We start from the raw sequence: 55,300 nt of genomic DNA, 5'->3' as shown, positions 1-55,300 counted from the left end.
GATCGGCATGGGCCTGGGCTACATCCTGGCCGGCTCGATCGGCATGGTCGACCTCTCCGGTCTCGACGAAGCACCCTGGCTCCAGGTCGTGACGCCGCTGCACTTCGGCATGCCGACCTTCAGCCTCGCACCGGTCCTTTCCATGTGCCTGGTGGTGGTGATCATCTTCGTCGAATCCACCGGCATGTTCATCGCCCTGGGCAAGGTGACCGATCGCGAAGTCACCCCCGGCATGCTTCGTCGCGGCTTGATGTGCGACGCCGGCGCTTCCTTTGTCGCCGGTTTTTTCAACACCTTCACCCACTCCTCGTTTGCCCAGAACATCGGCCTGGTGCAAATGACCGGCGTGCGTTGCCGCTACGTGACCGTGGTGGCGGGTGGCTTGCTGATCCTGCTCAGCCTGCTGCCGAAGGCCGCGTTCCTGATCGCCTCGATTCCGCCGGCGGTACTGGGCGGTGCGTCGATCGCCATGTTCGGCATGGTCGCCGCCACCGGCATCAAGATCCTCCAGGAAGCGGACATCGCCGACCGGCGCAACCAGTTGCTGGTCGCGGTCAGCGTCGGCATGGGCCTGATTCCCGTCGTGCGTCCGGAGTTCTTCGCGCAAATGCCGCAGTGGATGGAACCGATCACCCATAGCGGTATCGCCATGGCCACGGTCAGCGCCCTGGTGCTGAACCTGCTGTTCAACATCCTCGGCGGCGCCGAGCGCGCTGCGCACAACGAAGCCTCCGCCCACCATTGAGCCTTTTGGGCGGCGCTTTCGCCGCCCCGGCAAACCCGAGCAATACGTAGGACCGTCGACCCGTGGGAGCGGGTCGGCCGGGGCGCTTCGCGCCGAAAAAACCGCAACGAACAATAACAATTAGCCGGGAATCACAACATGAAACGCATCACCACTTCCCTCCTCCTGGGCAGCAGCTTGCTGGCAACACTTCCAGCAGTAGCGGGGGATCTTCTGCTGTGGCAATCCAACAGCCTCAGCTATTTGTACGGCAAGGACTTCCAGGTCAACCCTGCGATCCAGCAGACCATTACCTTCGAACACGCCAACAAGTGGAAGTACGGCGACACCTTCCTGTTTGTCGACAAGATTTTCTACAACGGCCAGGCCGACCGCGGCAAAGGCTACCGCACCTACTACGGCGAGTTCACCGAGCGCTTCTCGTTCGGCAAGATCTTCGACACCAAGGTCGAACTCGGCCCGATCAAGGACGTGCTGCTGGCCGTGAGCTACGAGTCCGGCGAAGGCGACAACGAGGCCTACCTGATCGGCCCCGGCTTCGACCTGGCGATTCCCGGCTTCAACTACTTCACCCTGAACTTCTACAACCGTCACACCGAAGGCAGCCGTGCGGGCGACAACGTCTGGCAGATCACCCCGACCTTCTCCTACACCATTCCCGTGGGCAAGTCCGACATCCTCATCGACGGCTACATTGACTGGGTGGTGGACAACGACGAAACCAAGAAGCGCGGCACCTACCACGCCAACCTGCAGTTCAACCCGCAGGTCAAATACGACCTCGGCAAGGCCCTGAACCTCGGCGCCAAGCAGCTTTATGTCGGTTTCGAGTACAGCTACTGGAAAGACAAATACGGCATCGAGAACAGCGGTCGTCTCGATACCAACCAGAGCGTGACCAGTGCTTTGGTGAAGGTGCACTTCTAAAACCTGACCAGGTGAAAGGATTTTGTTCCACCGGCTCCAGGACGGAGCACTTGAGGGCCAGCGCGCAAGCCAGTAACCTGCGCGCCCCCTCGACCGGGGCGGAAGGATTCCGCCCCCGTTTACTGACCGCTCAGTCAATGAATACGGGCGGTTGGTAGATGTAAGCGCCAACAGTCGTAACCGCTTTGAACTGTTCAGAAAGACGTCGAGCAGGATTGCTGCACCCTTCCGGAAAGACGGGGCCAGCGCTTGCCCTTTTTTCGTGGGCGATCGCAAAAACCTGACCCGGAAGGCAACTCGATCAACCCGACGACGCCGACTCAAGAGCGTCGCTAACAGAATCAATCAAGGGAGCAACCCGATGCGCTTTACCAACAGCCTGATCCTCGCAGGTGGCCTGCTGGCCGCCAGCTCCGCCATGGCCGGCGACCTGTTGCAATGGCAGAACAACAGCCTGACCTACCTGTACGGCAAGGATTTCGCGGTCAACCCGGAAATCCAGCAGACCTTCACCTTCGAGCACGCCGATGCCTGGAAGTACGGTGACAACTTCCTGTTCATCGACAAGATCTTCTACAACGGCAAAAAAGACAGCAGCAACGGCCCGAACACCTACTACGGCGAGTTCAGCCCGCGCCTGTCGTTCGGCAAGATCTTCGGCCAGGACCTGTCGTTCGGCCCGGTCAAAGACGTGCTGCTGGCCATGACCTACGAGTTCGGCGAAGGCGACACCGAGTCCTACCTGATCGGCCCTGGTTTCGACCTGGACATCCCCGGCTTCGACTACTTCCAGTTGAACTTCTACCAGCGCAACACCGAAGGCAGCCGTGCCGGCGACAACGTCTGGCAGATCACCCCGGTGTGGGCCTACACCATCCCCGTGGGCAAGTCCGACATCCTCATCGACGGCTTCATGGACTGGGTCGTCGACAACGACGAAACCAAGAAGCGCGGCACCTACCACGCCAACCTGCACTTCAACCCGCAGATCAAGTACGACCTCGGCAAGGCGCTGGACCTGGGTGAGAAACAGCTCTACGTCGGTATCGAATACGACTACTGGAAAGACAAGTACGGCATCGAGAACAGCTCTGGCTTCGACACCAACCAGAACACCGCCAGCCTGCTGGTGAAAGTGCACTTCTAAGTCACACCATTGAAACGGCCGCGCCCCAAACCCGGTGGGTCGCGGCCGTTTTCAGTTCAGGCCTTCAGCGCCCGCCAGACCTTGCCCACCCCGCCAACCACCGCCAACACCACCGCACCGGCGACGATACCGACCACGCCGCTGAGCAGCGCCGACGTCAAACCACCGCCACGGCCTTCGCTGAAGCCCTGGATCGCGTGATGCAGAGGCTCGATGCCGTGCACCAGAATCCCGCCACCCACCAGGAACATCGCCGCCGTACCAACCACCGACAACGCCTTCATCAACCACGGCGCCGAATGCAGGATGCCGCGGCCGATTGTTTTGCCGATGCCCTTGGAGGTCTTGGTCAGCCACAGGCCCAGGTCATCGAGCTTGACGATCCCCGCCACCAGCCCGTAGACGCCCGCAGTCATCACCACGGCGATACCCGAGAGCACGATGATTTGCTGGGTCAACGGCGCGCCGGCAACCGTGCCGAGGGTAATGGCGATGATCTCCGCGGACAGGATGAAATCGGTGCGGACCGCGCCCTTGATCTTGTCCTTCTCGAAGGCCACCAGGTCCACCGCCGGATTGGCCGCGGCGTCGCTCAGGGCCGCGTGCTCGGCGTGGTTTTCGTCGGCGCCATGGAGGAACTTATGGGCGAGCTTCTCGAAGCCTTCGAAACAGAGGTAGGCGCCGCCGATCATCAGCAGCGGCGTGACCGCCCACGGAATAAATGCGCTGATCAGCAGCGCCGCCGGCACCAGGATCAGCTTGTTGAGGAAGGAGCCCTTGGCGACCGCCCACACCACCGGAATTTCCCGGTCCGCCTTTACGCCCGTGACCTGCTGGGCATTGAGCGCCAGGTCGTCGCCCAGGACACCGGCGGTTTTCTTGGCCGCCACTTTGGTCATCAAGGAAACGTCATCGAGTACTGCCGCGATATCGTCGATCAGTAGAAGAAGGCTGCTTCCTGCCATTTGCATGTATCTCGCGTAAAGAATAGTTACAGAAGGATAGCCGGTTGCCGCTTGCGATACACCTGCGAACCGCTTGGGACGCCGCCTTGAGCCCCGCGCGAGCCCGGTGCTACCATGCGCCACCGCCTGCCCGGGCCTGCCGCGGTGCGGGCCGAGACCAAGGAACAGCGCCAAACCATGAGCAGCATTCGCGAGCGCAACAAAGAACTGATCCTGCGTGCGGCCAGTGAAGAATTCGCCGACAAGGGTTTCGCCGCCACCAAGACCAGCGACATCGCGGCCAAGGCCGGCTTGCCCAAGCCCAACGTCTACTACTACTTCAAGTCCAAGGAAAACCTCTACCGCGAGGTGCTCGAGAGCATCATCGAGCCGATCATGCAGGCGTCGACCCCGTTCAACGCCGAGGGTGATCCTGATGAAGTGCTCAGTGCCTATATCCGCTCCAAAGTGCGGATCTCCCGGGATCTACCGTTTGCGTCGAAGGTATTTGCCAGCGAGATCATGCACGGCGCGCCGCACCTCAGTGCGCGGCAGGTGGAGCAGCTGAACGTCCAGGCCCGGCACAACATCGCCTGCATCCAGCGCTGGATCGACCACGGCCAGATCGCCCCGGTAGACCCGCATCACCTGATGTTCAGCATCTGGGCGGCGACCCAGACCTACGCTGATTTCGACTGGCAGATTTCGGTGGTGACCGGCAAGGCCAAGCTCGATGACAGTGACTACGAGGCCGCGGCGCAGACCATCATTCGGCTGGTGTTGAAAGGGTGTGCGCCGGACAACTGATGTCCGGTTCAAGGGCCTCATCGCCGCGGTTCGGCACCCCGACAAGCCGGCGATGAGGCAATCAACCACTACCCAGCTATCAAATCAGGCCGCAACCCCGGCATCAGCCCGCAACCCCGCCTCTTCGATCGCACTGATCGCGCACTGCTCGTCGATATCCGACGTATCGCCGCTGATCCCGATCGCCCCCAGCACCACGCCCGCTTCATTGCGAATCAGCACGCCACCCGGCGCCGGCACCACCGCGCTCTGACCCAGGCCATTGAGCGCGGCAAAGAACGCCGGGCGCTGCTGCGCGTCCAGCGCCAGCAAACGCGAGCCCTTGCCCAGGGCGATCGCGCCCCACGCCTTGCCCATCGCCACTTGCGGGCGCAACAGGCTGGCGCCGTCCTCGCGCTGCAAGGCCAGCACGTGGCCACCGGCATCCAGCACCACCACGGTCAGCGGCGCAGCGGAAATCTTGCGACCCGCAGCCAGCGCGCCATTCACCAGGCTGACAGCGACTTTCAAGCTCAATGCATTCATGAAACGGTCCTCTTTTTGTTAGAAGCCCAGGCGGGCAAGTGAAAACTGATAGAACAAATAGAACACAATGGAGAATATTTTTGTATACAATATTTTCCACGTCACGCCCCTGATCGTCGCCAAAGCCTTTTTTACGGCATTTCGACGAAAGCACAGACCGCCGATGAAAATGGATTGACCAGCACTGCGTCCCATGAATAAACTCTGGCAAAAAGCAGTTTGTATACAATTACAAAATCAATGAGGCACAAAACCATGAGCAAAATGAGAGCAATCGATGCAGCCGTTCTGGTGATGCGCCGTGAAGGTGTGGACACCGCGTTTGGCATTCCTGGTGCAGCGATCAACCCGCTGTACTCGGCGCTGAAGAAAGTCGGTGGTATCGATCACGTCCTCGCTCGCCACGTTGAAGGCGCCTCGCACATGGCCGAGGGCTACACCCGCACCAAGGCCGGCAACATCGGCGTGTGCATCGGCACCTCGGGCCCAGCCGGCACCGACATGGTCACCGGTCTGTACAGTGCCTCCGCCGACTCCATCCCGATTCTCTGCATCACTGGCCAAGCGCCGCGCGCTCGCCTGCATAAAGAAGATTTCCAGGCCGTCGACATCACCAGCATCGTCAAGCCGGTGACCAAGTGGGCGACCACCGTTCTGGAACCGGGCCAAGTGCCTTACGCCTTCCAGAAAGCCTTCTATGAAATGCGCACCGGCCGCCCAGGCCCTGTGCTGATCGACCTGCCGTTCGACGTGCAGATGGCTGAAATCGAATTCGACATCGATGCCTACGAGCCGCTGGCAATCCACAAGCCTGCCGCAACCCGCGTCCAGGCTGAGAAAGCCCTCGCTCTGCTGAATGACGCCGAGCGCCCACTGCTGGTTGCCGGTGGCGGCATCATCAACGCCGACGCCAGCGAAAAACTGGTCGAGTTCGCCGAACTGACCGGCGTCCCTGTAGTTCCGACCCTGATGGGCTGGGGCACCATCCCTGACGATCACGAACTGATGGTCGGCATGGTTGGTCTGCAAACCTCGCACCGCTACGGCAACGCCACGATGCTGAAATCCGACCTGGTGTTCGGTATCGGCAACCGCTGGGCCAACCGTCACACCGGTTCCGTGGACGTCTACACCGAAGGCCGCACCTTCATTCACGTCGACATCGAACCGACCCAGATCGGCCGCGTGTTCACCCCGGACCTGGGCATCGTTTCCGACGCCGGCGCCGCGCTGGACGTGTTCCTGGAAGTGGCCCGCGAGTGGAAAGCCGCCGGCAAGCTGAAGTGCCGCGGCGAATGGCTGAAAGACTGCCAGGCGCGCAAATCGAGCCTGCAGCGCAAGACCAACTTCGACAACGTGCCGGTCAAGCCACAGCGCGTTTACCAGGAAATGAACGAGGTGTTCGGCAAGGACACCACCTACGTCAGCACCATCGGTCTGTCGCAGATCGCCGGCGCGCAATTCCTGCACGTTTACAAGCCGCGTCACTGGATCAACTGCGGCCAGGCCGGCCCGCTGGGCTGGACCATTCCGGCTGCGCTGGGCGTGGTCAAGGCCGATCCGACCCGCAAGGTCGTGGCACTGTCCGGCGACTATGACTTCCAGTTCATGATCGAAGAACTGGCAGTGGGCGCGCAGTTCAAACTGCCATACGTCCACGTGCTGGTGAACAACGCCTACCTCGGCCTGATCCGCCAGGCGCAGCGTGGCTTCGAGATGGATTACTGTGTTCAACTGGCGTTCGAGAACATCAACTCGCCTGACCTGAACGGCTACGGCGTCGATCACGTTGCCGTGGTCGAAGGCCTGGGTTGCAAGGCCCTGCGCGTGTTCAAGCCGGAAGAAATCGCCCCTGCCCTGCTCAAGGCGCAGAAGCTGGCCGAAGAGCACCGCGTGCCGGTGGTGGTCGAGGTGATTCTCGAGCGCGTCACCAACATTTCCATGGGTACCGAAATCAACGCGGTCAACGAATTCGAAGACCTGGCACTGGTCGGCAACGACGCGCCAACCGCGATTTCGCTGCTCGACTGATCGTCCGTGGCCCCGCACCGCCAGGTGCGGGGCCCGACCTAGCAAGGAGACCACCATGCCACGCTTTGCCGCCAACCTGTCCATGCTGTTCACCGAACAGGACTTCCTGGCCCGTTTCAAGGCCGCCGCCGACGCGGGTTTCAGCGGGGTCGAATACCTCTTCCCTTACGACTACAGCTCGACCGAGATCAAGCAACTGCTCGACGCTCACGGCCTGACCCAGGTGCTGTTCAACCTGCCGGCCGGCGACTGGGCCAAGGGTGATCGCGGTATCGCCTGCGACCCGGCCCGGGTCGAGGAATTCCGCGCCGGTGTCGATCTCGCCATCGCCTACGCCAAGGTCCTGGGCAACACCCAGGTCAACGCCCTGGCCGGCATCCGCCCACAAGGCCCGGACTGCGCCACCGTACGCAAGACCTTCGTCGAAAACCTGCGCTTCGCCGCCGACAAGCTGAAGGCCGCCGGTATCAAGCTGGTCATGGAAATGATCAACACCCGCGACATCCCCGGCTTCTACCTGAACACCACCAAACAGGCCCTGGAAATCCAGGCTGAAGTGGGCAGCGACAACCTGTTCCTGCAGTACGACATCTACCACATGCAAATCATGGAAGGTGACCTGGCCCGTACCGTTGAAACCAACCTGGCCAAGATCAACCACATCCAGTTGGCCGACAACCCGGGCCGTCACGAACCGGGCACTGGCGAGATCAACTACCGCTTCCTGTTCGAGCACCTGGACCGTATCGGCTACCAGGGCTGGGTCGGCGCGGAATACAAGCCAAAGACCACCACCGAAGAAGGTCTGGGCTGGCTGAAGACGCATAACGCTATCTGAAAACGGCAATACCCCCATCACCGTAGGAGCGAGCTTGCTCGCGATGACCTCAGCCGCGCCGACACCGTCGCCGGCTTCATCGCCTTCGCGAGCACGCTCGCTCCTACGGGATGCGCGGCGCCCCCGATCAGAACTCAACAAATAAAAGAGGCAAATTCTCATGGCTAAAATCGGTTTCATCGGCACCGGCATCATGGGCCGCCCAATGGCGCAGAACCTGCAGAAAGCGGGTCACAGCCTGTTCCTGTCCACCCACCACGACGTCGCGCCAGCCGAGCTGATCGCCGCCGGTGCCGTGGTCCTGGCCAATCCGAAGGAAGTGGCCCAGGAAGCCGAATTCATCATCGTCATGGTGCCCGATACCCCACAGGTCGAAGCCGTCCTGTTCGGTGAAAACGGCGTCGCCGAAGGCGTTGGCCCGAACAAGGTGGTGATCGACATGAGCTCGATCTCGCCGACCGCCACCAAAGCCTTCGCCGAGAAGATCAAGGCCACTGGCGCTGCCTACCTCGACGCACCGGTTTCCGGCGGCGAAGTCGGTGCCAAGGCGGCGACCCTGAGCATCATGGTCGGCGGTTGCCCGAACGCCTTCGAACGCACCCTGCCGCTGTTCCAGGCCGTGGGCAAGAACATCACCCGCGTCGGTGGCAATGGTGATGGCCAGACCGCCAAGGTCGCCAACCAGATCATCGTTGCACTGAACATCCAGGCCGTTGCCGAAGCCCTGCTGTTCGCCGCCAAGAACGGCGCCGATCCAGCCAAGGTCCGCGAAGCACTGATGGGCGGCTTCGCCTCCTCGAAGATCCTCGAAGTGCACGGCGAGCGCATGATCAAGGGCACCTTCGATCCAGGCTTCCGCATCAGCCTGCACCAGAAGGACCTGAACCTGGCCCTGCAAGGCGCCAAGGAACTGAACATCAACCTGCCCAACACCTCCAACGCCCAGCAAGTGTTCAGCACCTGCGCGGCCATCGGCGGTGCCAACTGGGACCACTCGGCGCTGATCAAAGGCCTGGAACACATGGCCAACTTCTCGATCCGCGACGACAAGTAAACACGCGCTGCACGCCGCGCGGCGAAGGGTCCGCGCATCGTTCCCTTCCACCCTCGTGGCTGGCAGTTGCAACCGCGCAACACCGCCCCTGGTTCAGCCTGCACGGAGGCCGTTCCAGGGGCGTTTTCGATTTTGAAGAACAATAAGATTTGGGAGCCTGAGATGTCGGTCGATCCGCAACAATTTCTCCGCGACCTGTTCGCCACGGCCATCGATGCCGCCCATCCGCGTCAGGTCCTTGAAGCACACCTGCCCAGCGACCGCACCGGTCGCGTCATCGTCATTGGCGCCGGCAAGGCCGCCGCAGCCATGGCCGAAGTGGTCGAACGTACCTGGCAAGGCGAAGTCCGCGGCCTGGTCGTGACCCGTTATGGCCACGGCGCCAGCTGCTCGAAGATCGAAGTGGTCGAAGCCGCCCACCCGGTCCCCGACGCCGCCGGCCTCGCCGTCGCCAAGCGTGTGCTGGAAATGGTCAGTGACCTCGGCGCCGACGACCGGGTGATCTTCCTGCTGTCCGGCGGCGGTTCCGCGTTGCTCGCCCTGCCCGCCGAGGGCCTGACCCTGGCGGACAAGCAACAGATCAACAAAGCCCTGCTCAAGTCCGGCGCCACCATCGGCGAGATGAACTGCGTGCGCAAGCACCTCTCGGCGATCAAGGGCGGCCGTCTGGCCAAGGCCTGCTGGCCGGCCACCGTCTACACCTACGCGATTTCCGATGTGCCGGGCGACCTCGCCACGGTCATCGCCTCCGGCCCCACCGTGGCCGACCCGAGCACCTCGGCCGAAGCGCTGGCGATCCTCAAGCGCTACAACATCGAGGCGCCAAAAGCGGTGATCGACTGGCTGAACAACCCCGCCTCGGAAACCGTCAAGGCCGATGACCCGGCCCTGGCCCGCAGCCATTTCCAACTGATCGCCCGGCCCCAGCAGTCGCTCGAAGCCGCCGCGGTGAAAGCCCGCCAGGCCGGCTTCAGCCCGCTGATCCTCGGCGACCTGGAAGGCGAGTCGCGGGAAGTGGCCAAGGTCCACGCCGGTATCGCCCGCCAGGTGGTGCTGCACGGCCAGCCGCTGCCGGCACCCTGCGTGATCCTTTCCGGCGGTGAAACCACCGTCACCGTGCGCGGCAATGGCCGTGGCGGACGCAACGCCGAGTTCCTGCTGAGCCTCACCGAAAGCCTCAAGGGCCTGCCGGGCGTCTACGCGCTGGCCGGCGACACCGACGGCATCGACGGTTCGGAAGACAACGCCGGCGCCATCATGACCCCGGACAGCTACGCCCGCGCCCAGGCGCTGGGCCTGTCGGCCTCGGACGAACTGGACAACAACAACGGCTACGGCTACTTCGCCGCGCTCGACGGGTTGATCGTCACCGAACCGACCCGCACCAACGTCAACGATTTCCGCGCCATCCTCATCCTTGAGACCGCTCAACATGACGCCTGACAAAAAAGCCAAGATTCTCGCCACCCTCGGCCCCGCGACCCAAGGCATCGACGACATCCGCCAACTGGTCGAGGCCGGGGTCAACATCTTCCGCCTCAACTTCAGCCACGGCGAGCATGCCGACCACGCGATGCGCTACCAGTGGATCCGCGAGGTGGAAAGCCAGCTCAACTACCCGCTGGGCATCCTCATGGACCTGCAAGGTCCGAAACTGCGCGTCGGCCGTCTGGCCGAGGGCAAGGTGCAACTGCAACGCGGCCAGGCCCTGCGCCTGGACCTCGACCCGACGCCGGGTAACGGCCAGCGCGTCAACCTGCCCCACCCGGAAATCATCGCCGCGCTGGAGCCGGGCATGGACCTGCTGGTGGACGACGGTCGCCTGCGCCTGCGCGTGACCGCCAAGCACGCCGACGCCATCGACACCACCGTGCTCAACGGCGGCGAACTGTCCGACCGCAAGGGCGTCAACGTTCCGCAGGCGGTGCTGGACCTCAGCCCGCTGACCGCCAAGGACCGTCGCGACCTGACCTTCGGCCTGGAACTGGGTGTGGACTGGGTCGCACTGTCGTTCGTGCAGCGCCCTGAAGACATCATCGAAGCGCGCCAGTTGATCGGCGACCGCGCCTTCCTCATGGCCAAGATCGAGAAGCCTTCGGCCGTGACCAAACTGCGCGAGATCGCCGAACTGAGCGATGCGATCATGGTTGCCCGCGGTGACCTGGGCGTGGAAGTGCCGGCCGAAAGCGTGCCGCAGATCCAGAAGAACATCATCGCCACCTGCCGCCAGCTCGGCCGTCCGGTGGTGGTGGCAACGCAGATGCTCGAATCGATGCGCTTCTCCCCGGCGCCAACCCGCGCCGAAGTCACCGACGTCGCCAACGCCATCGGCGAAGGCGCCGATGCGGTGATGCTCTCGGCGGAAACCGCCTCCGGCGAATACCCGCTCGAAGCGGTGCAGATGATGAGCAAGATCATCCGCCAGGTGGAAGGTGGTCCGGACTACCAGACCCAGCTCGACGTTGGCCGGCCAAAGGCCGAAGCCACGGTGTCGGACGCCATAAGCTGCGCCATCCGCCGTATCAGCGGCATCCTGCCGGTGGCGGTGCTGGTGAACTACAGCGAGTCGGGCAACTCGACCCTGCGCACCTCCCGCGAGCGGCCACGGGCGCCGATCCTCAACCTGACGCCGAACCTGATTACCGCGCGGCGCCTGAGCGTGGTCTGGGGCGTGCACTCGGTGGTCAACGATCGCCTGCGCCAGGTCGACGAGGTGTGTTCCACCGCGCTGGAAATCGCCCAGGCCCAAGGCATGGCCAACCGTGGCGACACCTTGCTGATCACCGCCGGTGTGCCTTTTGGCCAGCCGGGATCGACTAACTCGCTGCGTATCGAAACCCTGCTTTGACGTCTTCGCGGGACAAGCCCGCGGCCGCCGATTCATCCGCGTGAATCTGTGGCCGCGGGCTTGCTCCGCGATCCAGAGCCCTAAAAAAGAAATACCCCTAAACCGTGGGAAAAGATTCGCCCAAAGAGGCGACCCACTTCACTCAGACCTACTGCCATGTACACCAAAAATCTAGTTAACCCCTGCCCCGACTGGGCGACCGCCTTGCTCAACGGTTTCAGTCAGGTGCTGCTGCAGCGTAATCCGCTGTGCGGCCTGTGCTGCCTGCTGGCCATACTTCTCACCGCCCCGCACCTGCTCGGCGGCGCCCTGCTGGGTGCCCTTTCCGGGTTGCTGGTGGCCCAGCGCCGCGGTTACGACCGCGCCGACCGCCAAGCCGGGCTGTACAGCTACAACGGCGTGCTGATCGGCCTGCTGTTCAGCTACCTGTTGCCGTGGTCATCGCTGCTCGCGCCGCTCATCATCGCCGCGGCCGGGCTCAGCAGCATGCTGGTGCACCAGTGGCTCAAGCGCGGTGGCTCCGTGCTGTTGCCGGCCTATACCTTGCCATTCGTGCTGATCGGCTGGGCCTTGCTGGTCATCGCCGATCCGGCGGCGGTCGCCAATGCGCCGGTCCCGGCCAACCCGCTGGATGCGTTGGCGCGGGGGCTGGGGCAGATCTTCCTGCTGGATCAGCCGTTGGCGGGCCTGCTGATTGCCCTTGGCTTGCTGCTGTCGGACCGCTACGCGGCGGCCTGGGCCTTTGTCGGCGCCGCCATTGGCGGCAGCGTCGCGCTGGTGGGCGGTGAAGCGACTGCGGCCTACATGGGCCTTTATGGCTTCAATGCAGCGCTGGCCGCCCTCGCCTTCAGCGGCACCCGCGCCCAGCCGTGGAAACCGTTGCTGGCCATCGTCCTGGCGATAGCCGTACAGCCGCTGTTCAACCTGCTGCCGATTTCGGGGCTGACCGCGCCGTTTATCGTGGCGTGCTGGATGGTGCGGCTGGGTGGGTTTCGCAAGGTGAAGACAGTAGCTTTGGGCTGAGCTTCATGGCCTCATCGTCGGCAAAGCCGAGATGAGGCCCTGAAAACTTGCACAACTCCCGGCCAGCCCCCTAGGCTTCCCGGCACCACCCGCCTGGAACACATCCCCTCATGAACACCCCTCAGAGCCTGCGCCAGCAGCTCTACGTCATCATCTTCCAAACCGACACCGTCGCCGGCCGCCGCTTCGACACCGCCCTGCTGCTGATCATCCTCGCCAGCCTGGTCATCGTGATCCTGGACAGCATCGACGAAGTTCACCAGAGCTACGCCGGGCTGCTGGCCGGGATCGAGTGGGGCTTCACCGCCGTGTTCCTGGTCGAATACCTGATGCGCCTGTACTGCTCGCCCAAGCCGCTGCGCTACGCCTTCAGTTTCTACGGGCTGGTGGACCTGCTGGCGATCGTGCCGGGGATCATCGCCCTGTATTACAGCGACGCCCAGTACCTGCTGATCATCCGGGTCATCCGCATGCTGCGGATCTTCCGCGTGCTCAAGCTCAGCCCGTACCTCAAGCAGGCCCATTACCTGCTCGACGCCCTGCGCGGCAGCAAGCAGAAGATCATCGTGTTCCTGGTCAGCGTCTCCACCCTGGTCACGGTATTCGGCACCCTGATGTACGTCGTCGAAGGTCCCGAGCACGGCTTCACCAGCATTCCCAAGGGCATCTACTGGGCCATCGTCACCCTGACCACCGTGGGTTTCGGCGATATCGTGCCGAAGACGCCGCTGGGGCAGGTCATTTCTTCGCTGGTGATGATCACCGGTTACTCGATCATCGCCGTGCCCACAGGTATCTTTACCGCCGAACTGGCCAATGCGATGCGCGGCGAGCAGTTGCGTCACGACTGCCCGGTGTGTCGCAAGAATCAGCACGAACATGGCGCGGCATTCTGCTCGCGCTGTGGCAACGCGTTGTTCAGGAAAGAGGAATAAGCAAAGCAGCTTTTAATCTTTTTGTGCCTAAGGCGCTTTGGCTATAGTCGCTGGCACAATGCCGTCAATTAACTCCAACAAGGAATGCACAGTGAAAAAACTCTTCAGTGCCTCGCTGCTGGCCGCGAGCCTGGCCGTGGGCAGCTTCGCCCAGGCCGCCCCGGCCCCACTGCTGAACGTCTCCTACGACGTGATGCGTGATTTCTACAAGGACTACAACGCCGCGTTCCAGAAGCACTGGGAAGCCGAGCACAAAGAGAAGATCACCGTGCAGATGTCCTTCGGCGGTTCGAGCAAGCAAGCGCGCTCGGTGATCGACGGCCTGCCTGCCGATGTCATCACCATGAACATGGCCACCGACATCAACGCCCTCGCCGACAACGGCCAACTGGTGCCGAACGACTGGGTCACCCGTCTGCCGAACAACAGCGCGCCGTTCACCTCGGCCACCGTGTTCATCGTCCGCAAGGGCAACCCGAAAACCCTGAAAGACTGGCCCGACCTGCTCAAGGACGGCGTCCAGGTGATCGTGCCCAACCCGAAAACCTCGGGTAACGGCCGCTACACCTACCTGTCGGCCTGGGGTTATGTGCTGAAAAACGGCGGCGACGAGAACAAGGCCAAGGACTTCGTCGGCAAGCTGTTCAAGCAGGCGCCGGTGCTGGACACCGGTGGTCGTGCCGCCACCACCACCTTCATGACCAACCAGATCGGCGACGTGCTGGTGACCTTCGAGAACGAAGCCGAGATGATCGCCCGCGAATTCGGTCGTGATCAGTTCGAAGTGATCTACCCGAGCGTCTCCGCCGAGGCCGAGCCGCCAGTGAGCGTGGTGGACAAGGTGGTCGACAAGAAAGGCAGCCGCGCAACCGCCGAGGCCTACCTGAAATACCTGTGGTCGCCGGAAGCCCAGGAAATCGCCGCCAACAACTACCTGCGCCCGCGTGACCCGGCGATCCTCGCCAAGTACACCGACCGCTTCCCGAAAGTCGACTTCCTCTCGGTCGAGAAAACCTTCGGTGACTGGCGCACCGTGCAGAAGACCCACTTCAATGACGGTGGCATCTTCGACCAGATCTATACCGGCAAGTAATCGGTAGTCAGGGGCCTGTCTTCAGGCCCCCTCCCTAATTCCTCGCAGTAATCCCCCGCCGATCATTGTCTACCCTTTCCGTCACCCCCCGGCCGAAGGAGTAGCCCGTGTTCCGATCCGTACTCATGCTGCTGTTCTGCGCCCTGCTCGGTTCCTCCGCGCTGGCCGCCGGACCGCTGTCCACCCTCACCGAAGAAAAACCCGCCGAATCCGAACCCGTGGTTCAGGGTGGGTTGCTCGGCACCCTTGCCAGTGGGCTGGACGATGTCTCCCAGGAACTGAACATCGACCACCACCTGCTCGATGCCTGGCGCCTGCGCACCGACCGGGCGGCCAAGGAGGTGGATCAACTGGTCACTCGCCATGACGCCGGCGACCTGATGGAAATGACCTGGGATTTCCTGATGCTCACCGCCACCTGGGCCGCCGTATTTGCCCTGCTCGGCTACCTCGGGCGGCTCGCCGCGCGGGCCAGCCAGGGCTCCCGACTGCTGCGCAATCGCCCCCGACCACAAAAGCTGCTGGGCTATCTGTTGCCCTACACGCTGCCCGCCATCATCAGCCTGCCCGCCGCGCTGTTCGTCGCCCGCCAGTTGGACCCCTCGGTAGGCCGCGCCCTGGGCATGAGCCTGGCCTACGCCACCAGCAGCGGTATTTTCTCGACCACCATCATCCTGTGCCTGATCACCCTCTTCGATGTCGGCCACAAACGCACGGCGGTGCGGATCATTCGCCAGGCGGCCCCACGTCCGCTGTTTCTGATCGGTTTCCTCGCCGCCTGGAGCGACGCCCTGACGAGCCCACAAATCGCCCGCCAACTGGGCGGCAACCTGACCAGCAGTATCGCCGTGGTAACGGGCCTGCTGGCTACCCTGGCCTTTGCGGTGGTGGTACTGCGCTCACGCCGCCCGGTGGCGCACCTGATCCGCAACCGCAGCCTCAAGGACCGCCTGCAACACCGCGCCGTGCAGGAAACCCTGCGGATTTTCTCGGCCATCTGGTACTTGCCGATCCTGATGATGATCATGGTCTCGGCCATCAACCTGATCGGCGCGGGCGAAGAAAGCCAGCGCGCCTTGCAGAAAGCCCTGCTGACCACCGTGCTGTTGATCGGCAGTGTGTTCCTGAGCATCACCCTGCAGCACTTCCTCAACCCGCCGCGCAACCCGGAACAACGCCTGCGGCCCTACAAGGAATTGCTCTTCAGCCTCGCCCACGCCTTGTTGCGCATCGCCATGGCGGTGATTTTCATCGAACTGCTGGGACGGATCTGGGGCTTCTCGGTGCTGGACTTCGCCCTGCGCAACAGCTTCGGCCGGGCCATCAGCGATTCGCTGAGCAGCATCGGCCTGATCCTGCTGGTGACCTGGCTGCTCTGGGTGGTGATCGACACCGCGATCCAGGAAGCGCTGAAACCTGCACCCGGCCGCCGCGCCACACGCCAGCCCAGCACCCGCACGCGGACCATCCTGCCGATGCTGCGCAACGCTATCAAAGTGGTGCTGGTGGTGATCTGCACCATCACCACCATGGCCAACCTGGGGATCAACGTCGCGCCGTTCCTCGCCGGTGCCGGGGTGGTCGGCCTGGCCATCGGTTTCGGTTCGCAGCAACTGGTGCAGGACGTGATCACCGGGCTGTTCATCCTGATCGAAGACACCATCGCCATCGGCGACTGGGTGGTGCTCGACTCGGGCCATGCCGGCACGGTGGAAAGCCTGACCATCCGCACCCTGCGCCTGCGCGACGGCAAAGGGTTCGTGCATTCGGTGCCGTTCGGCCAGATCAAGGCGGTCACCAACCAGTCACGGCAGTTCGCCTACGCGTTCTTCTCGGTGCAGTTCAGCTATGAGACGGATGTGGACACCGCACTGAAACTGATCCGCGAAGTGGGCCAGTCGATCAGCGAAGACCCGATCCTGCGGCACAGCCTGCAAGGGCCGTTGCAGGTGTTCGGGGTCGACAGCATGAACCTCAACGGCATGACCCTGACCGCGCAATTCCGCACCACCTCGGGCGGGCAGTACGCGGTGAACCGGGCGTTCAATGAGCGGCTGAAGAAATTGGTGGACCAGACGGACGATGTGAGTTTCGCCCAGTACAACCCGGTGCCGGCCAGGGTTGGGGATCCGGCTCAGTAGGTTTTTGGAAGCCTCATCGCTGCGGTTCGGCACTCCGACAAGCCAGCGATGAGGCCCCGACAGTCACCGAAAAACCAAAGCCTTCAACCCACCCGCCACATCCGCATCCGGAAACTCCGGCGGATTCTCCAACCGCTCGACAAACGTCAACTGCGGCGCCTGCTCGGCCATCCCCTGGATCAGGAACTCCGGCCCGATTGCCGGATCATTGACACACGCCAGCACCGTGCCGCCCTCGGTCAACAGCTCCGGCAGGCGCCGCAGGATCTTCGCGTAATCCTGGGTCAGGGCGAAGCTGCCTTTCTGGAAGGTCGGCGGATCAATGATGATCAGGTCGTACGGCCCGCCTTTGCGCACCTTGCCCCAGGACTTGAACAGTTCGTGGCCGAGAAAACCGACCCGCGCCAGGTCGTGACCATTGAGCCGGTGATTGTCCCGCCCCCGCGAGAGCGCCGCCCGGGACATATCCAGGTTGACCACCTGCTCGGCGCCGCCAGCGATCGCCGCCACCGAGAACCCGCAGGTGTAGGCGAACAGGTTCAGCACCCGCTTGCCCGCCGACTGCTCGCGCACCCAGCGCCGGCCGTAACGCATATCGAGGAACAGGCCGCTGTTCTGCTTCAGGCCCAGGTCCAGTTGATAACGCAGGCCGTCTTCGTCGATCACCCGGGTTTCGCAGGCTTCGCCCAACAACCACTGACCCGGGCTTTCCGGCAGGTAGCGGTGCTGGATCAGCACCGCCCCGCCCGGCCAATCCGTGCTGGCGGCAAGTGTTCGCAACAGGTTTTCCAATTCGGCCAACTGACCTTCAGGCGGCTCGCGGAACAGCGACACCAGCAGCACGCCCTGTAGCCAGTCCACGGTGATCTGCTCCAACCCCGGCCAGCAGCGCCCGCGCCCGTGGAACAGCCGCCGGGTCTCGGCCGGCGGCGGGTTCAGGGCGGTGAGCAGGTGTTGATGCAGGGTGTCGATGGCAGCGGTCATGGCGGGCAGTCGTTGAGCTAAAGCGGCGTATTCTACGCCCTCGCACCGCGCCCGCGGGTGGCGGATTTGAACCACCAGCCACGCTGCATCCCCGCGGCCGCCAGCAGGATCGCCGCCACGCCCAGCCATTGCAGCGGTTGCAGGCGATGACCGAAGGCGACCCAGTCCACCAGGATCGCGGCGATCGGGTAGATGAACGACAAGGCGCCGGTCAGCGCGGTGGGCAATTTCTGGATCGCGCCGTACAGCAACACATACATCAGGCCGGTGTGGACGATCCCCAGGGTCACCAGGCTACCCAGCTCCGCGCGCCCATCGGGCAGCCCGCCCAGGTTGGCGAACGGCGCCAGCAACAGGATGCCGGTGCTGACCTGAATCAACGCGATCAGGTGCGGCGGTGTACCGCTCAGGCGCTTGATGACCAGCGCCGCCACCGCATAAAGAAACGCCGCGCCCAGCGCCAGGGCGATGCCCAGCAGGTACTCGCCGCCGCTCTCACCCTGGCTGCCGTGGGCGCTGACGATCGCCAGCATCCCGGCAAACGACACCCCTAGCCAGAACAGCTTGGGCACGGTGATTTTCTCGCCGAGGAACACCGCCGCCAGCCCCACCAGCATGAACGGCTGCACGTTATACACCGCCGTGCCGATGGCGATGGACGCCCGCGAATAGGAGGCGAACAACAACACCCAGTTACCGACGATGGCCACCCCGCTCAGCACCGCCAGGGCGAACGTGGCGCGGGTGAGAATGCCCGGGCGCAGAAAGCCCATGGCCGCGCAGATCAGCAACAAGGTGCCGGCGCCGAACACGCAGCGCCAGAACACCACATCCAGCACCGGCTGCCCGGACACCAGCACAAACCAGCCAATGGTCCCGGAAATCAACATGGCCCCAATCATTTCCAGCGAACCGCGACGTATCGAACTGTCCATCACTCACCTCCGGGAATATGTGACAAAGTATGCCGAGGGTGCGCGAGGCCATTCCATGGGATTAATCAGGCTGAAACCGTCGACGACCTTTTTTATCAAGGTGATTTCCCGCAATCGCCTAACGAGGGAATTTTCATGACCGATGCTATCGACCAACTGCTGCTCAACGCCCTGATGGAAGATTCGCGGCGCTCGCTCAAGGCGCTGGCGAGCCTGACCGGGCTGTCCGCGCCCAGCGTCAGCGAACGCCTGCGCCGCCTGGAAGAACGCGGCGTGCTCAAGGGCTACACCGTCGAAGTCGACCCACGCAGCTTCGGCTACCAGTTGCAGGCCATCGTGCGCATTCGCCCGCTGCCGGGGCAATTGCATGAAGTGGAACGGCAGATCGTCGCCATCCCGGAGTTCACCGAATGCGACAAGGTCACCGGTGACGACTGCTTTATCGCCCGCCTGCACGTGCGCTCGATGGAGCAGCTCGACACCCTGCTGGACAAGCTCAACAGCCACGCCGAAACCAGCACAGCGATCGTCAAGAAGACCCCGGTAAAACGGCGCCTGCCGCCGATGGATTGAGGGCTCCGCGAACGGCGGCGATCAGACAAGGCCGGGCAGTTCCAGCGCGGGCGGTCCTCCGGCAAGGGCCCGCGCCAGCAGTTGTCCACTGCCGCAGGCAAGGGTGAATCCCAGGGCGCCATGGCCGAGGTTCAACCACAGATTGCGGTACGGGCTCGCCCCCAGCAGCGGCACCCCGGTCGGCGTGGCCGGGCGCATGCCGGCCCATTCCTGCCCGTGGGCGTAGTAACCGGCGTCGGGAAAACTGGCGGCGGCCTGGCGCCGCAGGCTGGCGATGCGCAGCGGGTCCGGTGTTTCATCGAAACCGACGATGTCCACCATGGCCGCCACCCGCAGTTGCTGGTCGATGCGGGCGTAGACAATCTTGCGGTCGTAGTCGGTGACACTCACCTCCGGCGCACGCGCGCCGACCGGCACGGTCAGGCTGTAGCCCTTGAGTGGATACACCGGCAATCGCAACCCCGGCAGGCCCAGTTGCGTAGCTCGATAGCCCGCGCAGAGCACCAGGTTCTCCACCGCCAGCACTTCGTCACCCAACTCCAGCGCCTGGACCACACCCTTGCTGTGACGGATCTTGCTGACGCGCTGGCCCAAGCGGAAATGGCAACGCCCCGAGGCCCGCAAGCGCGCCGCCAAGGCGAGGCAGAAGCGGTGGCAATCTCCGACTTCTTCGCTGGGCGTAAACACGCCACCCATGAACGGTACACCGGCCAAGGCCAGCTCCAGCCCCGCCAGTTCATCGGCACCGAGTGCTTGCTGGTGATCCGCATCGAGCCGCTGCCTGGCCTGGGCAAAGCTGGCGGACTCACGGAAAACCACCAGCTTGCCATTGCGCCGCCAGGCAAAACCGTCCAGGCCGTCTTCCTCGCGCCAGCGGGTCAAGGTGTCTTGACTGTGCAGCGCCAGCCGCAGCAGCCGCGCGGCGTTGACGCGGTTGACCGAGCCCCGGCACGCGGCCATGAACGCCAGCAGCCAGCGCCACTGCGCCGGGTCCATGCGCGGACGCAGGCGCAACGGCGAATCGCCGCGCAGCATCCAGCCGAGCGCGTGCCACGGCACCCCGGCATCGGCGAGTGGCGCCACATAGCGATAAGAGAGTTGCCCGCCGTTGGCGAAGCTGGCGCCGCTGGCCAGCGCTTCACCGGCCTCGATCAGCTCCACCGCGAAACCTTCGCGCACCAACGCGTAGGCCGTGGCCAGGCCGATCACACCGCCGCCGATGACTGTTACCCGACTCGTCATGCCCGCAATCCATTTGCCGAAACGGGGCTCAGAGTAAGGCGAGCAACAAGCAGGAACAAGAAAACGCAAAACCTGTAGGAGCGAGCTTGCTCGCGAATGACCGCGCTCTCACCAAAAATCTACCGCACCGCCAACCCGGAAGACTCAACCGCCTGCCCCGGACACTGCACATCCCCACCATCCAGCCCCTGCTTCACATTGCGACTGAGCATCGTCGCCTTGCCATCGCGCCAGGTCAGGGTCAGCACGTACAGCGAATCGAAGTCGCTGTTCTCCCAGTCCTCGGTAATCACCCGCTTCTCACCCAGGGCCTTGCCGGCCACGGTGTTGATCAGTTCGGGCAGGTAGCCGTGGGACCAGGCGGTGTACACCGTGGCATTGCGGTATTTGTTGCTCAGCAGTTCATTGGCGAGGGCGCCGGTGTCGTTGGCGCCGTAGTCGATGTTGACCGGCAGGCCGAGCTTGATGGCGCTGGGGCTGATGGTCATCAGCGGGCGCAGGTAACTGTAGCTGTCGTCATTGGCGCCTTCTTCCACTTCGCGGGTGGGGTTGGCGGCGAAGACGTAATCGGCCTTGCCGAATTTTTCCGGCAGCAGCGTGGCGAGGTCGAGGGCGCGATTCAGGCCCTGGCAGTTGAGTTGGCCGAGGCCTTCACCGGGCTTTTCGGCGTGACGCAGGAAGACCAGCGTCTGGGTGCCGTCCACCGGTTTGGCGAAGCTGTCGAAGGTGGTGAAACCGAGAAGGGCCGCGCCAGCGGCGAGCACGGTGCAAAACAGGACCTGGCGGCGGAAAGGAAGCGTCACGGGCAACTTCATGATGAACCCTTGGCGGAAAGAATCGAGATTGACCCGTCAGTGCTGCCCCGCGGCCGAAGCCGCGGAGCATCCCTGTCTGTCGTTCCTTCCGTGGAAACGGGCGTCCTTTGAGAGTGCAATAAGCCCGATTGGTTCTGTCCCTGGGTGCTTATCCGTAAGCAGGATTGAATGTAGGTCCTGGCTGTTACGGAATTAAGACGATGCCTCAACCGCGATAAACCATTTCGGCTTCACGCGTCCGAAATCTACCCGATGGTTGGTTTTGAGGGCTTTTTGAAGCATCTGACTTCTTCAGTCATCGCGGGTCAGCACTTCCAGCAGTTCGATCTCGAACCGCAGGTCGGAACCCGGCGGGATCGAACCCATGCTGCGTTCGCCATAACCCAGGTGCGCCGGCACGAACAGCGTGCGCTTGCCGCCGACTTTCATGCCCATCAGGCCCTGGTCCCAGCCCTTGATCACACGGCCGGTGCCGATCACGCACTGGAACGGCTTGCCGCGCTGGTGGGACGAATCGAACACGCTGCCGTCGGCCAGCGTGCCGGTGTAATGGGTGGTGATCAGGGCGCCCTTGACCACTTCCTTGCCGTCGCCCAACTGGACGTCGGTGATTTGCAGTTCGCCGCTCATAGTGACCTCGTTCAAGCGCGGTAATCGTAGCCGCAGCCTTTTCGCAGGATTGCCGCGGATTTGCAAGGAGCAAGCGGCCATTGGCTATCGGTCTGACACGGGCTAGCCTGAGTCAGACATCCACCTACAGGCGGCAGGGCACGACATGAGCAAGGAGCTATGCAAGGAGCTGGGGATCAGTGAAGACCTGTTGCTGGCGCGGGGGTTTGTCGCCTATCCCGAAGCCCGGGTGCTGGCGATTGCCGAAATCAACGCCGACGAGCGCCGTTTCGAACTGGAGCCAGACGCGGCCGCGGCCTGGAAGCGGATGAAGGCTGACGCCGCGGCCGCCGGGGTCGAGCTGTGGCTGATGTCGGCCTACCGCAGCGTCGCCTACCAGGCCAATCTCATCCGCGCCAAGCTCAAGCGCGGCCAGTCACTCGAGCAGATCCTCGCGGTCAACGCCCCGCCCGGCTACAGCGAACACCACACAGGTCGGGCGATCGACATCAATTCGCTGGACATCGACTTCGAACACAGCCGCGCCTACCAGTGGCTGACCCACCATGCGCACAGGTTCGACTTCCATTTGTCCTACCCGCGAAACAACCCGCTGGGCTATCAGTTCGAGCCGTGGCACTGGTGCTACGGCACGACCTTGCTGGCGATCAACTGAACTGCGCGATGACCTCGGCGCCGGTCATGTTGTGGGTCGGGTTGGAGAAGCAGTAGAAGGCCGGTTTTTCATCGACGTAGACCTGCAGGTCGAAGGTCCAGGCCGTGTCGCCATCGAGGACGCCGACCGGGACCGCGTCGAAGCCACCGGCCTTGAGGCGGTAGAACAGATGGGTGCCGCAGCTCGGGCAGAAACCGCGCTGGGCCCAGTCGGACGAATCGTAGACCGCGGGTTGGGCGCCGCTGAATTGCAGGGGCTGCGTGCTGTGCGCCACCAGCAGCGGACCGCCGCTCCATTTACGGCACATGCTGCAATGGCAGGCGCTGACACGGGTGTCGTCGAGGGTGACGGAGAGCTGGATGGCGCCGCAGAGGCAGGTGCCGTGGTGGGTTGGCATAACGGGGCTCCTTGCGTTTATGAGGTGGCGGGTGAGTCTAGCAGTGGGGATGGCGGCGCTGTGCTTGATCTGAACTCCCTAAGCAGTCACTGGCGTCAACACCGGCTCCCCGGCAAAAAACGCCTGCAGGTTCTTCAGCACCAGCGCCACCGTATCCCGCGCCGCCTCGGGCGACTGCCCGGCCACATGGGGCGTCAGCACCACGTTGGGCAGCGCTTTGACTGCGTCCGGCACGTTCGGCTCGTCATCGAATACGTCCAGCGCCGCGCCAGCAATCCGCCCCTCGCGCAATGCCGCGACCATGTCCTCCGTGGACACCACGCTGGCCCGGGCGATGTTCACCAGAAACCCGTCCGGGCCCAGTGCATCCAGCACCGCGCTGTCCACCAGTTGCCGGGTGTTGGCGCCACCGGGCGTGGCGACGATCAGGAAGTCCGACTCCCTCGCCAGCGCCAGCGGACTGTCGCAGTACGCATAGACCACCTCCTCACGCCGGGATCGGTTGTGATAGCGCACCTGCATGTCAAACCCGAGGGCGCCGCGCCGGGCGATTGCCAGCCCCACCGCGCCCAGCCCGAGAATGCCCAGGCGCTTGCCCGAGATCGACGGGCTGATCACCCGGTTCCAGTGCCCCTGACGGGTGCTGGCATCGGCCTGGGGAATATTGCGCACCGCGGCGAACAGCAAGGCCATGGCGTGATCGGCCACCGCCGCGGCATTGGCGCCGGCGCCATTGGTGACAGTGATGCCCCGCGCGGCAGCAGCGGCCAGGTCGACCTGCTCGTAGCCAGCACCGATCACGCAGATGATTTGCAAGGCCGGCAAGGCGGCGATTTCGTCGGCGGACAAGCCCAGCGGACCACGGGTCAGCACCGCGTCGATCTCGCCGCCGTGGCGCGCGATGGCCTCGGCGCGCAAGGCCGGGGTCTGCGCGCGAATCAAGTGATAACCGTGGTTTTCCAGCAGGTGCAGGTAGTCGTCGACCGTCTCGACCAGCACCAGTACCGTCTTTGTCATTTCAGGCTCCCAGGCATTTCAGCGAGCCCGCATTATGCTCCGGTCACTGGCCAAAAGCCCGTCCCAGACCGCCCGGCACACCGCTGCTGTCGGTGTCCTGCCACGGGCCATCAGCGCTGGTCGCCCAGCTCCAGCCGTTGTTCCAGCGGTAGTAGGTGCGCTGGCGGTAGAAGGTGTTGGTCTTGCCCTCCAGCACGTAGACGCCCAGGCGCGGGTCCCAATGGCTGGCGCCGCCCGGTGGCGGGGCGAAGCTGGCGGAGGTGCGCGGCATGGGTTTCTGCGATGGGGTGACCGGCTTGGTCGGGACTGGCTTGGTCGGGCCCGGTTTGATCACCGGGCCTGGCGGGGGTGTGGTCTGGATCGGCGGCAGCGGCTCGCGCTCGGGCTGATGCACCGTACATGCGCTGAGCCCCAGGGCCAGTGAAATCAGGGTCAGGCGTACGGTGCTGTTCATGAGGGCGCTCTCTTACGGGTCCGGGCTGTCGATGGTCAGGTGTTGCGGCGCCTCGGTGCTGGTAGCCAGCGGTGAACCGCTGCCGATCCACTCACCCTTGGTGGGCTGGCCGGAGCGTGAGATGCGCGCCACAAGTTGGACTTCGGCGAAGCTCGACAGTTTCATGTTCGGCATCATCGCGTCGCTGTCGCTCAGCTCCACCTCGATGGGCAACTGCGCGACGGTGACCCGCTTGGCCGCCAGCGGCATCGGCGGACCGGAGGCGGCGCGGGCGAAGATGAACACGGTGTCGTCCGGCTTGACCTTGTCTTTCAGCGCCGCCGCCAGCTCGACCCGCACGGTCAGTTTGGCGCCGCTGGCCGTAGTGGCCGGTGCGGACGCCTTGCCTTCGCCGGCCGCCAGTTTTTCCTTGGCCTTGTCGATGCCGCCCAGCAGCGCGGTGCGCGAGGCGTCGCCTTCAGGCAGTTGCACCAGCAGGCGGTTCCAGTAATCGACCGCTTCCTGGTAGCGCTCGCCCTCGAAGGCGGCGATGCCCAGCAGGCCGAGGCTGGTGACTTCGTTCGGGTCGGCTTTCAGGGCTTCATCGGTGATCGCCTGGAACTGCGGCGTCCACTGCTTGTTGTTGGCGAAATACAGCGCCTGCGCCCATTGGCCAAGCAGCTCCGGCTGACGACCCGCCACGCCGACGGCGCGTTCGAAGGCCTTGGCCGCGTCCGCTGGACGCTCCTGGGCCATGTAGGCGCGACCGAGGAAGTACAGGCCCTCGGCATTCTCGGGCTGGGCGGCGACGGCGCGCTCCAGGCGCGAGGTCATTTCGTCGAGCGATTGCGGCGCCTGGGCGAATTCCTGGGCCAGTTCCACCTTGTCGCTGGAACCGAAATGCAGGTACAGCCCGACCGCCATCAGCGGCACCAGAAACGCCGCCACCAACGGCAACGCCTTGCCCAGCCGGGCACTGCGGGTCGGCTCGGCGTTGTCGGTGTCGGCGAGCAGCTCGCGGGCCGCTTCGTCACGGCCACGGGCCAGTTGGTCGGCGTTGAGCACGCCCTCCTCGCCCTGGGCCTGCAACTCGGCGACACGCTCCTGGTACAGGGCGACGTTCAGGGCGGTACGGTCTTCTTCCTGCTGCGCACGACGGCCACGCAACACCGGAATCAGCAAAAAGCTCAGGGCTACCAGCAGCAGCAGGCCTGACGCGAGCCAGAAATCAGTCATGGGTCTGTTCTTTGTCCAGCAGTTTGGCGAGGCGCTCACGCTCCTCGGGAGAAAGGTCGGCCGAACCAGCGGCCGCCGGTACGCGGCGTTTGCGGACGATCACCACCAGCACGCCGAAGCCACCGGCGAGCAGCAGCGCCGGACCGAACCAGAGCAGCCAGGTGCGGGCAGTCAGGGCCGGCTTGTAGCGGACGAAGTCGCCGTAGCGATCGACCATGAAGTCGACGATCTGCTGGTTGCTCTTGCCTTCGCCGAGCATGCGGAAGATTTCCCGGCGCAGGTCGGCGGCGATGGGCGCGTTGGAGTCGGCGATGTCCTGGTTCTGGCACTTGGGGCAGCGCAGTTCCTTGGTCAGCTCGCGGTAACGCTCGCGTTCGGCCTCGTCGGCGAACTGGTAGGTGTCGATTGCCGCCTTGGCCACGCCGCACAGGCTCAGGCCGAGAACGGCGGCTGCCAGCCAGCGCTTCATGGCCGGGCCTCATCGACCAGGCCCTGGTACAGCGGCGCCAGTTGCTCACGCCAGACGGTTTCATCAATCACGCCGACGAACTTGTGGCGGATGATGCCTTCGGCGTCGATGAGGAAGGTTTCCGGCGCGCCGTATACACCCAGGTCCAGGCCCAGGGTGCCTTGCTCGTCACGGATATCCAGTTGGTAGGGGTTGTGGAACTCGGCCAGCCATTTCAGCGCGGCGGCATTGTCGTCCTTGTAGTTGACGCCGTAGATCACCACGCCCTGCTCGGCCAGCTTGTTCAGCACCGGGTGTTCGACCCGGCAGGACACGCACCAGGTGCCCCAGACGTTGACCAGCGCCGGCTTGCCGTGCAGGTCGTTCTGGGTCAGCGTGCGGTCGCCCTGCACGTTGGGCAGCGAGAACGCCGGGAACGGCTTGTCGATCATCGCCGACGGCAGCTCGGCCGGGTCCAGGTACAGGCCACGGTAGAGGAACACCGCCACCAGCAGAAACACCGCCAGTGGCAGCACCATGATCCAACGCTTCATGCAGTTGCTCCTTCCAGGCCGAGTACGTCACGTACTTTGCTCTTGACCTTGATCCGATAACGCCGGTCCAGCGCCGCCAGCAAACCGCCAAGGCCGGTCAGCAGACCACCCAGCCAGATCCAGCGCACGAACGGCTTGACGTGTACCCGCACCGCCCACGCACCGTTTTCCAGCGGTTCGCCGAGGGCGACGTACAGATCGCGGGTGAAACCGGCGTCGATGCCGGCCTCGGTCATCATCGACTGCTGCACGGTGTACAGGCGTTTTTCCGGGTGCAGCACGCTGATTTCGCGGCCGTCCTGGAGCACGCGCACGGTGCCTTTGTCGGAGGTGAAGTTCGGCCCTTCGAAGTGCTTGGCGCCTTCGAAGACGAACTGGTAACCAGCCAGTTCCACCGACTCGCCCGGCGCCAGGCGCAGGTCACGTTCGGCACTGTTGTTGCTCGACAGCACCACGCCCAGGGCGCAAACCGCCAGCCCCAGGTGCGCGACGTGCATGCCCCAATAGCTGCGGTTCAAGCCACGCACGCCTTTGAGCAGCCCTTTGTGACGGGTCTTGTCGAAGATGTCGCGCACGCCGCCGAGGACAATCCACGCCGCCAGGGCGAAGGTGGTCAGCACCGCCCAGTCGAAATCATCCACCAGCAGGCCACAGATTGGCGCCAATACGGCGCTGCCGATCAGCACCGGGGTCAGCATGCCCGCCAACCAGCGCACCGGGGTGTCTTTCCAGCGCACCAGCACGCCCACCGTCATGACCACCATCAGCAGCGCCATCAACGGGATGAACAGCGCGTCGAAGTACGGCGGGCCGACCGACAGCTTGGCGCCGGTCAGGGCATCAAGCACCAGCGGATACAGGGTGCCAAGCAGGATCATCGACGCCGCCACCACCAGCACCAGATTGTTGGCCAGCAGCAATGTCTCGCGGGACCACAGGGCAAAGCCGACCTGGCTCTTGACCACCGGCGCGCGCAGGGCGAACAGGGTCAGCGAGCCGCCGACCACAAAGAGCAGGAAGAACAGAATGAACACACCGCGCTCGGGGTCCGAGGCGAAGGCGTGCACCGACGTCAGCACGCCGGAACGGACCAGGAAGGTGCCGAGCAGGCTCAACGAGAACGCCGCGATGGCCAGCAACACGGTCCAGCTCTTGAACACGCCGCGCTTTTCCGTCACCGCCAGCGAGTGGATCAGCGCGGTGCCCACCAGCCAGGGCATGAACGAGGCGTTTTCCACCGGGTCCCAGAACCACCAGCCGCCCCAGCCGAGTTCGTAGTAGGCCCACCACGAACCGAGGGTGATGCCGATGCCGAGGAAGGCCCAGGCGACGATGGTCCACGGCCGCGACCAGCGCGCCCAGGCAGCATCAAGGCGACCGCCCAAGAGCGCTGCGATGGCGAAGGCGAAGGCCACCGAGAAACCGACGTAGCCCATGTACAGCATCGGCGGGTGAACGATCAGGCCGATGTCCTGCAACAGCGGGTTGAGGTCGCGGCCATCACCCGGCACCTGCGGCAGCAGGCGCATGAACGGGTTGGAGGTGACGATCAGGAACGACAGGAAGCCGACGCTGATCATGCCCATCACCGCCAGTACGCGGGCGAGCATCACTTGCGGCAATTGCCGGGAGAAGATCGACACGGCGAAGGTCCAGCCGCCGAGGATCAGCGCCCAGAGCAGCAACGAACCTTCGTGGGCGCCCCACACCGCGCTGAACTTGTAGTACCAGGGCAAGGCGCTGTTGGAGTTGCTGGCGACATAGGCGACCGAGAAGTTGTCGGTCATGAAGGCATGGGTCAGGCAGGCGAAGGCGAAGGCGAGGAAGGCGAACTGGCCCCAGGCCGCCGGCCGCGCCAGGCTCATCCACAGGCTGTCGCCGCGCCAGGCGCCGAGCAGCGGGACGCTGGCCTGCACGCAGGCGAAGCAGATGGCCAGGATCATCGACAACTGGCCGAGTTCGGGAATGATCAGCGAAGCGTTCATTGCGCAGGTGCTCCCGAGGCCGTCTGACCACTTTCCTTGAGGGCCTTGGTGACTTCCGGCGGCATGTATTTCTCGTCGTGCTTGGCCAGCACTTCATCGGCCACCACCACGCCGTCGGCGTTCAGCTTGCCCAGGGCGACGATGCCCTGGCCTTCACGGAACAGGTCCGGAAGGATGCCGCGGTAGGTGATCGGCACGGATTTGGCGAAGTCAGTGACCACGAAACGCACATCCAGCGAGTCGCTGGAACGCTGCACCGAGCCCTTCTCGACCATGCCGCCGGCGCGGATGCGGGTATCCAGCGGCGCTTCGCCGTTGGCGATCTGGGTCGGGGTGTAGAACAGGTTGATGTTTTCCTGCAGCGCGCTGAGGGCCAGGCCCACGGCGACACCGAGGCCGGCGAGCAGGCCGAGGATGATGAACAGGCGCTTCTTGCGTAGCGGATTCACTTGGCGTTCTCCCGGCGCAGACGGCGCGCCTCTGCTTGCAGGTAACGGCGCCGTGCCAGCAGCGGCGAAGCGACGTTGACGGCCAGTACCAGCAGGCAGATGCCATAGGCAGACCAGACATAAAGGCCGTGACGGCCCATGGCGAGAAACTCGCCGAAGGATGCAAAGCTCATCGTGCGTTCCCCAGGCTATTGAGCACTTCTTCCCGGACCCAGCTTGCGCGAGCTTCGCGCTTGAGCACTTCGAGGCGCATGCGCACCAGCAGCACGGCGCCGAAGAAACAGTAGAAACCGAGCACGGTCAGCAGCAGCGGCAGCCACATTTCCACCGGCATCGCCGGTTTCTCGGTGATGGTGAAGGTGGCGCCTTGGTGCAGGGTATTCCACCATTCCACCGAGTACTTGATGATCGGGATGTTGATCACCCCGACGATGGCCAGCACCGCGCAGGCCTTGGCCGAGCTCTCACGATTGCTGATCGCGTGGCCGAGGGCAATGAGACCGAAGTACAGGAAAAGGAGGATGAGCATGGACGTCAGGCGGGCATCCCAGACCCAGTAGCTGCCCCAGGTCGGCTTGCCCCAGATGGCGCCGGTGACCAGCGCCAGCGCGGTCATCCAGGCGCCGATGGGCGCGGCGCTCTGCAGGGCGACGTCGGCGATCTTCATCTTCCAGACCAGGCCAACCACCCCGGCCACCGCCAGCATGACGTAGCAGGACTGCGCCAGCATCGCCGCCGGCACATGGATGTAGATGATCCGGAAACTATCGCCTTGCTGGTAATCCTGCGGCGCGAAGGCCAGGCCCCAGACCACGCCAGTGCCGATCAACACCACCGCGGCGATGGCAAGCCAGGGCAGCATGCGGCCACTGATGCCGTAGAACCATTTGGGAGAACCGAGCTTGTGAAACCATGTCCAGCTTATTGCGCTGCTTTTCATCACGGTACATCCAGGGTCTTTGCTGGGCGTGGCCCAGACCTCATTATTCGCCGACGCTGATTTTCAGGCCGGCGGCTATTGCGAAAGGTGCAAGGGTGATTGCCAGGGCGGCCAGACTACCGAGCCAGAGCAGGTATCCGGTTGCAGGCATAGCTTGCACTGCTGCTTGTAAGGCGCCACTGCCCAGGATCAACACCGGGATATATAGCGGCAGAATCAGTAGCGCCAGAAGCAGACCACCTCGTTTCAATCCGACGGTCAGGGCCGCACCCACGGCACCCAACAGGCTCAGCACCGGAGTGCCGAGCAAGAGTGATGCCAGCAAGACCGGCAGACATTCCACGGGCAATCCGAGCATCACCGCCAGAAGCGGCGACAACAATACCAGTGCCAGCCCGGAAAAAACCCAGTGTGCCAGCACCTTGGCCAGTACCAGTAGGGGCAACGGGTGCGGCGAAAGGACCCACTGTTCGAGCGATCCGTCCTCGAAATCACTGCGAAACAGCCCGTCCAGCGAGAGCAGGACGGCCAAAAGCGCGGCCACCCAGACTAACCCTGGAGACAAGTTTTGCAACAATTGTGTCTCAGGTCCGACCGCAAGTGGAAACAATGCGATGACGATCGCGAAAAAAACCAGCGGATTGGCCAGTTCCGCCGGACGGCGGCAGAGCAGTCGGGCTTCGCGACGTAACAACAGGACAAATACACTCATGCGGCCCACTGCCCCAGGTTGATATCACGGTAACCGGACGGCGTGCGTTCCAGCGTATGGTGGGTGGTCAACACGACCATGCCGCCGCTCTCGCAGTGCCGCGCCAGGTGCGCTTCGAGCTGGGCGACGCCTTGTTTGTCGAGGGCGGTGAACGGCTCGTCGAGGATCCACAGCGGCGGGCTGTCCAGGTAGAGCCGGGCCAGCGCCACGCGGCGCTGCTGACCAGCGGACAGGGTGTGACAGGCAACGTCCTCGAAACCGCGCAGGCCTACCGCCTCCAGCGCCTGCCAGATGGCGTCGCGGCTGGCGGGGCGGTGCAGGGCGCAGAGCCAGGTGAGGTTTTCTTCCGGGGTGAGCAGGTCCTTGATCCCGGCCGCATGGCCGATCCACACCAGGGAGCGGGCCAGTTCCGTGCCCTGCCCGGCCAGCGGCTTGCCGTTGAGCAGCACCTCGCCATGGGTCGGTTGCATCAGGCCGGCCAGCAGGCGCAGCAGGCTGGTCTTGCCGCTGCCGTTGGGACCGCTGATCTGCAGCATGTCGCCGGCCGACACCTGCAATTCGAGGTGTTCGAAGAGCATCCGCCAGTCGCGCTCGCAGGCCAGGCCCACGGCTTGGAGTTGAGGAGTCACAGATTCGCCTTATGGTTTCGCAGACTGTCTCAAGTCGGTACAGGCCTGGCCGTTATAGTGACAACGAAAACCTGGCCGACCGGTCTGGTCGCGAGCGCCGCCGGATCCTGCGCTCGCGGAAGAAATCGGCCGGCATTATACATGCCATGTCCTACTGTAAAGAGGGCTATTTGAACAGGTCGCAACGCGAATGACAGGCGAAATAAACAGCCTTGGCCCACAGGTTCCCGCCAATGCGCAGGTGCGTGCCGCGGCAATGACCGGCGAGCTGGTAAAGCTGGTGGAAGCCCAGCCCGATCTGGTGCCCGCCGGCGAAACGACCAAGGGCGAAGTGCTGTCGCTGCGTCAGGTAGGCCAGGAGTTTCAGTTGCTCCTGCGCCTGATGCAGGCCAACGGCCAACAAGTGACAGTGCAGACCACCGCCAACCAGCCGCTGGCCCAGGGCAGCCAGTTACTGGTCAGCCAGCCGACCTCGAACCAGTTGAGCCTGACGCTGCAACAGGCCATCGCCAGCAATGTCGCCACCCTCACCCGCCTCGACAGCCGTGAATTCCCGGAAGGCACATTGGTGCAAGGCAAGGTGCTGACCACCCAGCTGCAGTCGCAGACCGGCAACCTGCCAGCGGTCTACCGCTCATTGGTCAGCCTGCTCAATACCGCCCAGGCGGGCTCGACCCTCGCCATCGACTCCCCTCGCCCGCTGCCGCTGGGCAGCCTGCTCAGCGCGCGGGTGCAGGGCGACCAGGCGCTGAGCTTCGTGCCCCTGAGCGGGCGACAGGATCAGATGGCGATTGCCCAGAACCTCAGCGCCCAGCAAAACCGCCAGGCCTCGCTGCAGGGCATGCTCGCGGCCATGCAGCGCATCGCCAGCGACGACGGCCAGCCGGAGCAGGTGCGCACAGCGGTGGACAAACTGCTCGCCAGCCTGCCGGATGTCCGCCAGTTCAGCGACACCCGCCAGGTGGCCCAGGCCCTCAGCAACAGCGGCTCGTTCCTTGAAGCGCGGCTGTTCAACGGCGCCACCGGCCAATTGGCGCCCGACCTCAAGGCGCAGATGGTGCGGCTGGTGGCACAACTGCTGCCCAACGTGCCGGGCGGCACCCTGTTCAGCCCGAGCACGGCAGCGATCGTGGCCCAGGCCCTGCCGGGCATGGTGCGCAGCGCCCTCGGCGCCCTTGGCCAGGTAGCCCCGAAACCGCACCCTGGCAGCTTCCCGCTGCCCACCCGGCTGTTGCAGAACCTTGAAGAAGAAGGCGACCTGCAACACCTGTTGCGCCTCGCCGCCGCGGCCATTTCGCGGGTGCAGAGCCATCAACTGGCAAGCCTGGAACAAACCGGCACCACCGCCGACGGCAACCTGCAAACCACTTGGCAACTGGAAATCCCCCTGCGCACCGGCCCGGAATTCATGCCGATGCAGGTCAAGGTGCAGCGCGAAGAAACCAAGGAACAACAGGCTGATCCCGAACGCGAGCGGCGTGATCCGCTGGAAATGCTCTGGCGTGTCGAGCTGGCGTTCGACCTGCACCCGCTGGGGCCCTTGCAGGTCCAGGCGCAGATCACCCAGGGCAACCTGTCCAGCCAGCTCTGGGCAGAACTGCCGGCCACCGCGCAACTGATCGAAAGCCAATTGGGCGACCTGCGTGCGCGATTGGTGGCACGTGGCGTCAACGTCAGCGAATTGCACTGCCACCAGGGCGTACCGCCGCTGGGGCCGCGCACGCATCTGGAACAACGCTGGGTGGATGAAAACGCATGAGCAAGAAAACACCCCGCCAGGCGATTGCCCTGAACTACGACGGCGCCCGCGCCCCGACCCTGACGGCCAAGGGCGACGACGAACTGGCGGAAGCGATCCTGGCGATCGCCCGCGAGCACGAAGTGCCGATCTACGAGAATGCCGAGCTGGTGAGGTTGCTGGCGCGCATGGAACTGGGCGACAGCATTCCGGAAGCGCTGTACCTGACCATTGCCGAGATCATCGCGTTTGCCTGGCAATTGAAGGGCAAGATGCCGGTGGGGTTCAACGACGAGGGGCCGGTGGAACGGGATATCACACCGGATTTGAAGCGATTGCCCGGGCCTCGATGAGCGGGCATGGATTCATCGCAGCATCGGTATCCAAACTCTCGCAGGCAATCGCAAACCGTCAGCCGCTTGCGATCCGCTCCCACAGTTCGCGATGGCCTGACGCCTTGGGCTCGCCCTCGAGAGGTCTAGATGCCTATGCTCATCGCTGGCAAGCCAGCTCACACAGGATTTTCGGGGCTGACACAACACCTGTGGGAGCCGGCTTGCCGGCGATGAGTCCCCAAAACGCGACAAAAAACCTTCAGCCCTTGTGCAACTTGCTCATCAACTCCGCCTCAGCCTGGGTCAAACCGCAGGTCTGGGTCAGTTCGTCGACGCTGGCGCCCATGCCCACCAGCCGCGCCGCCTGAGCAAACGACAGGCTGTTGGGATCACGCTGCTCCAGTTGCAACATCTTCTCCGGCAGGGGCGCGACCGCCGCACGCAGTTCGTGCAACGCCTCGCCCATCGCCACCGAGCTGTTCTGGTAGTCGTCCAGGCGCTTGCCCAGGTCCTTGATGCGCTGGTCACGCAACGCATCGCCCTGAGCCTGCTGCGAGGCCATTTCGCGCTGGCGCTTGCTGTAGCCGATGAACAGCCACACGCTCAACGCCCAGAGCATCGCCAGGAATACAACCGCAACCTCCAGGATCAACTCAGATGTTCTCCAGCTCGGACCACTCTTCCTCGGTCATCATCTTGTCCAGCTCGACCAGGATCAGCAGTTCGCCGTTTTTGTTGCAAACGCCCTGGATGAACTTGGCCGACTCTTCGTTACCGACGTTCGGCGCGGTTTCCACTTCGGACTGACGCAGGTAGACCACTTCGGCCACGCTGTCGACGAGGATGCCGACCACTTGCTTGTCTGCCTCGATGATGACGATCCGGGTGTTGTCAGTGACGTCGCTTGGCGCCAGGCCGAAACGCTGACGGGTGTCGATCACGGTCACCACGTTGCCGCGCAGGTTGATGATCCCCAGCACGTAGCTCGGTGCACCCGGAACCGGCGCGATCTCGGTATAGCGCAGCACTTCCTGGACCTGCATCACGTTGATGCCGTAGGACTCGTTGTCCAGGCGGAAGGTTACCCACTGCAGGATCGGATCTTCGGAACCCTGTCCAGACGTCTTTTTCATTCCCCTAACCCTCAAAAACCGCCGTCGGCGGAGTGCTCAGTGCGATCGCGCCGGTGCGCGACCGATCATTTATGGTTCAACTGCATCTTCTTGACCGCACCACTGGCGATCAACTCGGCCAACTCGGCGACGTCCAGCAATGCGCACATGTGTTCGATCACCGTGCCGGCCAGCCACGGTCGCTGGCCGCGCTGGGTACGCCACTTGATCTCGCTCGGGTCCAGGCGCAACGAGCGGCTGACCTGATGCACCGCCAGCCCCCACTCATAGCCCTGCACCGAAATCACGTACTGCAGACCGTCGCGGAAATCGTCGCGATAGCGCTCGGGCATGACCCAGCGCGCGGTGTCCAGCACCTTGAGGTTGCCCGCCTGGCTCGGCAGGATGCCGAGGAACCAGTCCGGCTGGCCGAACAGCGGCGTCAGTTCGTGACCGTGCAGCGAATAGATCGACCCAAGGCACACCAACGGCACCGCCAGGGTCAGCCCGGCAACATCGAACAGCAGGCATTCGAACGGCTCCGCGGCCCAGGACGGACGACCGTCGACCGTCTTCGGCGGCTGCGGCACATCCGGGGCCAGGTGGACCTCCACCAGCGGCTCGATCAGCGCAGGCGCCTCGACAACCGGTTCGATGACCGGCGCAACGACCTTCTCGACCACCGGCTCTACCACCGGTGCAACCTTCAGGACCGGCGGTGCGACCACGACCCTGGCCGGCGCAGGCTCGGCGAAGGTGGTCGGTGCGGCGGTGGTTTCGCGGCGCGCATCGCGGGCCTGCTCTTCCAGCACCGCGGCCTGGAACTCATCCAGCACCTGGGTGGAAACCGGTGGCGCGGGCGGCTCGGCCGCCACCGGGATTACCGGCGGCAGCGTTGGTACAACCACAGGTTCCGCGTAAGGCAGTTCTTCAGTGGCTTCATGCAGCAACCCGTCGAGGTACGACTGCAAGGCCATTTGTGGCCGGGTGGCGAGGTTTTGCGGACGGTTCATCAAGCCACCTGCGCCACGGATTTCTGCGTCAGCAGGTGCTTGAGCAAGGCGCGATAAGCCACCACGCCGCGGCTCTTGGCGTCGTATTGCGACGGTGTCACCCCCGCCCGGCTGGCATCGCGCAGGCGGGTATCGACCGGGATGTAACCTTGCCAGATGTCGTCCGGATAGCCGTCACGCAGCACTTTGAGGGTGCCCATGGACGCTTGGGTGCGACGGTCGAACAGGGTCGGCACGATGTGGAACGGCAGCGCCTGGCGGCGCGAACGGTTGACCATCGCCAGGGTGCTGACCATCCGCTCCAGGCCCTTCACGGCCAGGTATTCGGTCTGTACAGGGATAACCAGTTGCTGGCTGGCCGCCAGCGCATTGACCATCAGCACGCCGAGCAGCGGCGGGCTGTCGATCAGGGCGTAATCGAAATCCTGCCAGAGCTGCGCCAGACTCTTGGCGATTACCAGGCCCAGGCCGTTCTGCCCGGGCGACTGGCGCTCCAGCACCGCCAGCGCGGTACTGGACGGCAACAGCGAAATCTTCTCGTGGCTGGTGGGCAGCAGCAGTTGCCCCGGCAAGCCTTCGGGCACCGTGCCCTTGTGCTGGAACAGGTCGAAGTTGCTGTGCTCCAGGGTGTCGGGGTTGTGCCCGAAATAGCTGGTCATCGACCCATGCGGGTCGAGGTCGACCACAACCACGCGCCGCCCGGCATCAGCCAGCAAACCTGCCAGGGCGATGGACGTGGTGGTCTTGCCGACGCCACCTTTTTGATTGGCTACTGCCCAGACTCTCATGCGCTGCTTCCTCCCGGTCCGACCGTAGCCAGCCGGGATCGATTAAAAGGTCGACGACGACGGAGAATTGACGGGATTGCTCCCGGCCGTCGGTGATACCACGGGCGGTGCAGTTTGTGTGCCAGCGCGCTTGAGCGCAGCATCCGGGCTCGCATTGGCGGTGCCGGTACCGGTCAGGCTGCGGCGCACTTCCAGGTTGCGCGAAATCACCAGCACGACGCGACGGTTCTTCGCCCGCCCTTGCTGGGTGGTGTTGCTGGCGATCGGCTGGAACTCGCCATAGCCGACGGACGCCATGCGCGCCGGATTGACCCCTTCCATGGCCAGCAGACGGACGATACTCGCCGCCCGCGCCGACGACAGCTCCCAGTTGGTCGGGTACTGCGCGGTACGGATCGGCTGGTCATCGGTGAAACCTTCGACGTGCACCGGGTTGGCGAACGGTTTGATGATATTCGCCACTTTCTCGATCAGGTTGAACGCGACATCACTGGGCATGGCGTCACCGCTGCCGAACAGCAGCGAGGAGCTCAGCTCGATCTCGATCCACAGTTCGTTGCCGCGCACGGTCATCTGGTCGGATTTGATCAGGTCGCCGAAGGCCTGCATCACTTCATCGGTGATGGTCTTGAGCGGATCGGCGCTGGTCTGGGCGAGGCCGGCATCGACCTGCTCGCTGTCCTTGATCAGGGGTTGCGCCGGCCGCACGCTCAGTGGTCGCTCCTCGCCAATGGGGATCGGCTTGGTGCTGCGCTCGGCATCGGTGAACACGCCGATAAGCGCCTGGGACATGATTTTGTACTTGCCCTCGTTGATCGAGGAAATCGAGTACATGACCACGAAAAACGCGAACAGCAAGGTGATGAAGTCCGCGTAGGACACCAGCCAGCGTTCGTGATTCTCGTGTTCCTCGACTTTGCGGCGACGGGCCATGGTTACTCCATGAAGCCCTGAAGCTTCAGTTCGATCGAGCGCGGGTTCTCGCCTTCGGCGATCGACAGCAGGCCCTCAAGGAGCATCTCCCGATAGCGCGATTGCCGCATGACTTGCGCCTTGAGCTTGTTGGCCACGGGCAGGAGGATCAGGTTGGCACTGGCCACGCCATAGATGGTGGCGACGAACGCCACGGCGATGCCGTTACCCAGTTGCGACGGGTCGGCCAGGTTGCCCATGACGTGAATCAGGCCCATGACCGCACCGATGATGCCGATGGTCGGCGCGTAGCCGCCCATGCTTTCAAACACTTTGGCGGCCTGGATGTCGCGGCTTTCCTGGGTGAGGAAATCCACTTCGAGAATGCTGCGGATGGCTTCCGGCTCGGCGCCATCCACCAGCAGTTGCAGGCCCTTGCGCGCATACGGGTCGGGTTCGGCATCGGCCACGCCTTCCAGGCCGAGCAAGCCTTCCTTGCGTGCGGTGAGGCTCCAGTTGACGACCCGGTCGATACCGCCGGCCAGATCGACCCGTGGCGGGAACAGGATCCAGCCGAAAATCTGCAGCGCACGCTTGAACGAACTCAGCGGCGACTGCAGCAGCGCCGCCGCCAGGGTGCCACCGAGCACGATCAGTGCTGCCGGGCCGTTGAGCAGCGCGCCGACATGACCGCCTTCGAGCAGGTTGCCGCCAACGATTGCGACGAAGGCGAGGATGATACCGAGAAGGCTGAGAACATCCATCAGACGCACGCCTCAACCAGATGACGACCGATGTCGTCGAGACCGTAGACCGCGTCAGCCAGGTTGGCTTTGACGATCGCCATCGGCATGCCGTAGATCACGCAGCTCGCTTCATCCTGAGCCCAGACCTGGCTACCGCCCTGCTTGAGCAGACGCGCGCCTTCGCGGCCGTCGGCGCCCATGCCGGTCAACACCACCGCCAGCACCTTGTCACCGTAGGACTTGGCCGCCGAACCGAAGGTGATATCCACGCACGGCTTGTAGTTCAGACGCTCGTCGCCCGGAAGGATTTTCACCATGCCGCGACCATCGACCATCATCTGCTTGCCGCCGGGCGCCAACAGGGCCAGACCCGGACGCAGCATGTCGCCGTCCTCGGCTTCCTTGACGTTGATCTTGCACAGCTTGTCCAGGCGCTCGGCGAACGCCTTGGTAAAGGCCGCCGGCATGTGCTGGATCAGCACGATCGGCGCCGGGAAATTGGCTGGCAGTTGGGTCAGCACCCGCTGCAGCGCGACCGGACCACCGGTGGAGGTACCGATAGCCAGCAGTTTGTAGGCCTTGCGCTTGGGCGCGGGCGAATTGCTTGCCGCCGGCGCCTGGGTCGGCTGACGGGTCGGCAGCGGCGCACTGGCGCGGGCGGCGCCGAGGGACGACACCGGGCTGGAAGAAGTGGTGGTCACCGCCGGCAGCGTGCTGGCGTAGCTGCTGAAACGACGGTTGCTGCGGGAGATGGTGTGAACCTTCTCGCACAGCATCTGCTTGACCTTGTCCGGGTTGCGCGAGATGTCTTCGAAGTTCTTCGGCAGGTAATCGACGGCGCCGGCATCCAGCGCATCGAGGGTTACCCGGGCACCTTCGTGGGTCAGCGAGGAGAACATCAGCACCGGGGTCGGGCAGCGCTGCATGATGTGGCGAACTGCGGTGATGCCATCCATGGTGGGCATCTCGTAGTCCATGGTGATGACATCGGGTTTGAGCGACAGTGCCTGGTCGATCGCTTCCTTGCCATTGGTAGCGGTGCCGACGACCTGGATGGTCGGGTCCGCCGAGAGAATTTCCGAGACACGGCGGCGGAAGAAACCGGAATCATCCACCACCAGGACCTTGACTGCCATAAACACTCCATTAGGTAGCGCGACCGCGAGGCCGCGCCACCGGGATCAAATTCGCCGTGCGGCGTAACGCTTGAGCATGCTCGGGACGTCGAGGATCAGCGCAATGCGCCCGTCACCGGTAATGGTCGCGCCCGACATGCCCGGGGTGCCCTGGAGCATCTTGCCCAGCGGCTTGATGACCACTTCTTCCTGGCCAACCAGTTGATCGACGACGAAGCCGATCCGCTGAGTGCCCACCGAAAGGATCACCACATGGCCTTCATGCTGCTCTTCATGAGCGGCAGAACTGACCAGCCAGCGTTTGAGGTAGAACAATGGCAACGCTTTGTCGCGGACGATCACCACTTCCTGGCCGTCGACCACGTTGGTGCGCGACAGGTCGAGGTGGAAGATCTCGTTGACGTTGACCAGCGGGAAGGCGAAGGCCTGGTTGCCCAGCATCACCATCAGGGTCGGCATGATCGCCAGGGTCAGCGGCACCTTGATGACGATCTTCGAACCCTGGCCCTTGGCCGAGTAGATGCTGATCGAGCCGTTGAGCTGGGCAATCTTGGTCTTCACCACGTCCATGCCGACGCCGCGGCCGGACACGTCGGAAATCTCGGTCTTGGTCGAGAAGCCCGGGGCGAAGATCAGGTTGTAGCAGTCCGACTCGCTCAGGCGGTCGGCCGCGTCCTTGTCCATCAGGCCCTTTTCCACGGCCTTGGCGCGCAGCACGCCAGGGTCCATGCCCTTGCCGTCGTCGGAGATCGAGAGAAGGATGTGGTCACCTTCCTGCTCGGCCGACAGCACCACCTTGCCACCGCGGGACTTGCCCGAGGCTTCGCGCTCTTCCGGCGTTTCGACACCATGGTCGACGGCGTTGCGCACCAAGTGGACCAGCGGGTCGGCCAGGGCCTCGACAAGGTTCTTGTCGAGGTCGGTTTCTTCGCCGACCAGCTCCAGGGTGATGTCTTTCTTCAACTGCCGCGCAAGGTCGCGAACCAGGCGCGGGAAGCGCCCGAAGACCTTCTTGATCGGCTGCATGCGGGTCTTCATGACCGCGGTCTGCAGGTCGGCAGTGACCACGTCGAGGTTCGACACGGCCTTGGACATGGCCTCGTCGCCGCTGTTCAGGCCCAGGCGGACCAGGCGGTTACGCACCAGTACCAGTTCGCCCACCATGTTCATGATTTCGTCCAGCCGCGCGGTATCGACCCGCACGGTGGTTTCCGTCTCGTTGGCCGGATGCTTGTCAGCGGCAGCAGGGGCAGCAGCCGGAGCGGCCTGACGTGCCGGCGCAGGCGCGGCAGGTTTGGCGGCAGCGGCAGGCGCGGCGGCAGCAGGTTTGGCTGCCGGCTTGGCGGCGACTGCAACGGCCGGCGCGGCGGCGCTCACGCTGTCAGGCACGAACTTGCCTTTGCCGTGCAACTCATCGAGCAGTGCTTCGAATTCGTGCTCGGTGATGTGGTCGCCCGAGCCACCGGCAGCCACGGCGGGCTCGCTGGCTTCTGGCGCGGCGGCCACGGCACCTGGCAATGCGTCTACGGCGAAGGAGCCCTTGCCATGGAGTTGGTCGAGCAGCGCTTCGAATTCGGCATCGGTGATTTCGTCGCTGGCGGCACCCGCCACTTCGGCGACCGGCGCTGACGCGGCGGCGCTTGGCAGGCTGTCGGCAGCGAACTGGCCTTTGCCGTGCAACTGGTCGAGCAGGGATTCGAACTCGGCGTCGGTGATTTCGTCGCTGGCAGCAGTCGCTTCGGCCTCTTCCTTGACCGCACCCAGCGAATCGAGCAGTTGCTCGAACTCACTGTCGGTGATATCACCGGAAACGGCGGCCACTTCAGGCGCCGCTTCGGCCACAGGCTCAGCCTCTGCCGGAGCAGCGGCACCGCCCGGCTCGGCCAGACGCGCCAGGGCGCCCAGCAGCTCAGGCGTGGCCGGGGTGACGTCGGTACGCTCGCGAACCTGACCGAACATGCTGTTGACGGTATCCAGTGCCTCCAGGACCACGTCCATCAGTTCGGAATCGACCCGACGCTCTCCCTTGCGCAGGATGTCGAATACGTTTTCGGCGATGTGGCAGCACTCCACCAGCTCATGGAGCTGGAGGAAGCCGGCGCCCCCTTTTACAGTGTGAAAACCGCGAAAGATCGCATTGAGCAGGTCGGAATCATCCGGGCGGCTTTCCAGCTCGACCAGTTGCTCGGACAGTTGCTCAAGAATTTCGCCGGCCTCTACCAGGAAATCCTGAAGGATTTCTTCATCGGCGCCGAAGCTCATCAAACGTGCTCCCTAAAAACCCAGGCTGGACAGCAGATCATCGACATCGTCCTGACCGGACACGACATCTTCACGTTTATCGGCATGAATTTGCGGTCCTTCACCCCGGGTCGGATGTTTATCTTGGTCTTGCTCGGCACGAAGCTGCTGGTGGTCATGTTCGATACCGGCGAAGCGGTCGACCTGACTGGCCATCAGTACGAGCTTGAGCAGATTGCTTTCGACTTCGGTGACCAACGAGGTCACCCGCTTGATCACCTGGCCGGTCAGGTCCTGATAGTCCTGTGCCAGGAGAATATCGTTGAGGTACCCGGTTACGGTGTGGGTACCCTCGGCGCTGCGCGCCAGAAACCTGTCGACACGCTGGACCAGCTCACGAAACTCCGGCGCCGCAACTTCGCGGCGCATGAAGCGCTGCCAGTCGTCGTGCAGTTCACGGGCTTCGTTGGTGAGATCGTGGAGCACGGGCGTACCCTGCTCGACCAGGTCCATCGTGCGGTTCGCCGCCGCCTCGGTCAGCTTGACCACATAGGACAAGCGCTCGGTGGCGTCGGTGATTTGCGAAACTTCCTCGGCCTGCGGCATGTGCGGATCGATCTGGAAACTGACGATCGCACTGTGCAGCTCTCGCGTGAGCTTGCCGACTTCCTGATACAGGCCGCGGTCACGGGTCTGGTTCAGCTGATGGATCAGTTGCACCGCGTCGCCGAAATTGCCTCGTTCGAGGCTTTTCACCAGCTCCTGGGCGTGTTTCTTCAGCGTCGACTCAAAGTCGTCCAAAGATGAATGTTTATGCTCCATAGCGCCCCCGTGCGTACATCAGCTATTGACGCGCTCGAAGATCTTCTCGATTTTTTCTTTCAGCACCTGGGCAGTGAAAGGCTTGACCACATAGCCGTTAACGCCGGCCTGGGCAGCTTCGATGATCTGTTCGCGCTTGGCTTCGGCGGTCACCATCAGCACAGGCAAGTGTTTCAGACGCTCGTCCGCGCGGACTTTGCGCAGCAGGTCAATACCGGACATGCCAGGCATGTTCCAGTCGGTCACCAGGAAGTCGAAGTTGTTGCTTTCGAGCATGGGCAGCGCGGTGTTGCCGTCGTCGGCCTCATGCGTGTTGGTGAAGCCCAGGTCACGCAACAGGTTCTTGATGATCCGCCGCATCGTCGAAAAATCGTCAACGATGAGGATTTTCATTTCTTTGTTCAATTAGACCTCCAAGCAGTCTTTAACGCGCTCAGCGCTGAACGCGCGTTCAATCAATTCCGGCACCACGGTATTACGACTGCATCGAAGCTGTGCTCAACGCGCCCGCCATTCCCCCAGCCGGCTGCGCAGACGCGCCGCACACTGGCTATGCAACTGGCTGACGCGCGACTCGCTGACCCCCAGGACCTCACCGATTTCCTTGAGGTTCAGCTCTTCGTCGTAGTACAGCGCCAACACCAGGCGTTCACGTTCAGGCAGGTTGGCGATGGCATCGGCCAAGGCTGCCTGAAAGCGCTCGTCTTCCAGATCGCGCGAAGGCTCGAGCTGGGCACTGGCACCGTCCTCGTGCAGGCCTTCATGTTCGCCGTCCTGCAACAGGTCGTCGAAACTGAACAGGCGGCTGCCCAAGGTATCGTTCAAAATCCCGTAGTAATCATCGAGACTCAATTGAAGTTCGGCAGCAACCTCGTGATCTTTAGCGTCACGACCGGTTTTTGCCTCAATTGCACGAATCGCGTCGCTTACCATGCGGGTATTGCGGTGTACCGAACGCGGCGCCCAGTCACCCTTGCGTACTTCATCGAGCATGGCGCCGCGGATGCGGATGCCAGCGTAGGTCTCGAAACTGGCGCCCTTGCTCGAATCGTATTTGTTGGAGACTTCGAGCAGGCCGATCATCCCGGCCTGGATCAGGTCTTCCACCTGCACACTGGCCGGCAACCGCGCCAGCAGGTGGTAGGCGATACGCTTGACCAACGGCGCATAACGCTCGATCAGTTCGTACTGGGCGTCACGCGAGGCCTTGCTGTACATCCGATAACCGCTCGCGCTCATAGCACAGGACCCGCGCTGGTAGGCTGCACCAGACGCTCGACAAAGAACTCCAGGTGCCCGCGCGGGTTGGCTGGCAGCGGCCAGCTATCGACCTTCTGGGCGATCGCCTTGAACGCCAGCGCGCACTTGGAACGCGGAAAGGCTTCATAGACCGCTCGCTGCTTCTGCACAGCCTTGCGCACACACTCGTCGTAGGGCACGGCCCCGACGTATTGTAGGGCCACATCCAGGAAGCGATCCGTGACCTTGGTCAACTTGGCGAACAGATTGCGACCTTCCTGCGGGCTCTGCGCCATGTTCGCCAGAACGCGGAAACGGTTCATGCCGTAATCACGGTTGAGCAGCTTGATCAGGGCGTAGGCGTCGGTGATCGAAGTCGGCTCGTCGCAGACCACCAGGAGTACTTCCTGGGCGGCGCGGACAAAGCTGACCACCGACTCGCCAATCCCCGCAGCGGTGTCGATCACCAGCACGTCGAGGTTGTCGCCGATCTCGCTGAATGCCTGGATCAGGCCGGCGTGCTGGGCAGGCCCCAGGTGCACCATGCTCTGGGTACCGGAAGCGGCCGGCACGATGCGCACGCCGCCAGGCCCTTGCAGGAGCACATCGCGCAGCTCGCAGCGGCCTTCGATGACATCAGCCAGGGTGCGTTTGGGGGTGAGCCCGAGCAGTACGTCGACATTGGCCAGGCCAAGGTCGGCGTCCAACAGCATGACGCGACGGCCGAGTTCGGCCAGCGCCAGCGACAGATTCACTGACACGTTGGTCTTGCCGACGCCACCTTTGCCGCCGGTCACGGCGATCACCTGTACGGGATGCATGCTACCCATATTTGTTCTTTACCTTGTCTTGCTTAGACCGAGGCCACATGACTGGCTGCCCCTGGAACAACTGAAAAATGCCCGGCAGACCCTGTGATGTAGGTACTTTGCAACTGAAACATATCCACCTCAGCCGACGCGTTTGCCGTCACTGTGGTACAGGTCGGCGAACATATCGGCCATGGCCTCCTCGCTCGGCTCGTCCTGCATCTGCACACTGACCGCGCGGCTCACCAACTGGTGACGGCGCGGCAGGTGCAGGTCGTCAGGAATGCGCGGGCCATCGGTGAGATAGGCCACTGGCAATTCGTGACTGATGGCCAGGCTCAGGACTTCGCCCAAGCTGGCGGTTTCATCGAGTTTGGTCAGGATGCAACCGGCCAGGCCGCAGCGTTTGTAGCTGTGGTAGGCGGCGGTCAGCACCTGCTTCTGGCTGGTCGTTGCCAGCACCAGATAGTTCCGGGCGTGGATACCGCGCCCGGCCAGTGTTTCAAGCTGCATGCGCAGGGCCGGATCGCTGGCCTGCAGGCCGGCGGTATCGATCAGCACCACGCGCTTGCGCAGCAACGGTTCCAGCGCCTGGGCCAGCGACTGGCCAGGATCGACGTGGGTTACCGAAACGTTGAGGATGCGCCCGAGCGTCTTGAGCTGCTCCTGGGCACCAATACGGAAACTGTCCATGCTGACCAGCGCCAGGTTCTGCGCGCCGTACTTGAGCACGTAACGCGCAGCCAGCTTGGCCAGGGTGGTGGTCTTGCCCATGCCGGCCGGGCCGACCATGGCAATCACCCCGCCCTCTTCGATCGGCTCGACTTCCGGCACATGGATCATGCGCGCCAGGTGAGCGAGCAGCATCCGCCAGCCGTGGCGCGGGTCTTCGATATCGACGGTCAGGTTGAGCAGGTCGCGCGACAGCGGGCCGGACAGACCGATCCGCTGCAGACGGCGCCAGAGGTTGGCCTGGTGCGGCTTGCTGCCTTGCAGTTGGGTCCAGGCCAGCGAGCCGAGCTGGACTTCCAGCAGTTCGCGCAGGCCGGACAGTTCGGAACGCATCGTGTCGAACAGGCGCTGATCGATCGGCGCGGCGACCGGTGCGACAGGCGCCGGTGGCAGCTCTGCGGCGCGGGACTCGACCAGCGGCTCGGAGGCAGTCAGCGGCAGGCCGGCGAACAACTGGCGGTTGCCCGTGTCGCTTTCGTTGCGGGTGGTCAGCTCGGCCTGGGCGGTAGCGATGCGCGATTGGGTCTTGCGCAGTTCGTCTTCCAGCTCGACGTTCGGCACCCGCGGCGACAGGGCAGACAGCTTGTAGTCCAGCGCAGCCGTCAGCTCGACACCGCCAGCAATCCGTCGGTTGCCGATGATGGCGGCATCAGCCCCCAGCTCATCACGAACCAGCTTCATGGCTTGACGCATATCGGCGGCGAAAAAACGCTTAACTTGCATAACCCACTACCTCAGCCGTTGGGGCCTACTGTGGCAACGATGGTGACTTGCTTGTTGTCAGGTATTTCCTGATACGCCAAAACATGCAAATTCGGTACAGCCAGGCGACCGAAGCGCGACAGCATGGCCCGGATCGGTCCCGCAACCAGCAGGATGGCCGGCTGCCCCTGCATCTCCTGACGCTGGGCTGCCTCGATCAACGAACGCTGAAGCTTTTCAGCCATGCTTGGCTCAAGAAGAACACCGTCTTCCTGACCTTGCCCGGCCCTTTGCAGACTATTGAGCAAAATCTGTTCCAACCTTGGTTCAAGGGTGATCACAGGAAGCTCGGACTCAGTCCCGACAATGCTTTGCACGATAGCGCGACACAATCCGACGCGGACTGCGGCGACCAATGCGGCGGTATCTTGACTCTTGCTGGCGTTGTTCGCGATTGCCTCGGCGATCGTACGGATATCCCTGACAGGAACCTGTTCCGAGAGCAGCGCCTGCAGCACCTTGAGCAGCCCCGACAACGGCAGCACGCCGGGCACGATTTCCTCGGCCAGTTTCGGCGACCCCTTGGCCAGCACCTGCAGCAGTTGCTGGACTTCTTCGTGGCCGATCAGCTCATGGCAGTGCTTGTAGAGAATCTGGTTGAGGTGGGTGGCGACCACGGTACTGGCGTCCACCACGGTGTAGCCCAGCGACTGCGCCTGACCGCGCTGGCTGACGTCGATCCACACCGCCTCCAGGCCGAACGCCGGGTCGCGCGCGGCGATACCGTTGAGGGTGCCGAACACCTGCCCCGGGTTGATCGCCATTTCCCGCTCCGGGTAAATCTCCGCCTCGGCCAGGATCACCCCCATCAGGGTAAGGCGATAGGTGCTGGGCGCCAGGTCGAGGTTGTCGCGGATGTGCACGGTGGGCATGAGGAAGCCCAGGTCCTGGGACAGCTTCTTGCGCACACCCTTGATCCGCGCCAGCAATTGCCCGCCCTGGTTGCGGTCCACCAGCGGAATCAGCCGGTAACCCACTTCCAGGCCGATCATGTCGATCGGGGTCACGTCGTCCCAGCCCAGCTCCTTGGTGTCGGCGGCGCGCTGTGGCGACGGCAGCAGGTCTTGCTGACGCTGGACTTCCTGGGCGGCCTTGACCTTGACCTGGTTCTGCTTCTTCCACACCAGGTAGGCGCCACCACCGGCCATGACGCCGAGGCTGAGGAAGGCCACGTGCGGCATGCCCGGCACCAGGCCCATGACGATCATGATCGCGGCGGACACCGCCAGCGCCTTCGGCGAATCGAACATCTGCCGGTTGATCTGCTTGCCCATGTCTTCCGAACCGGAAGCACGGGTCACCATGATTGCCGCGGCGGTGGACAGCAGCAGCGATGGCAATTGCGCCACCAAACCGTCACCGATGGTCAGCAGGGCGTAGACCCTGCCGGCGTCGCCGAAGGTCATGCCGTGCTGGACCATACCGATGGCCATGCCGCCGATCAGGTTGATGAACAGGATCAGCAGGCCGGCGATGGCGTCACCGCGGACGAACTTGCTCGCACCGTCCATGGAGCCGTAGAACTCGGCTTCCTGGGCCACTTCGGCACGGCGGGACTTGGCCTGGTTCTGGTCGATCAGGCCGGCGTTGAGGTCGGCGTCGATGGCCATCTGCTTGCCGGGCATCGCATCGAGGGTGAACCGCGCGCTCACCTCGGAGATACGGCCGGCACCCTTGGTCACCACGACGAAGTTGATGATCATCAGGATCGCGAAGACCACGATACCGACCACGTAGTTGCCGCCGATGACCACATCACCGAAGGCCTGGATCACCTTACCGGCGGCGGCGTGGCCGTCATGACCGTGGAGCAGCACGACCCGGGTGGACGCCACGTTCAGCGCCAGACGCAGCAACGTCGCCACCAGCAGAATGGTCGGAAACGCGGCGAAATCCAGCGGGCGCAGGGCGTACACGCAAACCAGCAGGACGACGATGGACAACGCGATGTTGAAGGTGAAGAACACGTCGAGCAGGAACGGCGGGATCGGCAACATCATCATTGCCAGCATGATCAGCAGCAGCACCGGCACCCCGAGGTTGCCCTTGCCCAGGCCGCTGAGATTGCTCCGCGCGCTGTTGATTAACTGAGTGCGATCCACCGGTTGTCCTCATCAAGCAAACTTTTGACGCCACGGGGGCGCTTGGCGCTGCTCATTGCAAGAACCTTTCCAACTTTGCAGGGGGTGGTGTCCTGTTGGGCCTCATCGCTGCGGTTCGGCCGGGAAGGACAACAGAAAATCAGGAATCGCGCCGCAAATCCGGCGGAATAGGCAGATCCTTGAGCGGTTCCGGCGGTTTGCCCTTGCCCGCCTGGTGCTGGCGGATCTGATAGACGTAGGCCAGCACCTGGGCCACCGCCAGGTAAAGCCCGGCGGGAATCTCTTCTTCCAGCTCCGTGGAGTAGTAGATCGACCGCGCCAGCGCCGGCGATTCCAGCAACTGGATGTTGTGCTGCACCGCGATCTCGCGGATTTTCAGGGCGATGAAGTCAGTGCCCTTGGCCAGCAACAGCGGCGCCGAACCCTTGTCCGGGTCGTATTTGAGCGCCACGGCGTAGTGGGTCGGGTTGGTGATGATCACGTCGGCCTCGGGCACGGCGGCCATCATCCGGCGCTGCGACATCTCGCGCTGGACCTGACGAATACGCTGCTTGACCTCAGGCTTGCCCTCGGTGTCCTTGTATTCGTCGCGCACTTCCTGCTTGGTCATCATCAGCTTCTGCTTCGCCTGCCAAAGCTGGATCGGCACATCCACCGCCGCGATCAGCAGCAGCCCGCAGGCCATCCACAGGGCGCTCCAACCCACCACCTGAACGCTGTGGATAATCGCCTGGTCCAGCGGCTCATTGGCGATCGCCAGCAGGTCATCGCGGTCCGAGGACAACACCGCCAGCGCCACCAACAGGATCACGAAGAACTTGGCCAGGGCCTTGAGCAACTCGGCCAGCGAGTGCATGGAGAACATCCGCTTGATCCCCGCCAGCGGGTTCATCCGGCTGAACTTGGGCGCCATGGTCCCGGCGGCGAACAGCCAGCCGCCGAGGGCGATCGGCCCGAGCAAGGCGGCCAGCAGCAGCACCAGCAGCACCGGCTGGGTCGCGAGGATCGCCAGCTTGCCCGACGCCAGCAGGAAGATGCCCATGTAGCGCTCGTCCATCAGCACTTCCCGGGACAGGCTGAAATTGCTGCGCATGATTTCCATCAGCGCCTCGGCCAGGTAACCGCCGAACGACAGCAGCCCGCCCGCCCCGGCGAGCATCACCGCCACGGTGTTCAGCTCTTTGGAACGGGCAATCTCGCCCTTCTCCCGCGAGTCGTTCTTGCGCTTCTCGGTGGGGTCTTCTGTTTTGTCCTGACCGCTTTCGCTCTCTGCCATGCTCAGCGCGCCCGTGCCAGTTCACGCAGCCATTGCAGCGCCTCGGACGCCATTGACTGGTAGTGGGAAAGGATATCGGCCAGGCCGATCCAGAAAATCGCCATGCCCAGCACCAGGGTCATGGGAAAACCGATGGAGAAGATGTTCAGTTGCGGCGCGGCGCGGGTCATTACACCGAAGGCGATGTTGATCACCAGCAGCGCGGTGATCGCCGGCAGCACCAGCAACAGCGCCGCACCCAGCACCCAGCCGAGGCGACCGGCCATGTCCCAGAAGTGATTGACCACCAGGCCGCCGCCCACGGGCAGCGTGGTGAAACTTTCGGTGAGGATTTCCAGCACCACCAGGTGCCCGTTCATCGCCAGGAACAGCAAGGTCACCAGCATGGTCAGGAACTGGCTGATCACCGTGGTGTTGACGCCGTTGGCCGGGTCGACCATGGAGGCGAACGCCAGGCCCATCTGGATCGCGACGACCTGACCGGCGATCACGAACGCCTGGAAAAGCAGTTGCAGGGCCAGCCCGAACAGCGCGCCGATGATGATCTGCTCGGCGATCAGCAGCAGCGCGCTGAGGTCGAGCGCCTGCACCGGCGGCATCGGCGGCAGGGCCGGGGCGATGACCACGGTAATGGCCACGGCGAAATACAGGCGCACCCGCGTCGGCACCAGCGTGGTGCCGAACACCGGCATGGTCATCAGCACCGCCGCCACACGGAACAGCGGCAGCATGAAGCTGGCCACCCATGTGGCGATCTGCGTGTCCGTCAGTTCGAGCACGGGCCGCTCAGCCGATCAACTGCGGGATGCTGCCGTACAACGACAGGATGTATTCCATGAACTTCTGCACCAGCCACGGCCCGGCGACGATCAGGGTGGTCAGCATCACCAGCAGGCGCGGCAGGAAGCTCAGGGTCTGTTCGTTGATCTGGGTGGCGGCCTGGAACATCGCCACCAGGAGGCCCACCACCAGGCTCGGGATGACCAGCACGGCGACCATCAGGGTGGTCAGCCACAGCGCATCGCGGAACAGGTCGACAGCGACTTCAGGGGTCATGTTCTTCTCCAGTGCCTGCGGGGGCTATACGCCGCCGAAGCTGCCCGCCAGGGTGCCGATGATCAGCGCCCAGCCGTCCACCAGCACGAACAGCATGAGCTTGAACGGCAGGGAAATGATCAACGGCGACAGCATCATCATGCCCATGGCCATCAGCACACTGGCCACCACCAGGTCGATGATCAGGAACGGGATGAAGATCATGAAGCCGATCTGAAACGCGGTCTTCAGCTCCGAGGTCACGAACGCCGGGACCATGATGGTCAGCGGCACCTGCTCGGGACTGGCGATATCGGTGCGCTTGGACAGGCGCATGAACAGGTCGAGGTCGCTCTGCCGGGTCTGCGCGAGCATGAAGTCCTTGAGCGGCACCTGGGCCTTTTCGATGGCCTGCGGTGCGGTCAGGGTTTCGGCCAGGTACGGCTGCAGGGCGTCCTTGTTCACCCGGTCGAACACCGGGGCCATGATGAACATGGTCAGGAACAGCGTCAGGCCGATGAGAATCTGGTTCGATGGCGTCTGCTGCAGGCCCAGGGCCTGACGCAGGATCGAGAAGACAATGATGATCCGGGTGAAGCTGGTCATCAGGATGACGAACGCCGGGATGAAGCTCAGCGCCGTCATGATCAGCAGGATCTGCAGGCTGACCGAGTACTCCTGCTGGCCGTTGGCCCCGTTGGACAGGGTGATCGCCGAGATCGACAGCGGATCGGCCGCCATCGCCAGCGGCGCTGCCAGCAGCAACAGCAGCGTCAACATCATTCGCAATGGGGCCATTACGGCTTGTCCTTCTGATCCTTGCCCAACAACTCCATCAGGCGCTGGGCGAATTCTGGCGTGGTCGGGCGGGCGTTGGCCGGCGCCGCGACGGGCTCGTTCATCACATGCAGGGTGGTCAGACTGCCGGGGCTGTGGCCGATGAGCACCTGCTCATTGCCCACCTGCACCAGCAGCAGGCGGTCACGCGGACCGACCTGACGACTGCCAATCACCTGGATCACCTGATTGGCGGCCGGCGCGGCGTTCTGCATGCGGCGCAACAGCCAGGCGAGGAAGAAAATCAGCCCCAGCACCAACAGCAGGCCGAGCACCAGTTGCGTCAGTTGCCCCGCCACGCTACCAGTGGCGGCTGGAACCGCCACGGTCGCAGCCGGCGTGGCGCCAACCTGCGCAGCGCTGACCAGCGGCAGCCAGAGCAGGCCGGCCGCGGCCACTCCCAAGGAGAAGAGCCGTTTCACTCAGCGCAGCTTCTTGATGCGTTCGCTCGGGCTGATCACGTCAGTCAGGCGGATGCCGAACTTCTCGTTGACCACCACCACCTCGCCATGGGCGATCAGCGTGCCGTTGACCAGCACGTCCAGCGGCTCACCGGCCAGGCGGTCGAGTTCGATCACCGAGCCCTGGTTGAGCTGCAGCAGGTTGCGGATGTTGATCTCGGTGCTGCCGACTTCCATGGAGATGTTCACCGGAATATCCAGGATCACGTCCAGGTTCGGCCCTTCCAGGCTGACCGCCTCGTTGGAACGCGGCGAACTGCCGAACTCTTCCATCGGCAGGCGGCTCGCGCCGCCAGATGCGCCGCCACCCGCCATCAGGGCGTCGATGTCGGACTGGCCATCACCGGTTTCACTCAGGGCTGCCGCCCACTCATCGGCCAGAGCCTGCTCTTCCAGGGAAGTAATATCGTTTTCGTCAGCCATCTTGTCCTCGACGGGCAATCAAATCGGTTAATGAAGGGTCGGCGCTCAGCGTCGACCGATCGGCTCGCGGATCTGCAGAGCCAGGGTACCTTTGTGCGAACCCAGCCGAGCCTTGAACGATGGCACGCCGTTGGCGCGCACGATCAGGTCTTCCGGCAGTTCCACGGGAATCACGTCGCCCGGTTGCATGTGCAGGATGTCGCGCAGTTTCAGTTGGCGGCGGGCCACGGTGGCGCTGAGCGGCACGCTGACGTCCAGCACGTCTTCGCGCAGAGCCTTGACCCAACGCTCGTCCTGGTCGTCCAGGTCGGACTGGAAGCCGGCATCGAGCATTTCCCGCACCGGCTCGATCATCGAATACGGCATGGTCACGTGCAGGTCGCCGCCGCCGCCGTCGAGTTCGATATGGAAGGTCGACACCACCACCGCCTCGCTCGGGCCGACGATGTTGGCCATGGCCGGGTTGACCTCGGAGTTTATGTACTCGAAGTTGACCGGCATGATTGCCTGCCAGGCTTCCTTCAGATCGACGAAGGCCTGTTCCAGCACCATGCGCACCACCCGCAGCTCGGTCGGGGTGAATTCGCGGCCTTCGATCTTGGCGTGACGGCCGTCACCGCCGAAGAAGTTGTCCACCAGCTTGAACACCAGCTTGGCGTCGAGGATGAACAGCGAGGTGCCGCGCAGCGGCTTGATCTTGACCAGGTTGAGGCTGGTGGGGACGTACAGCGAATGCACGTACTCGCCGAACTTCATCACCTGCACCCCGCCCACCGCCACGTCGGCGGAGCGGCGCAGCAAGTTGAACATGCTGACGCGGGTGTAACGGGCGAACCGTTCGTTGATCATTTCCAGGGTCGGCATGCGACCACGGACGATCCGGTCCTGGCTCGTCAGGTCGTAACTCTTGACGCTACCGGGTTCGGCACTGGCTTCGGTTTGCACCAGTCCATCGTCGACCCCGTGCAACAGGGCATCGATTTCATCCTGGGACAGCAGGTCCTGCACGGCCATCTTCGGCTCCTACTGCAATACGAAATTGGTGAACAGCAACTGGTCCACGACCAGCTTGCCGACTTCCTTCTGGGCCACTTCCTGAACGCTGGCGGTCGCCTTCTGGCGCAGCATCTCCTGGCCGACCGGAGTCGCCAGCGATTCGAACGCCTGACCGGAGAACAGCATGACCAGGTTGTTGCGGATCACCGGCATGTGCACTTTCAGGGCATCCAGCGCAGCCTGATCGCGCGCCTGCATGGTGATGCTCACCTGCATGTAGCGCTGACGGCCGTTCTGGTTGAAGTTGACGACGAAGGCCGGCGCCATGCTTTCGTAGATGGCCGCCTGCTTGACGTTGGCGGCCGCTGCGGCGGCGGCCGGATCGACTTCCGGCTTGCTGTCGGACTTGTGCAGGAAGAACCAGGTCGCGCCCACCGAGAGACCGATCGCCAGCACCAGGGCCAGCACCAACAACAGGATCAGCTTGAGTTTGCCTTTTGCGGCGGGGTCTTTTACTGCTTCGCTCTTCGCCATGCCAATAATCCGTCACTCACAGGAGGTTTGTTCCACTATGGCGAGTGGGCGAGCAAGTGTTATGCCAGATTCGGGACCACGCTTCGCGGCAAGATCACCCGACGATCCCGACCGCGCCAACACGGCACTGACGGGACCGTCGCGAGGCGGTCAGGCGAAGTAATCCACCGTGCTGGAACCGACCACCACCTGCGACTCCACGGCCGCGGTGGCAGCGGCAACATCGGTGTCCGCGCCGTCGGCATTGCGGCGGGCTGCCACGCCACTCATCTTCGGCGTGTCATCCTGGCGGCCGTTCTGCTGCTCGCGGGATTGATCGGCAACGTTGACGTCCGGCTGGGCCAGGCCCTGCTGGTTGAACAGCTCGCGCAGACGGTGCACTTGGCCTTCGAGGGCATCGCGCACCCCGGCGTGCCCACTGGTGAAGGTGATCTGCGCCGCCTGGTCCGACGCCAGGTTGACGCGGATATCGAGGCGACCGAGCTCGGCAGGTTCAAGCTGGATATCCGCCGACTTGAGGCTCTGGCTGGAGAGGTACATGACCCGGTTGACCAGGCCCTCGGTCCAGCCGCCCTGGTTCATGGCCAGCGGCTGGTGCAGCGGCGCGGGCGCCACGGCATTGGCGGTCTTCGGTGTCGCGGCCTGGGTCAGGGAGGCCAGGCGGTTGGCGAAGTCGTCGACACGGGTGTCGCTGCTCGCGCCCTTGAGGTCTTTAAGGCCATCGTCGATCAGCCCGGCAAAGGCTTTCTCGCCGCCTTCGGACTTCCCGCCCTCGGCCTCGCCCGGGTCAAGCATCTGCGCCAGTGTATTGACGGCTGGCTGACCAGACGCGGTCTCCGGCTGAGCGTTGGGTTTGGCGGCATGGGTAGAGGTCGTGCCTTGGGCCTGGGCATTCTGCTCCAGGGCCAGACGCAGCACCGGCAGGTCGGCCAGGGGATCGCTGTCGGGATCGAATGCGTCTTCCGCCGGCGTGGCCGGCAGTGCCGCGGCAGGCTGCTGAGCAGCAGCCTGGATCACCGGGGCCATGGTCTGAGCCTGCGCCTGCAACAACTGCGCGCCCTGCGGTGCGTCGGTGAGTTGCCCGGCCACCAGATTGGCGTCCAGCGACTGGCCATCGGCGCTCGCGGTGTCGGCGGCGCCGTCGACCTTGTCCGCGCTCTGCGCCTGAGTGTCCTTGTCGTCAGGCAAATCGTTGCCGCTATCGGCAACCTTGCCGTTGTCCTTGTCGTCAGCCTTGCCGGTGTTTGCCGCCGGCTTGTCGACGCCATCGCGGTCGCGAACGGGCGCGTCAGCCTTGACGTCGACCTTGTCCCGCGAGTGCTGCGCATAGACCTTGGAGAAGTCCGGGCCCTTGTCGTTGAGGGCTTGCGAGGCCTTGTCCAGGTTGCTGGCCTGGGCGCGTGCGGTTTTGGCCGCGACACCGGTTTGCAGCAATGGGTTTGAAGCGACGGGCATGAAAAAGGTCTCCGCTACAGAAGCTCGTCATCACGAATAGCGAAGCCTACGCAAAAGTCGCGCCCCGGTTGCCCACCGGGGGCGGCCTCCACGGGGCCGCCCCC

General features: G+C 63.7%; 59 protein-coding genes (1 of these 59 cut by a window edge). 17 read left to right on the top strand and 42 right to left on the bottom strand.

Going from position 1 to position 55,300, the window contains the following annotated elements; translation table 11 throughout:
* The 3 genes from NTD82_RS16680 to NTD82_RS16670 form a co-directional block, all read left to right on the top strand.
* Nucleotides 1-745 carry the 3' portion of a nucleobase:cation symporter-2 family protein gene (locus NTD82_RS16680; protein WP_095157026.1) on the top strand. Its footprint begins 611 nt before the window's first position, so the window shows 745 of its 1,356 coding nt (coding positions 612-1,356); its start codon lies beyond the left edge, outside the window; its stop codon occupies nt 743-745.
* 138 nt (nt 746-883) lie between these two features.
* Nucleotides 884-1,672: an outer membrane protein OmpK gene (locus NTD82_RS16675; protein ID WP_095157025.1), complete on the top strand. Its 789-nt coding sequence runs from the start codon at nt 884-886 to the stop codon at nt 1,670-1,672.
* Nucleotides 1,673-2,033: 361 nt separating this feature from the next.
* On the top strand, nt 2,034-2,819 hold the full coding sequence (locus NTD82_RS16670; protein WP_262129500.1) for an outer membrane protein OmpK: 786 nt from the start codon (nt 2,034-2,036) through the stop codon (nt 2,817-2,819).
* A 56-nt stretch (nt 2,820-2,875) separates the two neighbouring features.
* Here the strand turns inward: NTD82_RS16670 and NTD82_RS16665 are convergent, their stop codons facing one another.
* On the bottom strand, nt 2,876-3,784 hold the full coding sequence (locus tag NTD82_RS16665) for a DUF808 domain-containing protein (RefSeq protein ID WP_262129499.1): 909 nt from the start codon (nt 3,782-3,784) through the stop codon (nt 2,876-2,878).
* A gap of 177 nt (nt 3,785-3,961) precedes the next feature.
* Between NTD82_RS16665 and NTD82_RS16660 the strand changes: the two genes are divergently transcribed.
* Nucleotides 3,962-4,570, top strand: coding sequence for a TetR/AcrR family transcriptional regulator (locus NTD82_RS16660; RefSeq protein WP_095157130.1), 609 nt, complete (start codon nt 3,962-3,964; stop codon nt 4,568-4,570).
* An 84-nt stretch (nt 4,571-4,654) separates the two neighbouring features.
* Here the strand turns inward: NTD82_RS16660 and NTD82_RS16655 are convergent, their stop codons facing one another.
* A complete protein-coding gene (locus NTD82_RS16655; protein WP_095157019.1) occupies nt 4,655-5,095 on the bottom strand; it encodes a GlcG/HbpS family heme-binding protein in 441 nt (146 codons plus the stop codon).
* A 255-nt stretch (nt 5,096-5,350) separates the two neighbouring features.
* On the opposite strand from NTD82_RS16655, the gene gcl reads away from it, so the two are divergent.
* The 9 genes from gcl to NTD82_RS16610 all read left to right on the top strand — a co-directional run bounded on the left by gcl (nt 5,351) and on the right by NTD82_RS16610 (nt 17,058).
* Complete coding sequence (gcl, locus tag NTD82_RS16650; protein WP_095157018.1) at nt 5,351-7,126, top strand: glyoxylate carboligase; 1,776 nt, start codon at nt 5,351-5,353, stop codon at nt 7,124-7,126.
* A 55-nt stretch (nt 7,127-7,181) separates the two neighbouring features.
* Nucleotides 7,182-7,964 carry a hydroxypyruvate isomerase gene (gene hyi / locus NTD82_RS16645; protein WP_095157017.1) on the top strand — a complete coding sequence of 261 codons (783 nt, stop codon included), beginning with the start codon at nt 7,182-7,184 and terminating at the stop codon, nt 7,962-7,964.
* Nucleotides 7,965-8,124: 160 nt separating this feature from the next.
* Nucleotides 8,125-9,018, top strand: a complete 894-nt coding sequence (locus NTD82_RS16640; RefSeq protein ID WP_262129498.1) for a 2-hydroxy-3-oxopropionate reductase — start codon at nt 8,125-8,127, stop codon at nt 9,016-9,018.
* A gap of 162 nt (nt 9,019-9,180) precedes the next feature.
* Nucleotides 9,181-10,461, top strand: a complete 1,281-nt coding sequence (locus tag NTD82_RS16635) for a glycerate kinase (RefSeq protein ID WP_262129497.1) — start codon at nt 9,181-9,183, stop codon at nt 10,459-10,461.
* A complete protein-coding gene (pyk, locus tag NTD82_RS16630; protein WP_262129496.1) occupies nt 10,451-11,866 on the top strand; it encodes a pyruvate kinase in 1,416 nt (471 codons plus the stop codon). The genes NTD82_RS16635 and pyk overlap by 11 nt, the downstream gene beginning before the upstream one ends.
* Before the next feature lie 156 nt (nt 11,867-12,022).
* A complete protein-coding gene (locus tag NTD82_RS16625; RefSeq protein ID WP_262129494.1) occupies nt 12,023-12,889 on the top strand; it encodes an urea transporter in 867 nt (288 codons plus the stop codon).
* Nucleotides 12,890-12,999: 110 nt separating this feature from the next.
* A complete protein-coding gene (locus NTD82_RS16620) occupies nt 13,000-13,824 on the top strand; it encodes an ion transporter (protein WP_095157012.1) in 825 nt (274 codons plus the stop codon).
* A 91-nt stretch (nt 13,825-13,915) separates the two neighbouring features.
* Nucleotides 13,916-14,917, top strand: coding sequence for a sulfate ABC transporter substrate-binding protein (locus tag NTD82_RS16615; protein WP_262129493.1), 1,002 nt, complete (start codon nt 13,916-13,918; stop codon nt 14,915-14,917).
* A 125-nt stretch (nt 14,918-15,042) separates the two neighbouring features.
* Nucleotides 15,043-17,058: a mechanosensitive ion channel family protein gene (locus tag NTD82_RS16610; protein WP_262129561.1), complete on the top strand. Its 2,016-nt coding sequence runs from the start codon at nt 15,043-15,045 to the stop codon at nt 17,056-17,058.
* Between the two features lie 63 nt (nt 17,059-17,121).
* On the opposite strand, the gene NTD82_RS16605 is transcribed toward NTD82_RS16610, so the two are convergent.
* Complete coding sequence (locus NTD82_RS16605) at nt 17,122-18,042, bottom strand: class I SAM-dependent methyltransferase (RefSeq protein WP_262129492.1); 921 nt, start codon at nt 18,040-18,042, stop codon at nt 17,122-17,124.
* A gap of 32 nt (nt 18,043-18,074) precedes the next feature.
* On the bottom strand, nt 18,075-18,977 hold the full coding sequence (locus NTD82_RS16600) for a DMT family transporter (protein WP_262129491.1): 903 nt from the start codon (nt 18,975-18,977) through the stop codon (nt 18,075-18,077).
* Nucleotides 18,978-19,112: 135 nt separating this feature from the next.
* Here NTD82_RS16600 and NTD82_RS16595 point away from each other — a divergent pair, with 135 nt between their 5' ends.
* On the top strand, nt 19,113-19,550 hold the full coding sequence (locus tag NTD82_RS16595; RefSeq protein WP_262129490.1) for an Lrp/AsnC family transcriptional regulator: 438 nt from the start codon (nt 19,113-19,115) through the stop codon (nt 19,548-19,550).
* A 21-nt stretch (nt 19,551-19,571) separates the two neighbouring features.
* On the opposite strand, the gene NTD82_RS16590 is transcribed toward NTD82_RS16595, so the two are convergent.
* The 3 genes from NTD82_RS16590 to NTD82_RS16580 form a co-directional block, all read right to left on the bottom strand.
* Nucleotides 19,572-20,792 carry a D-amino acid dehydrogenase gene (locus NTD82_RS16590; RefSeq protein WP_262129489.1) on the bottom strand — a complete coding sequence of 407 codons (1,221 nt, stop codon included), beginning with the start codon at nt 20,790-20,792 and terminating at the stop codon, nt 19,572-19,574.
* Between the two features lie 119 nt (nt 20,793-20,911).
* Nucleotides 20,912-21,607: a histidine phosphatase family protein gene (locus NTD82_RS16585; RefSeq protein ID WP_262129488.1), complete on the bottom strand. Its 696-nt coding sequence runs from the start codon at nt 21,605-21,607 to the stop codon at nt 20,912-20,914.
* 291 nt (nt 21,608-21,898) lie between these two features.
* A complete protein-coding gene (locus NTD82_RS16580) occupies nt 21,899-22,237 on the bottom strand; it encodes an FKBP-type peptidyl-prolyl cis-trans isomerase (RefSeq protein ID WP_095157004.1) in 339 nt (112 codons plus the stop codon).
* Between the two features lie 145 nt (nt 22,238-22,382).
* On the opposite strand from NTD82_RS16580, the gene NTD82_RS16575 reads away from it, so the two are divergent.
* Complete coding sequence (locus tag NTD82_RS16575; RefSeq protein WP_095157003.1) at nt 22,383-22,892, top strand: D-alanyl-D-alanine carboxypeptidase family protein; 510 nt, start codon at nt 22,383-22,385, stop codon at nt 22,890-22,892.
* On the opposite strand, the gene NTD82_RS16570 is transcribed toward NTD82_RS16575, so the two are convergent.
* The 12 genes from NTD82_RS16570 to ccmA form a co-directional block, all read right to left on the bottom strand.
* Nucleotides 22,885-23,289 (bottom strand): GFA family protein, encoded by a 405-nt coding sequence (locus tag NTD82_RS16570; protein ID WP_262129487.1) that lies wholly within the window; start codon nt 23,287-23,289, stop codon nt 22,885-22,887. The two genes, NTD82_RS16575 and NTD82_RS16570, sit on opposite strands and share 8 nt — an antisense overlap.
* Nucleotides 23,290-23,367: 78 nt before the next feature.
* Nucleotides 23,368-24,306 (bottom strand): 2-hydroxyacid dehydrogenase, encoded by a 939-nt coding sequence (locus tag NTD82_RS16565; RefSeq protein ID WP_262129486.1) that lies wholly within the window; start codon nt 24,304-24,306, stop codon nt 23,368-23,370.
* Between the two features lie 43 nt (nt 24,307-24,349).
* Entirely contained in the window at nt 24,350-24,760 is a 411-nt protein-coding gene (locus tag NTD82_RS16560) for a hypothetical protein (protein ID WP_110969411.1), read from the bottom strand.
* A 12-nt stretch (nt 24,761-24,772) separates the two neighbouring features.
* Complete coding sequence (ccmI, locus tag NTD82_RS16555; RefSeq protein WP_262129485.1) at nt 24,773-25,975, bottom strand: c-type cytochrome biogenesis protein CcmI; 1,203 nt, start codon at nt 25,973-25,975, stop codon at nt 24,773-24,775.
* On the bottom strand, nt 25,968-26,444 hold the full coding sequence (locus tag NTD82_RS16550) for a cytochrome c-type biogenesis protein (protein ID WP_095156998.1): 477 nt from the start codon (nt 26,442-26,444) through the stop codon (nt 25,968-25,970). Before NTD82_RS16550 ends, ccmI begins: the two co-directional genes overlap by 8 nt.
* Nucleotides 26,441-26,977: a DsbE family thiol:disulfide interchange protein gene (locus tag NTD82_RS16545; protein WP_095156997.1), complete on the bottom strand. Its 537-nt coding sequence runs from the start codon at nt 26,975-26,977 to the stop codon at nt 26,441-26,443. The genes NTD82_RS16550 and NTD82_RS16545 overlap by 4 nt, the downstream gene beginning before the upstream one ends.
* On the bottom strand, nt 26,974-28,947 hold the full coding sequence (locus tag NTD82_RS16540; protein ID WP_177454445.1) for a heme lyase CcmF/NrfE family subunit: 1,974 nt from the start codon (nt 28,945-28,947) through the stop codon (nt 26,974-26,976). Before NTD82_RS16540 ends, NTD82_RS16545 begins: the two co-directional genes overlap by 4 nt.
* An 11-nt stretch (nt 28,948-28,958) precedes the next feature.
* Entirely contained in the window at nt 28,959-29,411 is a 453-nt protein-coding gene (gene ccmE, locus NTD82_RS16535; RefSeq protein WP_095156995.1) for a cytochrome c maturation protein CcmE, read from the bottom strand.
* A complete protein-coding gene (ccmD, locus tag NTD82_RS16530) occupies nt 29,408-29,584 on the bottom strand; it encodes a heme exporter protein CcmD (RefSeq protein WP_095156994.1) in 177 nt (58 codons plus the stop codon). Before ccmD ends, ccmE begins: the two co-directional genes overlap by 4 nt.
* Complete coding sequence (locus NTD82_RS16525) at nt 29,581-30,351, bottom strand: heme ABC transporter permease (RefSeq protein WP_262129483.1); 771 nt, start codon at nt 30,349-30,351, stop codon at nt 29,581-29,583. The genes ccmD and NTD82_RS16525 overlap by 4 nt, the downstream gene beginning before the upstream one ends.
* Before the next feature lie 43 nt (nt 30,352-30,394).
* A complete protein-coding gene (gene ccmB / locus NTD82_RS16520) occupies nt 30,395-31,063 on the bottom strand; it encodes a heme exporter protein CcmB (RefSeq protein WP_095156992.1) in 669 nt (222 codons plus the stop codon).
* Nucleotides 31,060-31,692: a cytochrome c biogenesis heme-transporting ATPase CcmA gene (gene ccmA, locus NTD82_RS16515; protein WP_262129482.1), complete on the bottom strand. Its 633-nt coding sequence runs from the start codon at nt 31,690-31,692 to the stop codon at nt 31,060-31,062. Before ccmA ends, ccmB begins: the two co-directional genes overlap by 4 nt.
* 190 nt (nt 31,693-31,882) lie before the next feature.
* On the opposite strand from ccmA, the gene NTD82_RS16510 reads away from it, so the two are divergent.
* Nucleotides 31,883-33,451 carry a flagellar hook-length control protein FliK gene (locus NTD82_RS16510; RefSeq protein ID WP_262129481.1) on the top strand — a complete coding sequence of 523 codons (1,569 nt, stop codon included), beginning with the start codon at nt 31,883-31,885 and terminating at the stop codon, nt 33,449-33,451.
* The gene (locus tag NTD82_RS16505; protein WP_095156989.1) at nt 33,448-33,783 is read left to right on the top strand and encodes an EscU/YscU/HrcU family type III secretion system export apparatus switch protein; all 336 of its coding nucleotides are present in this window, start codon (nt 33,448-33,450) and stop codon (nt 33,781-33,783) included. Before NTD82_RS16510 ends, NTD82_RS16505 begins: the two co-directional genes overlap by 4 nt.
* A 241-nt stretch (nt 33,784-34,024) precedes the next feature.
* Here the strand turns inward: NTD82_RS16505 and NTD82_RS16500 are convergent, their stop codons facing one another.
* From NTD82_RS16500 to NTD82_RS16390, 23 genes are all read right to left on the bottom strand, one after another.
* Entirely contained in the window at nt 34,025-34,417 is a 393-nt protein-coding gene (locus tag NTD82_RS16500) for a DUF2802 domain-containing protein (protein WP_095156988.1), read from the bottom strand.
* 1 nt (nt 34,418) lies between these two features.
* Nucleotides 34,419-34,898 carry a chemotaxis protein CheW gene (locus NTD82_RS16495; protein ID WP_095156987.1) on the bottom strand — a complete coding sequence of 160 codons (480 nt, stop codon included), beginning with the start codon at nt 34,896-34,898 and terminating at the stop codon, nt 34,419-34,421.
* A gap of 65 nt (nt 34,899-34,963) precedes the next feature.
* Nucleotides 34,964-35,890, bottom strand: a complete 927-nt coding sequence (locus NTD82_RS16490; protein WP_262129480.1) for a CheW domain-containing protein — start codon at nt 35,888-35,890, stop codon at nt 34,964-34,966.
* Nucleotides 35,890-36,678 carry a ParA family protein gene (locus NTD82_RS16485; protein WP_095156985.1) on the bottom strand — a complete coding sequence of 263 codons (789 nt, stop codon included), beginning with the start codon at nt 36,676-36,678 and terminating at the stop codon, nt 35,890-35,892. Before NTD82_RS16485 ends, NTD82_RS16490 begins: the two co-directional genes overlap by 1 nt.
* A 42-nt stretch (nt 36,679-36,720) precedes the next feature.
* A complete protein-coding gene (gene motD, locus NTD82_RS16480; RefSeq protein ID WP_262129479.1) occupies nt 36,721-37,611 on the bottom strand; it encodes a flagellar motor protein MotD in 891 nt (296 codons plus the stop codon).
* A gap of 2 nt (nt 37,612-37,613) precedes the next feature.
* The gene (locus NTD82_RS16475) at nt 37,614-38,354 is read right to left on the bottom strand and encodes a flagellar motor protein (protein WP_095156983.1); all 741 of its coding nucleotides are present in this window, start codon (nt 38,352-38,354) and stop codon (nt 37,614-37,616) included.
* Complete coding sequence (locus tag NTD82_RS16470; protein WP_175651541.1) at nt 38,354-39,472, bottom strand: chemotaxis response regulator protein-glutamate methylesterase; 1,119 nt, start codon at nt 39,470-39,472, stop codon at nt 38,354-38,356. The genes NTD82_RS16475 and NTD82_RS16470 overlap by 1 nt, the downstream gene beginning before the upstream one ends.
* Before the next feature lie 45 nt (nt 39,473-39,517).
* Nucleotides 39,518-41,734 (bottom strand): chemotaxis protein CheA, encoded by a 2,217-nt coding sequence (locus NTD82_RS16465; RefSeq protein ID WP_262129478.1) that lies wholly within the window; start codon nt 41,732-41,734, stop codon nt 39,518-39,520.
* A 12-nt stretch (nt 41,735-41,746) separates the two neighbouring features.
* Entirely contained in the window at nt 41,747-42,535 is a 789-nt protein-coding gene (locus NTD82_RS16460) for a protein phosphatase CheZ (protein WP_095156980.1), read from the bottom strand.
* Nucleotides 42,536-42,553: 18 nt separating this feature from the next.
* Complete coding sequence (locus NTD82_RS16455) at nt 42,554-42,928, bottom strand: chemotaxis response regulator CheY (protein WP_177431531.1); 375 nt, start codon at nt 42,926-42,928, stop codon at nt 42,554-42,556.
* A gap of 105 nt (nt 42,929-43,033) precedes the next feature.
* The gene (gene fliA / locus NTD82_RS16450; RefSeq protein WP_095156978.1) at nt 43,034-43,774 is read right to left on the bottom strand and encodes an RNA polymerase sigma factor FliA; all 741 of its coding nucleotides are present in this window, start codon (nt 43,772-43,774) and stop codon (nt 43,034-43,036) included.
* Nucleotides 43,771-44,604: a flagellar synthesis regulator FleN gene (gene fleN / locus NTD82_RS16445; protein WP_095156977.1), complete on the bottom strand. Its 834-nt coding sequence runs from the start codon at nt 44,602-44,604 to the stop codon at nt 43,771-43,773. Before fleN ends, fliA begins: the two co-directional genes overlap by 4 nt.
* Nucleotides 44,605-44,724: 120 nt before the next feature.
* Complete coding sequence (flhF, locus tag NTD82_RS16440) at nt 44,725-46,038, bottom strand: flagellar biosynthesis protein FlhF (RefSeq protein ID WP_095156976.1); 1,314 nt, start codon at nt 46,036-46,038, stop codon at nt 44,725-44,727.
* A gap of 11 nt (nt 46,039-46,049) precedes the next feature.
* Complete coding sequence (flhA, locus tag NTD82_RS16435; RefSeq protein ID WP_095156975.1) at nt 46,050-48,179, bottom strand: flagellar biosynthesis protein FlhA; 2,130 nt, start codon at nt 48,177-48,179, stop codon at nt 46,050-46,052.
* A gap of 139 nt (nt 48,180-48,318) precedes the next feature.
* Complete coding sequence (gene flhB / locus NTD82_RS16430) at nt 48,319-49,455, bottom strand: flagellar biosynthesis protein FlhB (RefSeq protein ID WP_175651536.1); 1,137 nt, start codon at nt 49,453-49,455, stop codon at nt 48,319-48,321.
* Between the two features lie 2 nt (nt 49,456-49,457).
* A complete protein-coding gene (fliR, locus tag NTD82_RS16425; RefSeq protein ID WP_256587797.1) occupies nt 49,458-50,186 on the bottom strand; it encodes a flagellar biosynthetic protein FliR in 729 nt (242 codons plus the stop codon).
* 55 nt (nt 50,187-50,241) lie between these two features.
* Nucleotides 50,242-50,511, bottom strand: a complete 270-nt coding sequence (gene fliQ / locus NTD82_RS16420; RefSeq protein ID WP_262129477.1) for a flagellar biosynthesis protein FliQ — start codon at nt 50,509-50,511, stop codon at nt 50,242-50,244.
* Between the two features lie 24 nt (nt 50,512-50,535).
* Nucleotides 50,536-51,288, bottom strand: a complete 753-nt coding sequence (gene fliP / locus NTD82_RS16415) for a flagellar type III secretion system pore protein FliP (protein WP_095156971.1) — start codon at nt 51,286-51,288, stop codon at nt 50,536-50,538.
* Complete coding sequence (gene fliO, locus NTD82_RS16410) at nt 51,288-51,749, bottom strand: flagellar biosynthetic protein FliO (protein WP_095156970.1); 462 nt, start codon at nt 51,747-51,749, stop codon at nt 51,288-51,290. The genes fliP and fliO overlap by 1 nt, the downstream gene beginning before the upstream one ends.
* A complete protein-coding gene (gene fliN, locus NTD82_RS16405; RefSeq protein ID WP_095156969.1) occupies nt 51,750-52,211 on the bottom strand; it encodes a flagellar motor switch protein FliN in 462 nt (153 codons plus the stop codon).
* Nucleotides 52,212-52,256: 45 nt separating this feature from the next.
* Complete coding sequence (gene fliM / locus NTD82_RS16400; RefSeq protein ID WP_095156968.1) at nt 52,257-53,225, bottom strand: flagellar motor switch protein FliM; 969 nt, start codon at nt 53,223-53,225, stop codon at nt 52,257-52,259.
* A gap of 9 nt (nt 53,226-53,234) precedes the next feature.
* Nucleotides 53,235-53,741 carry a flagellar basal body-associated protein FliL gene (gene fliL / locus NTD82_RS16395; RefSeq protein ID WP_110969432.1) on the bottom strand — a complete coding sequence of 169 codons (507 nt, stop codon included), beginning with the start codon at nt 53,739-53,741 and terminating at the stop codon, nt 53,235-53,237.
* A 150-nt stretch (nt 53,742-53,891) separates the two neighbouring features.
* Nucleotides 53,892-55,196 carry a flagellar hook-length control protein FliK gene (locus NTD82_RS16390; protein WP_262129475.1) on the bottom strand — a complete coding sequence of 435 codons (1,305 nt, stop codon included), beginning with the start codon at nt 55,194-55,196 and terminating at the stop codon, nt 53,892-53,894.
* Between the last annotated feature and the right edge of the window lie 104 nt (nt 55,197-55,300).

The organism is Pseudomonas sp. 5P_5.1_Bac1 (genome assembly GCF_025466015.1).
Classification (GTDB): Bacteria; Pseudomonadota; Gammaproteobacteria; order Pseudomonadales; family Pseudomonadaceae; genus Aquipseudomonas.
This window is presented reverse-complemented; position numbering and strand designations above follow the sequence as displayed.

Excerpts from the sequence above, each read along its gene's own strand:
- NTD82_RS16675 (WP_095157025.1), top strand. The coding sequence starts at position 884 with ATGAAACGCATCACCACTTCCCTCCTCCTGGGCAGCAGCTTGCTGGCA.
- NTD82_RS16670 (WP_262129500.1), top strand. The coding sequence starts at position 2,034 with ATGCGCTTTACCAACAGCCTGATCCTCGCAGGTGGCCTGCTGGCCGCC.
- NTD82_RS16665 (WP_262129499.1), bottom strand. The coding sequence starts at position 3,784 with ATGGCAGGAAGCAGCCTTCTTCTACTGATCGACGATATCGCGGCAGTA.
- NTD82_RS16660 (WP_095157130.1), top strand. The coding sequence starts at position 3,962 with ATGAGCAGCATTCGCGAGCGCAACAAAGAACTGATCCTGCGTGCGGCC.
- NTD82_RS16655 (WP_095157019.1), bottom strand. The coding sequence starts at position 5,095 with ATGAATGCATTGAGCTTGAAAGTCGCTGTCAGCCTGGTGAATGGCGCG.
- gcl (WP_095157018.1), top strand. The coding sequence starts at position 5,351 with ATGAGCAAAATGAGAGCAATCGATGCAGCCGTTCTGGTGATGCGCCGT.
- hyi (WP_095157017.1), top strand. The coding sequence starts at position 7,182 with ATGCCACGCTTTGCCGCCAACCTGTCCATGCTGTTCACCGAACAGGAC.
- NTD82_RS16640 (WP_262129498.1), top strand. The coding sequence starts at position 8,125 with ATGGCTAAAATCGGTTTCATCGGCACCGGCATCATGGGCCGCCCAATG.
- NTD82_RS16635 (WP_262129497.1), top strand. The coding sequence starts at position 9,181 with ATGTCGGTCGATCCGCAACAATTTCTCCGCGACCTGTTCGCCACGGCC.
- pyk (WP_262129496.1), top strand. The coding sequence starts at position 10,451 with ATGACGCCTGACAAAAAAGCCAAGATTCTCGCCACCCTCGGCCCCGCG.
- NTD82_RS16625 (WP_262129494.1), top strand. The coding sequence starts at position 12,023 with ATGTACACCAAAAATCTAGTTAACCCCTGCCCCGACTGGGCGACCGCC.
- NTD82_RS16620 (WP_095157012.1), top strand. The coding sequence starts at position 13,000 with ATGAACACCCCTCAGAGCCTGCGCCAGCAGCTCTACGTCATCATCTTC.
- NTD82_RS16610 (WP_262129561.1), top strand. The coding sequence starts at position 15,043 with ATGCTGCTGTTCTGCGCCCTGCTCGGTTCCTCCGCGCTGGCCGCCGGA.
- NTD82_RS16605 (WP_262129492.1), bottom strand. The coding sequence starts at position 18,042 with ATGACCGCTGCCATCGACACCCTGCATCAACACCTGCTCACCGCCCTG.
- NTD82_RS16600 (WP_262129491.1), bottom strand. The coding sequence starts at position 18,977 with ATGGACAGTTCGATACGTCGCGGTTCGCTGGAAATGATTGGGGCCATG.
- NTD82_RS16595 (WP_262129490.1), top strand. The coding sequence starts at position 19,113 with ATGACCGATGCTATCGACCAACTGCTGCTCAACGCCCTGATGGAAGAT.
- NTD82_RS16590 (WP_262129489.1), bottom strand. The coding sequence starts at position 20,792 with ATGACGAGTCGGGTAACAGTCATCGGCGGCGGTGTGATCGGCCTGGCC.
- NTD82_RS16585 (WP_262129488.1), bottom strand. The coding sequence starts at position 21,607 with ATGAAGTTGCCCGTGACGCTTCCTTTCCGCCGCCAGGTCCTGTTTTGC.
- NTD82_RS16580 (WP_095157004.1), bottom strand. The coding sequence starts at position 22,237 with ATGAGCGGCGAACTGCAAATCACCGACGTCCAGTTGGGCGACGGCAAG.
- NTD82_RS16575 (WP_095157003.1), top strand. The coding sequence starts at position 22,383 with ATGAGCAAGGAGCTATGCAAGGAGCTGGGGATCAGTGAAGACCTGTTG.
- NTD82_RS16570 (WP_262129487.1), bottom strand. The coding sequence starts at position 23,289 with ATGCCAACCCACCACGGCACCTGCCTCTGCGGCGCCATCCAGCTCTCC.
- NTD82_RS16565 (WP_262129486.1), bottom strand. The coding sequence starts at position 24,306 with ATGACAAAGACGGTACTGGTGCTGGTCGAGACGGTCGACGACTACCTG.
- NTD82_RS16560 (WP_110969411.1), bottom strand. The coding sequence starts at position 24,760 with ATGAACAGCACCGTACGCCTGACCCTGATTTCACTGGCCCTGGGGCTC.
- ccmI (WP_262129485.1), bottom strand. The coding sequence starts at position 25,975 with ATGACTGATTTCTGGCTCGCGTCAGGCCTGCTGCTGCTGGTAGCCCTG.
- NTD82_RS16550 (WP_095156998.1), bottom strand. The coding sequence starts at position 26,444 with ATGAAGCGCTGGCTGGCAGCCGCCGTTCTCGGCCTGAGCCTGTGCGGC.
- NTD82_RS16545 (WP_095156997.1), bottom strand. The coding sequence starts at position 26,977 with ATGAAGCGTTGGATCATGGTGCTGCCACTGGCGGTGTTTCTGCTGGTG.
- ccmD (WP_095156994.1), bottom strand. The coding sequence starts at position 29,584 with ATGAGCTTTGCATCCTTCGGCGAGTTTCTCGCCATGGGCCGTCACGGC.
- NTD82_RS16525 (WP_262129483.1), bottom strand. The coding sequence starts at position 30,351 with ATGAAAAGCAGCGCAATAAGCTGGACATGGTTTCACAAGCTCGGTTCT.
- ccmB (WP_095156992.1), bottom strand. The coding sequence starts at position 31,063 with ATGAGTGTATTTGTCCTGTTGTTACGTCGCGAAGCCCGACTGCTCTGC.
- NTD82_RS16510 (WP_262129481.1), top strand. The coding sequence starts at position 31,883 with ATGACAGGCGAAATAAACAGCCTTGGCCCACAGGTTCCCGCCAATGCG.
- NTD82_RS16505 (WP_095156989.1), top strand. The coding sequence starts at position 33,448 with ATGAGCAAGAAAACACCCCGCCAGGCGATTGCCCTGAACTACGACGGC.
- NTD82_RS16495 (WP_095156987.1), bottom strand. The coding sequence starts at position 34,898 with ATGAAAAAGACGTCTGGACAGGGTTCCGAAGATCCGATCCTGCAGTGG.
- NTD82_RS16490 (WP_262129480.1), bottom strand. The coding sequence starts at position 35,890 with ATGAACCGTCCGCAAAACCTCGCCACCCGGCCACAAATGGCCTTGCAG.
- NTD82_RS16485 (WP_095156985.1), bottom strand. The coding sequence starts at position 36,678 with ATGAGAGTCTGGGCAGTAGCCAATCAAAAAGGTGGCGTCGGCAAGACC.
- motD (WP_262129479.1), bottom strand. The coding sequence starts at position 37,611 with ATGGCCCGTCGCCGCAAAGTCGAGGAACACGAGAATCACGAACGCTGG.
- NTD82_RS16475 (WP_095156983.1), bottom strand. The coding sequence starts at position 38,354 with ATGGATGTTCTCAGCCTTCTCGGTATCATCCTCGCCTTCGTCGCAATC.
- NTD82_RS16470 (WP_175651541.1), bottom strand. The coding sequence starts at position 39,472 with ATGGCAGTCAAGGTCCTGGTGGTGGATGATTCCGGTTTCTTCCGCCGC.
- NTD82_RS16465 (WP_262129478.1), bottom strand. The coding sequence starts at position 41,734 with ATGAGCTTCGGCGCCGATGAAGAAATCCTTCAGGATTTCCTGGTAGAG.
- NTD82_RS16460 (WP_095156980.1), bottom strand. The coding sequence starts at position 42,535 with ATGGAGCATAAACATTCATCTTTGGACGACTTTGAGTCGACGCTGAAG.
- NTD82_RS16455 (WP_177431531.1), bottom strand. The coding sequence starts at position 42,928 with ATGAAAATCCTCATCGTTGACGATTTTTCGACGATGCGGCGGATCATC.
- fliA (WP_095156978.1), bottom strand. The coding sequence starts at position 43,774 with ATGAGCGCGAGCGGTTATCGGATGTACAGCAAGGCCTCGCGTGACGCC.
- fleN (WP_095156977.1), bottom strand. The coding sequence starts at position 44,604 with ATGGGTAGCATGCATCCCGTACAGGTGATCGCCGTGACCGGCGGCAAA.
- flhF (WP_095156976.1), bottom strand. The coding sequence starts at position 46,038 with ATGCAAGTTAAGCGTTTTTTCGCCGCCGATATGCGTCAAGCCATGAAG.
- flhB (WP_175651536.1), bottom strand. The coding sequence starts at position 49,455 with ATGGCAGAGAGCGAAAGCGGTCAGGACAAAACAGAAGACCCCACCGAG.
- fliR (WP_256587797.1), bottom strand. The coding sequence starts at position 50,186 with ATGCTGCCGCTGTTCCGTGTGGCGGCGGTGCTGATGACCATGCCGGTG.
- fliQ (WP_262129477.1), bottom strand. The coding sequence starts at position 50,511 with ATGACCCCTGAAGTCGCTGTCGACCTGTTCCGCGATGCGCTGTGGCTG.
- fliP (WP_095156971.1), bottom strand. The coding sequence starts at position 51,288 with ATGGCCCCATTGCGAATGATGTTGACGCTGCTGTTGCTGCTGGCAGCG.
- fliN (WP_095156969.1), bottom strand. The coding sequence starts at position 52,211 with ATGGCTGACGAAAACGATATTACTTCCCTGGAAGAGCAGGCTCTGGCC.
- fliM (WP_095156968.1), bottom strand. The coding sequence starts at position 53,225 with ATGGCCGTGCAGGACCTGCTGTCCCAGGATGAAATCGATGCCCTGTTG.
- fliL (WP_110969432.1), bottom strand. The coding sequence starts at position 53,741 with ATGGCGAAGAGCGAAGCAGTAAAAGACCCCGCCGCAAAAGGCAAACTC.
- NTD82_RS16390 (WP_262129475.1), bottom strand. The coding sequence starts at position 55,196 with ATGCCCGTCGCTTCAAACCCATTGCTGCAAACCGGTGTCGCGGCCAAA.